47 protein-coding genes, 2 tRNA genes and 1 pseudogene (2 of these 50 cut by a window edge) are annotated in these 57671 nt (G+C 57.5%); 18 read left to right on the top strand and 32 right to left on the bottom strand.

Annotation, left to right across the window (positions count from 1 at the left end; all coding sequences use genetic code 11):
* From ACZRMS_RS19155 to mrcB, 4 genes are all read right to left on the bottom strand, one after another.
* A protein-coding gene (locus tag ACZRMS_RS19155; RefSeq protein WP_463996582.1) for an acetolactate synthase 3 large subunit crosses the window boundary here: on the bottom strand, positions 1-416 show its start. It extends 1309 nt beyond the left edge of the window; only the first 416 of its 1725 coding nucleotides appear in the window; it begins with the start codon at positions 414-416; its stop codon lies off the left edge, out of view.
* 409 nt (positions 417-825) lie between these two features.
* Positions 826-1155, bottom strand: a complete 330-nt coding sequence (locus ACZRMS_RS19150; RefSeq protein WP_463996587.1) for a YqcC family protein — start codon at positions 1153-1155, stop codon at positions 826-828.
* Positions 1156-1160: 5 nt separating this feature from the next.
* Positions 1161-1904, bottom strand: coding sequence for a tetratricopeptide repeat protein (locus ACZRMS_RS19145; RefSeq protein WP_463996581.1), 744 nt, complete (start codon positions 1902-1904; stop codon positions 1161-1163).
* Between the two features lie 16 nt (positions 1905-1920).
* Positions 1921-4245: a penicillin-binding protein 1B gene (mrcB, locus tag ACZRMS_RS19140; RefSeq protein ID WP_463996580.1), complete on the bottom strand. Its 2325-nt coding sequence runs from the start codon at positions 4243-4245 to the stop codon at positions 1921-1923.
* A gap of 116 nt (positions 4246-4361) precedes the next feature.
* Between mrcB and ACZRMS_RS19135 the strand changes: the two genes are divergently transcribed.
* Both ACZRMS_RS19135 and ACZRMS_RS19130 read left to right on the top strand, forming a co-directional pair.
* Positions 4362-5918: a bifunctional aminoglycoside phosphotransferase/ATP-binding protein gene (locus tag ACZRMS_RS19135; protein WP_463996579.1), complete on the top strand. Its 1557-nt coding sequence runs from the start codon at positions 4362-4364 to the stop codon at positions 5916-5918.
* A gap of 323 nt (positions 5919-6241) precedes the next feature.
* The gene (locus ACZRMS_RS19130; RefSeq protein WP_463996578.1) at positions 6242-6514 is read left to right on the top strand and encodes a TfoX/Sxy family protein; all 273 of its coding nucleotides are present in this window, start codon (positions 6242-6244) and stop codon (positions 6512-6514) included.
* Positions 6515-6746: 232 nt separating this feature from the next.
* Here ACZRMS_RS19130 and ACZRMS_RS19125 read toward each other — a convergent pair.
* The 3 genes and pseudogenes from ACZRMS_RS19125 to ACZRMS_RS19115 form a co-directional block, all read right to left on the bottom strand.
* Positions 6747-7466, bottom strand: a pseudogene (locus ACZRMS_RS19125) (heme ABC transporter ATP-binding protein); the annotation flags it as partial.
* Positions 7467-7513: 47 nt separating this feature from the next.
* Entirely contained in the window at positions 7514-8551 is a 1038-nt protein-coding gene (locus tag ACZRMS_RS19120) for a FecCD family ABC transporter permease (protein ID WP_463996577.1), read from the bottom strand.
* On the bottom strand, positions 8548-9423 hold the full coding sequence (locus ACZRMS_RS19115; protein ID WP_463996576.1) for a heme/hemin ABC transporter substrate-binding protein: 876 nt from the start codon (positions 9421-9423) through the stop codon (positions 8548-8550). Before ACZRMS_RS19115 ends, ACZRMS_RS19120 begins: the two co-directional genes overlap by 4 nt.
* A 178-nt stretch (positions 9424-9601) precedes the next feature.
* Between ACZRMS_RS19115 and ACZRMS_RS19110 the strand changes: the two genes are divergently transcribed.
* Positions 9602-9940 (top strand): Rieske (2Fe-2S) protein, encoded by a 339-nt coding sequence (locus tag ACZRMS_RS19110; protein ID WP_463996575.1) that lies wholly within the window; start codon positions 9602-9604, stop codon positions 9938-9940.
* On the opposite strand, the gene sfsA is transcribed toward ACZRMS_RS19110, so the two are convergent.
* On the bottom strand, positions 9923-10630 hold the full coding sequence (sfsA, locus tag ACZRMS_RS19105; protein WP_463996574.1) for a DNA/RNA nuclease SfsA: 708 nt from the start codon (positions 10628-10630) through the stop codon (positions 9923-9925). The two genes, ACZRMS_RS19110 and sfsA, sit on opposite strands and share 18 nt — an antisense overlap.
* Complete coding sequence (locus tag ACZRMS_RS19100; protein ID WP_463996573.1) at positions 10630-11802, bottom strand: pyridoxal phosphate-dependent aminotransferase; 1173 nt, start codon at positions 11800-11802, stop codon at positions 10630-10632. Before ACZRMS_RS19100 ends, sfsA begins: the two co-directional genes overlap by 1 nt.
* Positions 11803-12124: 322 nt before the next feature.
* Between ACZRMS_RS19100 and dksA the strand changes: the two genes are divergently transcribed.
* The 14 genes from dksA to ACZRMS_RS19030 all read left to right on the top strand — a co-directional run bounded on the left by dksA (position 12125) and on the right by ACZRMS_RS19030 (position 31158).
* Positions 12125-12565 carry an RNA polymerase-binding protein DksA gene (gene dksA, locus ACZRMS_RS19095; protein ID WP_016783419.1) on the top strand — a complete coding sequence of 147 codons (441 nt, stop codon included), beginning with the start codon at positions 12125-12127 and terminating at the stop codon, positions 12563-12565.
* Between the two features lie 169 nt (positions 12566-12734).
* On the top strand, positions 12735-13622 hold the full coding sequence (gene gluQRS, locus ACZRMS_RS19090; RefSeq protein ID WP_463996572.1) for a tRNA glutamyl-Q(34) synthetase GluQRS: 888 nt from the start codon (positions 12735-12737) through the stop codon (positions 13620-13622).
* Positions 13623-13700: 78 nt separating this feature from the next.
* Positions 13701-13877 carry a hypothetical protein gene (locus ACZRMS_RS19085; RefSeq protein ID WP_003176118.1) on the top strand — a complete coding sequence of 59 codons (177 nt, stop codon included), beginning with the start codon at positions 13701-13703 and terminating at the stop codon, positions 13875-13877.
* Positions 13861-16815 (top strand): sensor histidine kinase, encoded by a 2955-nt coding sequence (locus tag ACZRMS_RS19080; RefSeq protein WP_463996571.1) that lies wholly within the window; start codon positions 13861-13863, stop codon positions 16813-16815. Before ACZRMS_RS19085 ends, ACZRMS_RS19080 begins: the two co-directional genes overlap by 17 nt.
* A gap of 22 nt (positions 16816-16837) precedes the next feature.
* On the top strand, positions 16838-18271 hold the full coding sequence (locus tag ACZRMS_RS19075) for a sigma-54-dependent transcriptional regulator (protein ID WP_463996570.1): 1434 nt from the start codon (positions 16838-16840) through the stop codon (positions 18269-18271).
* A gap of 747 nt (positions 18272-19018) precedes the next feature.
* Positions 19019-20413, top strand: coding sequence for a polynucleotide adenylyltransferase PcnB (locus ACZRMS_RS19070; RefSeq protein WP_463996569.1), 1395 nt, complete (start codon positions 19019-19021; stop codon positions 20411-20413).
* Positions 20414-20416: 3 nt separating this feature from the next.
* The gene (folK, locus tag ACZRMS_RS19065; RefSeq protein WP_463996568.1) at positions 20417-20905 is read left to right on the top strand and encodes a 2-amino-4-hydroxy-6-hydroxymethyldihydropteridine diphosphokinase; all 489 of its coding nucleotides are present in this window, start codon (positions 20417-20419) and stop codon (positions 20903-20905) included.
* 206 nt (positions 20906-21111) lie between these two features.
* Positions 21112-21912, top strand: a complete 801-nt coding sequence (gene panB / locus ACZRMS_RS19060; protein ID WP_463996567.1) for a 3-methyl-2-oxobutanoate hydroxymethyltransferase — start codon at positions 21112-21114, stop codon at positions 21910-21912.
* Positions 21909-22769, top strand: a complete 861-nt coding sequence (panC, locus tag ACZRMS_RS19055) for a pantoate--beta-alanine ligase (RefSeq protein ID WP_463996566.1) — start codon at positions 21909-21911, stop codon at positions 22767-22769. Before panB ends, panC begins: the two co-directional genes overlap by 4 nt.
* Before the next feature lie 264 nt (positions 22770-23033).
* The gene (gene pgi, locus ACZRMS_RS19050; RefSeq protein WP_463996565.1) at positions 23034-24698 is read left to right on the top strand and encodes a glucose-6-phosphate isomerase; all 1665 of its coding nucleotides are present in this window, start codon (positions 23034-23036) and stop codon (positions 24696-24698) included.
* Between the two features lie 99 nt (positions 24699-24797).
* Positions 24798-25667 carry an oxygenase MpaB family protein gene (locus tag ACZRMS_RS19045; RefSeq protein ID WP_463996564.1) on the top strand — a complete coding sequence of 290 codons (870 nt, stop codon included), beginning with the start codon at positions 24798-24800 and terminating at the stop codon, positions 25665-25667.
* A gap of 112 nt (positions 25668-25779) precedes the next feature.
* Positions 25780-26961, top strand: coding sequence for an acetyl-CoA C-acetyltransferase (locus ACZRMS_RS19040; RefSeq protein WP_463996563.1), 1182 nt, complete (start codon positions 25780-25782; stop codon positions 26959-26961).
* 162 nt (positions 26962-27123) lie between these two features.
* Positions 27124-28137 (top strand): class I SAM-dependent rRNA methyltransferase, encoded by a 1014-nt coding sequence (locus ACZRMS_RS19035; protein WP_463996562.1) that lies wholly within the window; start codon positions 27124-27126, stop codon positions 28135-28137.
* Between the two features lie 108 nt (positions 28138-28245).
* The gene (locus ACZRMS_RS19030) at positions 28246-31158 is read left to right on the top strand and encodes a DUF748 domain-containing protein (protein WP_463996561.1); all 2913 of its coding nucleotides are present in this window, start codon (positions 28246-28248) and stop codon (positions 31156-31158) included.
* 247 nt (positions 31159-31405) lie between these two features.
* On the opposite strand, the gene ACZRMS_RS19025 is transcribed toward ACZRMS_RS19030, so the two are convergent.
* The 16 genes from ACZRMS_RS19025 to rlmE form a co-directional block, all read right to left on the bottom strand.
* Complete coding sequence (locus tag ACZRMS_RS19025; protein ID WP_463996560.1) at positions 31406-31759, bottom strand: BON domain-containing protein; 354 nt, start codon at positions 31757-31759, stop codon at positions 31406-31408.
* A 288-nt stretch (positions 31760-32047) separates the two neighbouring features.
* Entirely contained in the window at positions 32048-34153 is a 2106-nt protein-coding gene (pnp, locus tag ACZRMS_RS19020) for a polyribonucleotide nucleotidyltransferase (protein WP_463996559.1), read from the bottom strand.
* 224 nt (positions 34154-34377) lie between these two features.
* Positions 34378-34647, bottom strand: a complete 270-nt coding sequence (gene rpsO / locus ACZRMS_RS19015) for a 30S ribosomal protein S15 (protein ID WP_048362138.1) — start codon at positions 34645-34647, stop codon at positions 34378-34380.
* A 164-nt stretch (positions 34648-34811) separates the two neighbouring features.
* Positions 34812-35729: a tRNA pseudouridine(55) synthase TruB gene (gene truB / locus ACZRMS_RS19010; RefSeq protein WP_463996558.1), complete on the bottom strand. Its 918-nt coding sequence runs from the start codon at positions 35727-35729 to the stop codon at positions 34812-34814.
* A 3-nt stretch (positions 35730-35732) separates the two neighbouring features.
* Positions 35733-36134 carry a 30S ribosome-binding factor RbfA gene (rbfA, locus tag ACZRMS_RS19005; protein ID WP_048362136.1) on the bottom strand — a complete coding sequence of 134 codons (402 nt, stop codon included), beginning with the start codon at positions 36132-36134 and terminating at the stop codon, positions 35733-35735.
* 158 nt (positions 36135-36292) lie between these two features.
* Positions 36293-38794 carry a translation initiation factor IF-2 gene (gene infB / locus ACZRMS_RS19000; RefSeq protein WP_463996557.1) on the bottom strand — a complete coding sequence of 834 codons (2502 nt, stop codon included), beginning with the start codon at positions 38792-38794 and terminating at the stop codon, positions 36293-36295.
* Positions 38795-38821: 27 nt separating this feature from the next.
* Positions 38822-40303 (bottom strand): transcription termination factor NusA, encoded by a 1482-nt coding sequence (gene nusA, locus ACZRMS_RS18995; protein ID WP_019825920.1) that lies wholly within the window; start codon positions 40301-40303, stop codon positions 38822-38824.
* A gap of 47 nt (positions 40304-40350) precedes the next feature.
* Positions 40351-40809, bottom strand: a complete 459-nt coding sequence (rimP, locus tag ACZRMS_RS18990) for a ribosome maturation factor RimP (protein WP_019825918.1) — start codon at positions 40807-40809, stop codon at positions 40351-40353.
* Between the two features lie 141 nt (positions 40810-40950).
* Positions 40951-41027 (bottom strand) — tRNA-Met (locus ACZRMS_RS18985).
* A gap of 96 nt (positions 41028-41123) precedes the next feature.
* Positions 41124-41209 (bottom strand) — tRNA-Leu (locus ACZRMS_RS18980).
* A gap of 28 nt (positions 41210-41237) precedes the next feature.
* The gene (secG, locus tag ACZRMS_RS18975; RefSeq protein ID WP_003439612.1) at positions 41238-41621 is read right to left on the bottom strand and encodes a preprotein translocase subunit SecG; all 384 of its coding nucleotides are present in this window, start codon (positions 41619-41621) and stop codon (positions 41238-41240) included.
* A gap of 2 nt (positions 41622-41623) precedes the next feature.
* A complete protein-coding gene (tpiA, locus tag ACZRMS_RS18970; protein ID WP_463996556.1) occupies positions 41624-42379 on the bottom strand; it encodes a triose-phosphate isomerase in 756 nt (251 codons plus the stop codon).
* Positions 42380-42445: 66 nt separating this feature from the next.
* Positions 42446-43783 (bottom strand): phosphoglucosamine mutase, encoded by a 1338-nt coding sequence (gene glmM, locus ACZRMS_RS18965; RefSeq protein ID WP_463996555.1) that lies wholly within the window; start codon positions 43781-43783, stop codon positions 42446-42448.
* A 16-nt stretch (positions 43784-43799) separates the two neighbouring features.
* Positions 43800-44651, bottom strand: a complete 852-nt coding sequence (folP, locus tag ACZRMS_RS18960) for a dihydropteroate synthase (protein ID WP_463996554.1) — start codon at positions 44649-44651, stop codon at positions 43800-43802.
* A gap of 8 nt (positions 44652-44659) precedes the next feature.
* Complete coding sequence (gene ftsH / locus ACZRMS_RS18955; RefSeq protein ID WP_048362131.1) at positions 44660-46567, bottom strand: ATP-dependent zinc metalloprotease FtsH; 1908 nt, start codon at positions 46565-46567, stop codon at positions 44660-44662.
* Between the two features lie 191 nt (positions 46568-46758).
* Entirely contained in the window at positions 46759-47409 is a 651-nt protein-coding gene (rlmE, locus tag ACZRMS_RS18950) for a 23S rRNA (uridine(2552)-2'-O)-methyltransferase RlmE (RefSeq protein WP_019825907.1), read from the bottom strand.
* A gap of 107 nt (positions 47410-47516) precedes the next feature.
* Between rlmE and yhbY the strand changes: the two genes are divergently transcribed.
* A complete protein-coding gene (gene yhbY, locus ACZRMS_RS18945; protein ID WP_019825905.1) occupies positions 47517-47825 on the top strand; it encodes a ribosome assembly RNA-binding protein YhbY in 309 nt (102 codons plus the stop codon).
* Between the two features lie 278 nt (positions 47826-48103).
* Here the strand turns inward: yhbY and greA are convergent, their stop codons facing one another.
* From greA to grpE, 7 genes are all read right to left on the bottom strand, one after another.
* Entirely contained in the window at positions 48104-48580 is a 477-nt protein-coding gene (gene greA / locus ACZRMS_RS18940; RefSeq protein WP_463996553.1) for a transcription elongation factor GreA, read from the bottom strand.
* Positions 48577-51798 (bottom strand): carbamoyl-phosphate synthase large subunit, encoded by a 3222-nt coding sequence (gene carB, locus ACZRMS_RS18935; protein ID WP_463996552.1) that lies wholly within the window; start codon positions 51796-51798, stop codon positions 48577-48579. Before carB ends, greA begins: the two co-directional genes overlap by 4 nt.
* Before the next feature lie 114 nt (positions 51799-51912).
* The gene (gene carA / locus ACZRMS_RS18930; protein WP_048362129.1) at positions 51913-53049 is read right to left on the bottom strand and encodes a glutamine-hydrolyzing carbamoyl-phosphate synthase small subunit; all 1137 of its coding nucleotides are present in this window, start codon (positions 53047-53049) and stop codon (positions 51913-51915) included.
* Between the two features lie 259 nt (positions 53050-53308).
* Positions 53309-54115 carry a 4-hydroxy-tetrahydrodipicolinate reductase gene (gene dapB, locus ACZRMS_RS18925; protein ID WP_463996551.1) on the bottom strand — a complete coding sequence of 269 codons (807 nt, stop codon included), beginning with the start codon at positions 54113-54115 and terminating at the stop codon, positions 53309-53311.
* Between the two features lie 10 nt (positions 54116-54125).
* Positions 54126-55250, bottom strand: a complete 1125-nt coding sequence (dnaJ, locus tag ACZRMS_RS18920) for a molecular chaperone DnaJ (protein ID WP_463996550.1) — start codon at positions 55248-55250, stop codon at positions 54126-54128.
* Positions 55251-55570: 320 nt separating this feature from the next.
* The gene (dnaK, locus tag ACZRMS_RS18915) at positions 55571-57487 is read right to left on the bottom strand and encodes a molecular chaperone DnaK (RefSeq protein ID WP_019825894.1); all 1917 of its coding nucleotides are present in this window, start codon (positions 57485-57487) and stop codon (positions 55571-55573) included.
* 101 nt (positions 57488-57588) lie between these two features.
* A protein-coding gene (gene grpE, locus ACZRMS_RS18910) for a nucleotide exchange factor GrpE (protein ID WP_463996549.1) crosses the window boundary here: on the bottom strand, positions 57589-57671 show its 3' portion. 484 nt of this gene lie beyond the right edge of the window; the window shows 83 of its 567 coding nt (coding positions 485-567); the start codon falls outside the window, past its right edge; its stop codon occupies positions 57589-57591.

The following is a 57671-nucleotide window of genomic DNA, read 5'->3' as shown; positions in this document are numbered from 1 at the left end:
GGGATTTCCGAAGCATGCTTGATCATAAAGCTGTGCTTCACGATGGGCCGGGAGATGCCGATCATGTCGGTTTCCTGGAAAGCATCGGTGCCGACCATGGTGCTAGGCACCTGACCGGAAATGATCACCATCGGAATGGAGTCCATGTAGGCAGTGGCTATACCCGTGATGGCGTTGGTAGCACCCGGCCCGGAAGTAACCAGTACTACACCGGCTTTACCGGTAGCACGGGCATAGCCGTCAGCCATATGGGTTGCAGCCTGCTCGTGACGAACCAGGATGTGGGTAACTTCCGGTTCCTTGAACAGTGCGTCATAGACATGCAGCAGAGCACCACCAGGGTACCCGTAGATATATTTGACACCTTCGTCGCGCAAAAAGCGGACCAGCATCTCACCGCCAGATAAAAGCTCCACGTTGTTCACCTCTAAAACGCCAGAATACCGTCCACTAAAATGCGAACGGGTCTTAATAGGTTTACTTTTCAGCAGAGCATGAGCGACGGTGGTCGCCGACTACGTCAGCACTGACTGAGCAAGTATTGGGAGCTCCCCAAATGTTGCGGGGTTTTCCCACCCAGCGCGAGGTAACGCGTTGCGGGTGTAACAGGTCGGCGCGGGTGTGCGCCTCATGATCTGCTGAGAGGGCCTGCTTCTGGCAGTCCCTCTACAGCGGGACTTTGATTCTTCTCATTAGGCCGGCCCAAGTCAAGTCATCAATTCAATTTATTCGCATAAATCGGCAAGAACGCACAAAAAAACGCGCCAAATGAAAGAAGTCGACAAGAAAACGAATGACTGCCAGCAAAATCTGGCAGCCACGCCCTCAAGAGGAAGGGCTGATCAGCAGGTCAAAACCTTCAAAATGCTTGAGCAATGGTTTCCAGCTCCCGCGGCGCTGCCCAAAAACATGCTCCGCCATGTACCGGATACCCGAGACACTGGGCAATGGCTGCCCCTGCTCGACAATGACTTTCATCTTCGGCAAGAAGATCCACTGCACCCACTCTTCAAAGTCCAGCCTGTCCACGCTGAACGGCTCCAGACTGGACAGGTCGTGCTCGGTGGGAGCCCTGTCACTCCATAACCCCTGGGTGCGCATTTCCTGCTCGATAAGCAGCAGGTACTCGGCGACTTCAGAAGTACGTGGGTCCATAACCATCAGAGACTCACTTTGGCTTTTTGACGGGCCAATGCAGCACCAGCCGCATCACCTTGCTTGTCACGCGCCTGGGCAATCAAACCCCACAAGCTTGCCTGCAAATCCGGACGTCCATTGGCGAACGTCAAACCACGGCGGGCAAATTGCTCTGCCTGGGCAGTGTCGCCCTGAGCCATGCGCACTTGCGCCAGACGGTAAAGCACTTGCGGCTCACGGGGTGCCACACGCTGAGCACGCTCAAGGCTCGACGCAGCGCCATTCAAGTCACCGCTCGTCTGTTGCTGCTGAGCGGTGGTGAGCAACGCCAGCACCGGACCATCCAGCTGCTCATCGGCAGCCAGACCGCCACCCGTGTTATTGGACGGAATACCGCTAGGCGTAATCGCCGCCGGGGCGCTGTAGGTACTGCCCGGTGTGTAGCTGCCCGTGCTGATCGGCGCTGCGGCCGGGCCGGGTGTAATCGGTCCTGGCGTGAAAGGTTGGGTGCTGATCGGCGTCGAGACGCTGGCAGCCCCCCCCGGGATCATCACGACCACGCCCGAGTCCTCGGTAATCGTGCGCGCTTGTGCAGCCCGTGGCGCAGCAGCCTGTGGATAACTTCCCGCAGTACGCTGGGCCGAAATACGTTCATTGTTCGACACCGGCACACCGGAGTCGACCACAGGGATCGAACCCTGCGGCACGCTGGAACAACCATTGAGCAAAGCCAGGGCTGAAACAGCCGCAATCCACAACTTATTCACGTCAAACCCTCTTTGCTTAATTCAACCAGCCCTTGACCCAATCCATCACGGCGTCACCTGAAGCAGGCGCCTGCCCGCCACAACTGGCCCCCGCTGGCGGCTCACTGCCGCGAATATACGGCATCTGTACCACGCCAGGGCAGCTGGCATCGGATCCTTGCCCCGTATGCGGATCAATCCAGGCCTGAACAATGTTATCGGGCTGAGGCATATCCAGCGGCAGCGGATCGGCCTTCTTCATAAAGCTGGTCCACACCTGCAAGGCACCGGTCGCCCCGGTAAAGGGTGTTTTGCCGTTATCGTCGCGACCCAGCCAGACCACTGCCAGCAAATCCTGGCTAAACCCTGCGAACCAGCTGTCACGCGAGTCGTTACTGGTACCGGTCTTGCCCGCCAACGCAAGGCTCTTGGGCAGTACGTTATAGACCGAACGCCCCGTACCTTCGCGCATCACATGTTGCATAGCGTTCTGGATCAGGAAAATCGAGCCCGGATCGAAACGTTGCTGGATCTGGAAGGGATAGCGCTTCAGCGGCTGACCTTCTGCTGTCAGCACACTGCGAATCCCGCGCATCGGCGTATTGAAGCCACCGTTGGCCAGGGTCTGATACATCGTCGCCACTTCCATCGGGCTCAATGCGCCAGCCCCCAGCAACATGGACGGGAACGCCGGAAACTGACGCTCTACCCCGAGTCGGGCCAAGGTCTTGAGGACGTTAGGCACACCGACCTCCTGTCCCAGCCTTACCGTGCCGAGGTTGTAGGAGTTCATCATCGACTGGTAGAGGAAAACCGTACCGTGTGAGCGACGGTCATAATTCTGAGGCTTCCAGACCTGACCATCAGCGCCTTTGATCGACAGCGGATCATCCGACAGCCAACTGGTCAGCGTGTACTGGCTCGGCCGTTCAAGTGCAGTGAGATAAACCGCAGGCTTGATTAACGAACCAATAGGTCGTACCGCATCGAGCGCCCGGTTAAAACCGGCATAACCCGGCGCACGGCTGCCGATCAGCGCCTGAACCTCACCGGTTTCCGGGTTGGTCACCACCATCGCGGCTTCCACTTCATCCGAACCCTTGCGCCCGGCCAGACGCTTAAAGGTCTCACCGACTGCTGCTTCAGACTTCATCTGCAGGATCGGGTCGAAGCTGGTGAAAATTCGCAGCCCCTCTTCGGTCAAGTCTTCGTCGCGATAATCCTCACGCAACTGACGCTTGACCAGATCCAGGAACCCCGGGAATGAGCTGTCCGCCAGACTGCCCCGCTTGGTCACGCCCAGAGGCATTTTCTTCGCGGCAGCTACTTGCTCGGGCGTTGCAACACCTTGTTGCTCCAGCAAATCGAGCACCAGATTCCGCCGTACCAAAGCCCGCTCGGGGTTACGACGCGGGTTATAAGAAGATGGCCCTTTGACCATCCCCACCAACAACGCCACCTGATGCAGCTTGAGTTCGGCCAGCGGCTGGCTGAAGAAGAACTGGCTGGCGAGGCCAAAGCCATGCACGGCGCGCTGTCCGTCCTGACCGACAAACACTTCGTTGAGATACGCCTCAAGGATTTCGCGCTTGTCGTAATGCATTTCCAGCAGCAACGCCATCATCGCCTCAGTCAGTTTGCGACTAAGGCTGCGCTCGTTGGTCAGATAGAAATTCTTGACCAGTTGCTGAGTCAGAGTACTGCCGCCCTGGCGCATTTGCCCGGACGACGTGTTAACCCACATGGCACGCGCAATCGACTTCGGCGACACACCGAAGTGATGGTAGAAATCCCGATCTTCAACGGTTACCAGCGTCTCGAGCAAATATGGCGGTACCTGATCGATATTGATCAGGATCCGGTCCTCAAGGTTTTTAGGGTAAAGGCCGCCGATCAGCAGCGGTTCAAGGCGCACCACAGGGAGCTTTGAACCGTTGGTCGATGAAAGCTCTGCCACATAGTCGCCAGAGAAGCGTACACGCACCGGCTGTGCCTGTTCGGCACCTTCATAAAACTGGAAGCCGCGGGTGTTGAGGTCGACCGTGTTGCCGTTAACGGCTGCCGCTCCAGGACCATTGACCACGCTTTCGCGGCGATAGCCCAGCGCGTCGAGTTCCGTAAGGAAGTCGTTCTTGCTCAGCTTCTGGCCGACGAACAGCTCCAGCGGCCGGGCATAAACCTTGGCCGGGATGGTCCAGCGCTTGCCGGAGAACTTCTCCTGAACGATGGCATCGAGATAGACGGCAAAACCTGCCAGCACCACCAGGCCTACCAGACTGAGCTTAATGGCCCAGCCCAGCCAGGGCCGAAGGCCGCCAGAAGGACGTTTGGAACGAGAACGAGGGGATCGGGTACGAGTCATGGCGCGAGATTATACGCACTTTATTCATGTTCATCATGCGCAGCCCGGCGGTTTGCACTCCAGCTGTCAGCCGCCATAATGGCGCATTGAATTTTCCAGACCTTGAAGGATCAACCGTGAGCCAGAACCTGATTGCCGCCCTGCAAAACCCGGACCTCTACCCCCATGAAGTCGATGGATTTCAGGTTATCGAGACGCACATCTCCTGGGTCATCCTCACCGGGCCGTATGCCTACAAACTGAAGAAGCCAGTCAATTTCGGTTTTCTTGACTTCACCGAGCTCAGTGGCCGCGAACACTTCTGCAATGAAGAGCTGCGCCTGAACCAGCGCCTGACCGAAGGCCTGTACCTCGACGTGCTGCCGATTACCGGCACGGCCGAAGCGCCAGTACTGGGCGGTGAAGGCCCGGCGATTGAATTCGCACTGAAGATGCGTCAGTTCCCGCAAAGCCAGTTACTGAGCACGCTGCAAGCCAATGGCGAGCTCAATGCCGCCCACATTGACGAAATGGCCCGGCAAATTGCCCATTTCCACACCCAAGCGCCCCATGTCCCGCTGGAGCACTATCAAGGCACTCCAGAGGCCGTGATGGACCCAGTCCGTCAGAACTTCGAGCAAATTCGCCCGTTCCTTTCGGACAAAGCCGATCTGCTGCAACTGGACGCCCTGCAGGCCTGGGCCGAGGCGAGCTTTACCCGCCTCAAGCCGCTGCTCGAGCAGCGCAAGGCCCAAGGGTTTATCCGCGAATGCCACGGTGACATTCACTTGGGCAATGCCACGATGATTGATGGCAAAGTCGTAATCTTCGACTGCATCGAATTCAACGAACCTTTCCGTTTCACCGATGTGTATGGCGATACCGCCTTCCTCGCGATGGACCTTGAAGACCGAGGTCTGAAGTGTCTGGCTCGACGCTTTATCAGCCAGTACCTGGAGCTGACCGGCGACTACCAGGGCCTTGAGCTGCTGAACTTCTACAAGGCCTACCGTGCACTGGTGCGTGCCAAAGTCAGCCTGTTCAGCATGCCCGCCGAAGCCAGCCCGGTTCAGCGTGCAGCCACACTGCGTCAATACCGCAACTACGCCAACCTGGCGGAAAGCTACAGCACCATTCCTTCGCGCTTCCTGACCATTACCCACGGTGTTTCGGCTGTAGGTAAAAGCTCGGTAGCCATGCGACTGGTTGAGGCTTTGGGTGCGATTCGTTTGCGCTCAGATGTCATCCGCAAGCAGTTGTTCGGCCAGCAGACTACTGAAAATACAGTAGGCGATGGCATTTATAACGCTGACGCCAGCGCTTCAACCTACGACAAACTGCATGAGCTGGCGGGCATCGTATTGCGCGCGGGCTTCCCCGTCGTGATTGACGCCACCTACCTCAAGCGCGAGCAGCGTGATGGCGCTGCCAAAGTGGCAGAAGCTACGGGCGTACCTTGCCTGATCCTCGACTGCACCGCGCCAGACGCCGTGATCGAAGGCTGGCTGGCTCACCGTCAGAGCATTGGCACCGACCCTTCCGACGCCACGCTGGAAGTGGTCAAGGCACAGCAAGCAAGCCGAGAAGCCCTGGCCGCAGATGAAATTCTGCGTAGCAAGCGTGTTGAAACCCACAACAGCAAAAGCCTCGACACTCTGATTGCGGACATCCGCCAGCGTTTGCCAGGCCTGTAAACACACAGACGCCGTGAAGCCGCAATGGCTTCACGGTGCTTCAGAACCGGATTGCATACAGCACACACTGGCCAGCGCACGCGAAAACACAAATACGACGTCTGCCCGGACGCCCTCCTGTCGCAGCGGGCCAACCCTCTTGCCCTGTACAAACGCTCTACCCTCTTACCCCCCCGCCACGGACTGACAAAGCATTTGCTCTTTTCCGGCACTCCTTTGTTCCAAAACCGACTAACGGACTACGATTTTCCTACTGAGCGCTACACTCAAAAGGATCACATTGCCCCGTAAACGCTGAGCTCACGCCGTCGCAAGGAGAGCTGATGAATGATGAACTCCAGCATTTGAAAAATCTTGGCAAGACATCGGCACAATGGCTACACGCAGTGGGAATCCACAGTGCGTCGGACTTGAAGCGCCTGGGGGCCGTTGACGCCTATCGGGCGGTGAAGGCACGGGGCTTCAGGGCTTCCAAGGTTCTTCTGTACGCCATTGAAGGAGCCCTGCTGGATATTCACTGGAACGATCTTCCCGCCGAACGCAAGGAAGCGCTGAACCGGCAAGTGGATCAATTAGAAGCTTTGAACAAAATCTGAAACGGCCAACTCGGGCACACACGATGAATGGTAAAAAACAGCTATTGACACGGTAATGAGAATTGTTATGATTACGCCATCTGGTCGCGAGACCAGTCGATCTTCTGGAAGGCCCTTGGTTCGGACTCTCAGAAAATCTCCTCATCAGGCTAATCACGGTTATTTGACCCGGCTCTTGCCGGGTCTTTTTTTGCCTGCAGAAAAGCGCCAGCCCACATGCAGCCGTACGTCTTCAGCGAGCAATAACCAACGGGCAGCCCAGCTCCGGATGAGGCTGTACTAAAACATCCAGACCAAAGACGGCCTTTAATGCTTCTGGCTGCAACACGGCTTGCGGGCAATCCAGGGCTCGTGGGCGGCCCTCCTCCAGCAGCAACAATCGGTCGCAATAACGCGCAGCCAGATTCAAGTCGTGCAGGATGATCAGTACCGCAGCACCGCGGTCAGCGAACGCACGAATGGCCTTGAGCGTGGTGTGTTGGTGCAAGGGGTCAAGCATCGAGGTCGGTTCATCGAGCAACAAGGTTTGCCCGCTTTGCCCCGGCCATAATTGCGCCAGCACCCGCGCCAGATGCACTCGCTGACGCTCGCCACCTGATAACGCCAGATAGCTGCGTCCTGCCAGATGTTCGACATCCGCCGCCTGCAATGCAGCGAGGATGATTTCTGAATCACGAACACGGCCTGTCTGGTGAGGCAGCCGCCCCATGCCAACCACTTCCTCAACACGAAAGGCGAAGCCCAGAGTCGAAGTTTGAGGCAAAACAGCAAGGCGCTGTGCCCGCTGCGCCCCCTTCCACTGATTCAAGTGCTGTTGATCCAGCCAGACCTGCCCCCCGCTCGGTGTCAACTCCCCGCACAAAGCTGCCAGCAACGTGCTTTTGCCCGCCCCGTTAGGACCCAGCACCCCAAGCACTTCGCCCGGGCGCACATCCAAAGTGACATCCGCCAGTACGATTTTTTGATCGCGACGGATCTGCAGGTTTTCCGTACGCAACATCAGTGACGACCTCGCAGCAGCAGATAAAGGAAGAACGGCGCACCGAGAAACGCGGTAACAATCCCGATCGGCAGTTCTGCCGGCGCCAGGGCCAGTCGCGCAATCAAATCCGCGAACAGCAGCAACGCAGCCCCCGCAAGTACCGACGCAGGCAACAGCACCCGATGATCCGGCCCCGCCAGCAGCCGCACCAGATGCGGCACCACCAGCCCGATAAAACCGATCATGCCTGCTGCTGCCACGGCAGCGCCGACACCAAGGGCGGTGCAAAACACCAGCTCGCGCTTGAGGCTTTCAACGTCGATCCCTAAATGATTGGCTTCCGATTCCCCCAGCAACAGCGCATTGAGCGCATTCGCTCGCCGCGGTAGCCACAGTGCAACGCCCACGGTAACAATCAGCAAGGGCCACAACCGCGCATAGCTCGCGCCATTGAGGCTGCCCAGATTCCAGAACGTCAACGTACGCAATGTCGCGTCATCGGCCAGATAGGTAAACAGGCCTACCGCAGAGCCAGCCAGAGCTGTCAGTGCAATCCCTGCGAGCAACATGACGGCGACATTGGTCTGACCGTTGCGGCGCCCCAGTCGATACACCAACGCCGTGACTCCCAAGCCACCGAGGAATGCACACAACGACAGCAGATACGGCCCGATAAACTCCGGCAACCCGCCAAAGGCAGCCCCGCCAACAATCGCAATGGCAGCGCCCAGGGCCGCACCGCTGGACACCCCCACCAATCCGGGGTCGGCCAGCGGGTTACGAAACAGCCCTTGCATGGCCACACCCGATAGCGCCAACACCCCGCCTACCGCCAAGCCCAGCAAAGTTCGTGGCAAACGGATCTGCCCAAGGATCAGCTCGGCCTGCTCCAGGCCCTCACCCTGGATGGGAACACCGAGCAAACGCAGTGCCGCGCGCAAGGTGTCAAACAACGGCAAACTCACCGGTCCCAGCGACAGCGACAACCAGGTCGCCAAAAGGCACAGCGCCCCCAGACCGATGAACAAGGAACGGGGTTTGACCAGTGTTCTCATTGGTTGGCCGCAGCCGCTGGGTAAAACTCAGCCGTCAGTTGCTTCAAGCTGGCTGGCAATCGTGGCCCCAGCCCACCCACCAACAGGGTTGGGTCCAGCTCGTATACACGGCCGTTTTTAGCGGCACGGATCGAAGCCAGTATCGGATTTTCTTTCATCAGTGCTGCACGGGCCGCTTCACCCGTGAGACTGCGGTCAGCAAACACCAGCACCTCAGGATTCAACCCGGCCAGGGCCTCCACCGAAAACGGCTTGTAGCCGGTGTGGGTGGCCAGGTTATGCCCGCCAGCCCGGGTCAGCAGCCAGTCTGCTGCCGTGTCCTTGCCGGCAATCAGCGGCTTGCCGCCTGCGTGGCCCAGTAGCAACAGCACTCCAGGCGTCCTGTGATCCACTTGTGCAGCCTTGACCTGTAGCTGATGCTGCTCCAGTTGCTGTTGATAGTCCTTGAACAGTTGCGCTGCTTGCGCTTCGTCGCCCAGCAGGCGGCCCAAGTGCTCCAGCGTGGCCTCAAGGCTTGCGAGGTCAGCCCGGGAAGAAAACATTTCAACCGGCACACCGGCACCACGGATCTGCGCCAGAACAGGCGGCGGGCCGATCTCGTCCGTGCCAATCAGAACATCCGGCTTCAGGCTCAAGATGCCCTCTGCCGAGAGCTGGCGCTGATACCCGATGCTGGGGAGCGACTTAAGTGATTCTGGATGTTGACTGGTGGTATCGACCCCAACCAATTTAGACTCCGCGCCCAACTCGCTGACCCACTCCGAAAGAGCCCCTCCGGCACTGACCCAACGTTGTGGCAACTCGCCGGCCAGGCTGACATGACTGATCATAAAACCAGCACAGAGCGTAATCAGGCGTGTACTCAAGCGCATACAGAGGTATTCCTTGAAGAAGAGGGCTCAACGAGACAAAGGTAGTATCACTACGTGGCAAGAGCACATCGCAGAGCAAGCCCTCTATTTGATAATTGTTTGCATTTGCACGTCAACCTCTTAACCCGCTCAGCCCTGGATCATCAACACAACCGTTTGGCTGCTATTAAGGAACGCCATGAAGTTTTTATGTCCCTCAGAGGCACTGGGCGAAGGCACAAGCCGTGGCTTTGAGCTCGATGAACTGCGCCTGTTCGCAGTTCGCCGAGAAGGCCTGGTGTACGTCTACAAAAATCGCTGCCCTCATCGCGGGGTTTCGCTGGAGTGGCAACCGGATCAGTTTCTCGACTCAAGCGCCAGCCTGATCCAGTGCGCAACCCACTCGGCATTGTTTCTGATCGAAAGCGGGGAATGCGTTGCCGGGCCTTGCACCGGGCAGTTTCTGACAGCCCTTGACTGCAGCGAAGACAGCCAAGGGATATGGGTTACGTCAGAAGCGTCAGAGGATGACCTCTAGTCGACGATCAACCACTACCGCGTAGGGCGTCAGGCTCACGCCATAGGCCAGTACCTGCACCCCGGCCGCCACCGCCTCACGCAGCGCTGCCGCGTAGCCCGGGTCAATTTCTTCGGCCGGGCGTACCGCGTCGATACCCGTAAGGTTGACGCAGTACAACTGGACGGCACGTACCCCCTCCCGCGCCAGGGCCGAAAGCTCGCGCAAATGCTTGGCGCCACGCTGCGTCACGGCATCAGGGAAGGCCGCCACACGGGAACCGTCAAACCCCAGGGTGACGCTCTTGACCTCGACATAGGCAAAGCCTTCCGGGTACTCCAGACGGAAATCAATCCGGCTTTTTTCCTGCCCGTAAGCCACTTCGCGCTTGAGCGCGGTAAAGCCGTCAAGTTCTGTAATCACTCCCGCCAGCAGCGCCTCCTCGATCAAGCGATTGGCGCGCCCGGTGTTCACGCACGCCAGCCGCCCTTGTGGGGTTTCGCTGATTTCCCAGGTGCCCGGCAACTTGCGTTTGGGGTCATTGGAGCGACTGAACCAGACCTGACCGCCCTCGACCATGCAATTGAACATAGAACCGGTATTAGGACAGTGAATGGTCATCAACTCGCCGGTCGTGGTCTCGATATCGGCCAGGAAACGTTTGTAACGCTTAATCAGCCGCCCTTCTTCCAGCTCAGGTGAAAAACGCATCAGCCCTTCCAGCTCTTGAGGCCCAGGGCGATCCGCTCAACGGCTTCCTGCAGGCGCGGCAAACTCTGAGTGTAGGCAAACCGTACGTGGTGCCCGGACTGAAAACGCCCGAAATCCAGGCCAGGGGTAAAGGCTACATGTTGTGTTTCAAGAAAATGCTGGCAAAACGCAAATGCATCCCCGCCAAACGCACTGATATCGGCGTACAGGTAGAACGCGCCTTCGGGCTCTACCGCGATGCTGAACCCCAGTTCACGCAAGGCCGGTAACAGGAAGTCACGACGACGCCCAAACTCGGCACGACGACCTTCCAGAATCGCCAGTGTCTGCGGCTCAAAACAGGCCAGTGCTGCGTACTGGGCCATGCTTGGAGCACTGATGTAGAGGTTCTGTGCGAGTTTTTCCAGATCGGCCACGGCCTCAGGCGGTGCGACCAGCCAGCCCAGGCGCCACCCGGTCATCCCGAAATACTTGGAGAAGCTATTGAGCACAAATGCACTGTCATCGACTTCCAGCACGCTTGTCGCATCACAACCGTAGGTCAGGCCATGGTAGATCTCATCCACCACCAAGTGGCCGTTGCGCGCCTTGACCGCTGCGGACAGGGCGGCCAGTTCATCACGGCTCAGCATCGTACCGGTAGGGTTGGCCGGGGATGCGACCAGGGCGCCTACGCTGTCCTGATCCCAATAGCGGTCCACCAGATCAGCCGTCAGTTGGTAGCGCACATCCGGTCCCACCGGCACCAACTGCGCTGCGCCCTCCACCAAACGGAGGAAATGCCGATTACATGGGTAGCCCGGATCTGCAAGCAGCCAGTGTTTACCCGGATCAACCAGTAGGCTTGTTGCCAATAACAAGGCGCCGGAACCGCCCGGTGTAATCAGAATTCGCGAAGGGTCGATGTCCAACCCATAACGCTGCTGATAAAACCCCGAGATGGCCTCACGCAGTTCAGGCAAACCACGGGCTGCGGTATACCGGGTTTTTCCGGCTGCCAGGGCGGCCTGACCGGCGGCAATGATCGGCTCGGCCGTGGTGAAGTCCGGCTCGCCGATTTCCAGGTGAATCACATCGTGCCCCGCCGCCTGCAACTCGTTTGCACGCGCCAGCAACGCCATCACGTGGAAAGGTTCGATTGCGCGGCTGCGCGCACTGTAAGACTGAGCCATGAGCCTGCCTTCCTGGGTAAGCAAATAAACGATTCTACCCAAGCAGGACTACAAGAGAGAGTTAAATACTGTCTTAACCAATCTCTCGATAGAACCAAACAACCCAGGCCCCGGTCACAGTTCGACTAAAATTATTAATCAGGCACTAATCACAAGCACTGCAGGCTCTGTACGCAACCACTGACAACGGGCTAGACATGCGGGAGTAGCGCGGTCCGATTTGATCTGGTAAGTTCGCCCGCTTGCAGCCGCAGGGCCGGCAGGTGTCGGTGATGTTGCAATCCTGCGCAATGGATTAGAAGAATGAGAGGCGGTCCATTTCATGCCCACACAAGCAAAGCAACAGAATACTCAACTTAGCGGCTTTGAACCCTACGTTGAAAAGAAGGGTGAAGAGTACATGGGCGAGCCCATGCGCAAACATTTCACCAAGATTCTGCAAAAGTGGAAACAGGACTTGATGCAGGAAGTCGACCGCACCGTTGATCATATGAAAGACGAAGCGGCAAACTTTCCTGACCCATCCGACCGCGCAAGCCAGGAAGAAGAATTCAGCCTGGAACTGCGCGCACGCGATCGCGAGCGCAAGCTGATCAAGAAAATCGACAAGACACTGCAACTGATCGAAGACGAAGAGTATGGCTGGTGCGAATCCTGCGGCGTCGAAATCGGTATCCGTCGACTCGAAGCCCGCCCTACTGCGGACATGTGCGTAGATTGCAAAACCTTGGCTGAAATCAAGGAAAAACAAGTCGGCAAGTAATCGCCGGGTTGACCAGATGGGGCGTGCAAACGCCCCATTTTTGTTTCTGAAATTCCAGTGCCCTGCGTGGGAGCGGGCTTGCTCGCGATAGCATCACCGCGCCAATCGCTCGAAACCGGGTTGCCGCATCGCGAGCAAGCCCGCTCCCACAAAAAACCGGCCCACGTCCATGACTGCTCCCTCCTACATCGGGCGCTTCGCCCCTACGCCCAGCGGCCATCTGCATTTTGGTTCGCTGGTGGCCGCCCTCGCCTCGTACCTCGACGCCCGCTCTGTAGGCGGTCGCTGGCTGCTGCGCATGGAAGACCTGGACCCGCCGCGCGAAATGCCCGGCGCCCAGGCCGCCATCCTCGATGCCCTTGAACGCTACGGTTTTGAATGGGACGGCGAACTGGTTCGTCAAAGCGAGCGCCTCGAGGCATACGCGCAAGTACTGAATCGACTGTTCAGCATGGGCCTGGCCTACGCATGCACCTGTTCGCGCAAACAACTTGAAGGCTACAACGGCATTTACCCCGGGCTGTGCCGCAATGCGGGCCATTCGATGGAGAACGCCGCGATACGCGTGCGCGTCCCGGAACTTGAATACCGCTTTGAAGACCGGGTCCAGGGCCCGTTCGCCCAGCATCTTGGCCGAGAGGTGGGCGACTTTGTAATTCGCCGCCGTGACGGGCTATACGCCTATCAATTGGCCGTAGTGCTTGATGACGCCGCCCAGGGCGTGACGGATATCGTACGCGGCGCCGATCTGCTGGACTCCACACCGCGCCAGCTCTACCTGCAAGAACTGCTGGGTTTGTCGCAGCCGCGCTACTTGCATGTGCCGCTGATCGTACAGCCGGATGGCCACAAACTCGGCAAATCGTACCGTTCGCCGCCCCTGACACCCGACCAGACCACACCGCTACTGCTTCGCGCCTTACGCACCCTGGGCCAGGCTCCGGACCTATGCTTGAACGATGCCACCCCGCGTGAAGTGCTCGACTGGGGGATTGCCCACTGGAACGCAGGCAATATCCCGCGCACCCTCACCCTGGCCGAGGCGCAATTACGCTGACAGCCCTTGCAGGTTGCCAGCCATCCGTTAACATCGCCGCACGTTTTTGGGCATGCGGCCTGTAAAAGTGAGGACGGGATGTATATCTATCGATTGGTCCTGTTGCTGGTTGTCGGGATCTACCTGTTTTCTCCCGCCATCATGGATTGGTGGATCGATGCGACAGGCGCCTGGTACAGGCCCTATCTGCTCTGGCTGATTCTGATCGTTGTGACCTTTATTCTTCAGAGCCAAAAAGATGCCGATGAGCTTTAGCCTGACCCAGATGATCCTGATCAGCGCCGCCTACCTGGGGGTGCTGTTTGGCGTAGCCTGGATCAGTGAACGCGGAATGATCCCGCGCGCAATCATTCGTCACCCGCTGACCTACACCCTGTCCCTGGGCGTTTATGCCAGTGCCTGGGCGTTTTACGGCACGGTGGGTTTGGCCTACGAATATGGCTACGGTTTCCTGTCCAGTTACCTCGGTGTTTCCGGCGCGTTCCTGCTGGCGCCAGTGCTGCTGTATCCCATCCTGAAAATCACCCGCACCTACCAGCTCTCGTCGCTCGCCGACTTGTTCGCCTTCCGCTTTCGCAGCACCTGGGCCGGTGCGCTGACCACAATCTTCATGCTCATTGGTGTGTTACCGCTGCTGGCCCTGCAAATCCAGGCCGTGGCCGACTCCATCAGCATTCTGACCCGCGAACCGGTGCAACACCGCGTCGCCCTGAGCTTCTGCGCCCTGATTACACTGTTTACGATCTTCTTCGGCTCGCGGCACATCGCAACCCGGGAAAAACACGAAGGGCTGGTATTCGCCATTGCCTTTGAGTCGGTAATCAAACTGATCGCCATTGGCGGCGTAGGCCTCTACGCACTCTACGGCGTGTTCGATGGCCCGCAACAACTGGAAGTCTGGCTACTGCAAAACCAGACGGCCCTCGCCGCCCTGCATACACCATTGCAGGAAGGCCCATGGCGCACCCTGCTGCTGGTGTTTTTCGCCTCCGCCATCGTGATGCCTCACATGTATCACATGACCTTCACCGAGAACCTCAACCCTCGGGGACTGGTCAGCGCCAGCTGGGGCCTGCCCCTGTTCCTGCTGCTGATGAGCCTCGCCGTGCCGCTGATTCTGTGGGCAGGCCTCAAACTGGGTGCCACCACCAACCCCGAATACTTCACCCTCGGCATCGGTATCGCCGCCAACAGCAAACCCCTGGCGTTACTGGCCTATGTGGGCGGGCTGTCGGCCTCCAGCGGGCTGATTATCGTCACCACCCTGGCGCTCTCGGGCATGGCTTTGAACCACCTGGTGCTGCCGCTTTATCAGCCACCCGCCGAGGGCAACATCTACCGCTGGCTGAAGTGGACCCGTCGTGCTCTGATCGTTGCCATCATCATGGCCGGGTATGGTTTTTACCTGCTGCTGGGCGCCGAACAGGACCTGGCCAACCTCGGCATCGTGGCGTTTGTCGCCACCTTGCAGTTCCTGCCGGGCGTACTCTCGGTGCTGTACTGGCCGACCGCCAACCGACGCGGCTTCATCGCCGGGCTGCTGGCGGGGATACTGGTGTGGATGGCCAGCATGCTGTTCCCGCTGATCGGCGACTTCCAGGGGTTCTACATCCCGTGGCTGAACATGATCTACGTGCTGGACGACACCAGCTGGCACATGGCAGCCATCGCGTCCCTGGCTGCCAACGTGCTGATGTTCACCCTGATCTCGCTGTTCACCAACGCCAGCCCCGAAGAAACCAGTGCCGCCGAAGCTTGTGCAGTAGACAACGTACGTCGCCCGCAACGGCGCGAACTGCATGCCGCCTCGCCCCAGGAGTTTGCAACCCAGCTGGCCAAGCCTCTGGGGGCCAAGGCCGCACAAAAAGAAGTCGAGCAAGCGCTGCGCGACCTCTTCTTGCCCTTTGATGAGCGCCGCCCTTATGCCTTGCGCCGTCTGCGCGACCGCATCGAGGCCAACCTGTCAGGCCTGATGGGCCCCAGCGTTGCTCAGGACATGGTCGAAACCTTTCTGCCCTACAAGTCCGGCGGTGAAAACTACGTTACCGAAGACATTCACTTCATCGAAAGCCGGCTTGAGGACTACCACTCACGCCTTACAGGTCTGGCAGCCGAACTCGACGCATTGCGCCGCTATCACCGCCAAACCCTGCAAGAGCTGCCCATGGGCGTGTGTTCGCTGGCCAAGGATCAAGAGATCCTGATGTGGAACAAAGCCATGGAAGAGTTGACCGGCATCCCGGCCCAACGCGTGGTGGGCTCACGGTTGAGCACCTTGGGCGATCCGTGGCGCGAGCTGCTGCAAGGGTTTATCGACCTGCCGGACGAGCACTTGCACAAGCAGCACCTGGCCCTCGACGGCCAGACCCGCTGGCTCAACCTGCACAAAGCCGCCATTGATGAACCCCTGGCCCCCGGCAACAGCGGCCTGGTGTTACTGGTCGAAGACCTGACAGAAACCCAGATGCTCGAAGACAAGCTGGTGCACTCCGAGCGTCTGGCCAGCATCGGCCGCCTGGCCGCCGGTGTGGCTCACGAAATCGGCAACCCGGTAACCGGCATCGCCTGCCTGGCGCAAAACCTGCGCGAAGAGCGTGAAGACGACGCCGAGTTGACTGAGATCAGCAGCCAGATCCTTGAACAGACCAAACGCATCTCGCGCATCGTGCAGTCCTTGATGAGCTTCGCCCATGCCGGCAGCCACCAACACAATGACGAGCCCGTCTGTCTGGCGGAAGTGGCCCAGGATGCTATCGGTTTGCTGGCCCTGAACCGGCGCAATTTCGAAGTGCAGTTTTACAACCTTTGCGACCCGGATCACTGGGTCGAAGGCGACCCCCAGCGGCTCGCCCAGGTGTTGATCAACTTGCTGTCGAACGCCCGTGACGCCTCGCCTGCCGGAAGCGCAGTACGGGTCAAAAGTGAGGCCAGCGAGCACACTGTCGACCTTATTGTGGAAGACGAAGGGACAGGCATTCCAAAGAACATCATGGACCGATTGTTCGAACCTTTTTTCACCACCAAGGACCCTGGCGAAGGCACCGGTCTGGGCCTTGCACTGGTCTATTCCATCGTTGAAGAGCATTATGGACAAATCACCATCGACAGCCCGGCTGACATTCAAAGCCAACGCGGAACCCGTATCCGGGTGACACTACCGCGTCATGTCGAAGCGACGTCCGCTGTGAACTGAGACCGTCGAGAGAACTGAATCAATGCCGCATATTTTGATCGTCGAAGATGAAACCATCATCCGCTCCGCGTTACGCCGGTTATTGGAGCGCAATCAGTACCAGGTCAGCGAAGCTGGCTCGGTGCAAGAAGCGCAGGAGCGTTTCAGCATTCCCTCGTTCGACTTGATCGTCAGCGACCTGCGCCTGCCCGGCGCACCGGGCACTGAACTGATCAAGCTTGGCCAGGGCAAGCCGGTGCTGATCATGACCAGCTATGCAAGCCTGCGCTCGGCCGTTGACTCGATGAAAATGGGCGCAGTCGACTACATCGCCAAACCATTCGACCACGACGAAATGCTGCAAGCCGTGGCCCGCATCCTGCGTGATCGGCAAAATGCCCAAAGCGTACCCGCCGAGCGCCCTGCCAAGCCGGGCATTGCCGACAAAAGTGCTGTGGATAACAGCAACGGCGAGATAGGCATCATCGGCTCCTGCCCACCGATGCTGGACATGTACAGCAAGATCCGCAAAGTGGCGCCAACCGACTCCAATGTCCTGATCCAGGGCGAATCCGGTACCGGTAAAGAACTGGTCGCACGCGCCCTGCACAACCTGTCCAAACGCGCCAAGGCGCCGATGATTTCAGTGAACTGCGCGGCCATCCCCGAGTCACTGATCGAGTCAGAGCTGTTCGGCCACGAGAAAGGCGCATTTACCGGCGCCAGCGCTGGCCGGGCCGGCCTGGTTGAAGCGGCCGACGGCGGCACGCTGTTCCTGGATGAAATCGGCGAACTGCCCCTTGAGGCCCAGGCCCGCCTGCTGCGCGTGTTGCAAGAAGGCGAGATTCGCCGCGTAGGTTCCGTGCAGTCGCAAAAGGTCGATGTGCGCCTTATTGCCGCGACTCACCGGGACCTCAAGAGCCTGGCCAAGGTAGGCCAGTTCCGCGAAGACTTGTACTACCGCCTCCACGTCATCGCACTCAAGTTGCCGGCTTTGCGCGAACGTGGCCCCGACGTCAACGAGATCGCCCACGCCTTTCTCGCACGCCAAAGCGCACGCGCAGGCCGTACCGACCTGAAATTCGCCCCCGATGCCGAACGAGCCATCAGCCACTACTCATGGCCGGGTAACGTTCGCGAGCTGGAAAACGCCGTCGAGCGCGCGGTAATCCTGTGCGAAAGCCCGGAAATCTCGGCCGAACTGCTGGGTATCGATATTGAACTGAGCGACCTGCAAGACGACGATTTCATCGGCCTTGCCCCGCAGCAGAGCATCGGTAACGGTAACACCAGCCTTGATCCGACCGAAGACCTGTCACTGGAAGACTACTTCCAGCACTTTGTGCTTGAGCACCAGGACCACATGACCGAGACCGAACTGGCCCGCAAACTGGGGGTTAGCCGCAAGTGTTTGTGGGAGCGGCGCCAGCGCCTGGGAATCCCGCGGCGCAAAACCGGCGTGCCAAGCGAAGGCTAGGGCAAACCCTCAGGTAACACTGCAAAATGTAAAAAAACTGTTACCTCAGTTAAATCACGTAACAAAAGCCGGGTCTTACGGTAACGATGACCCGGCTTTTTTTTGCCCTGAAAAAAGCAAAAACCCTATAAAACCCTTATTTTGCTGGGCCTCGCAAAAGTTGGCACGACACCTGCTATATGTATTCGTATAAGAACAATAAGAATCACAGCAACACACAATAAAAATAAGACGTATCGGCTCACGCATAACAAAAACAACACGGCGGAGGCGCAGCTAACTGATTCTTTTGGAGAGGTGTTGTCATTGGGGCTTGCCCCACGACTAGGCAGAGAACAACAAAACTGCACTTTAAAGCAGAGCCTGAACTAGTTGGATCACTGATCAGATCAACACAGCGACCAAAGCAATCCGTTTGCTCTTATCTCCCGATTGGGAGGGTTACACAGGCAAAACCTCTGTAACCAGGGCGATTAACAAAAACAAAAAGCCCGCAATCAATAATAAAAATAGAGCACGTAACTAATTCTGGGGGAGCTTCGGCTCCCCTTGTGGTTTCTGCGATTTAACAAATCCCCCTGACCGTCTAAGCCGCCCTTCTTGGCGCTTTTTCTGCTTGCCGCTTGCAGCTTCGCTAGCAAGAGCGGCTAAGCGTCCTACACCATCCCCTGACTAAATGCTAGAATCCCCGCCCATCATGCGGTCATTCTTCGTTTTGGCCGAACATTCCTTCAAACAGTGCATCCCATGCTGAAGAAGCTGTTCCAGTCATTCCGTTCTCCCAAGCGTCGTACGCAACAACTGCGCAGCACCCCTGAAGTGCTCAACAGCAGCCAACATTCGCTGCAACGTGCCCAGTTCAGCCGCTACGCGGTCAATATCGTCGAACGCCTGCAGAACGCCGGTTATCAGGCCTATCTGGTCGGCGGTTGCGTACGCGACATGCTGCTCAACATCACGCCAAAAGACTTTGACGTCGCCACCAGCGCGACGCCCGAGCAAGTGCGTGCCGAGTTTCGCAATGCGCGAATCATCGGTCGGCGCTTCAAGTTGGTTCACATCCACTTTGGTCGCGAAATCATTGAGGTCGCCACCTTCCGTGCAAACCACCCGCAAAACGACGAAGAGGAAGACAGCAACCAGTCCTCGCGTAATGAAAGCGGGCGCATTTTGCGCGACAACGTTTACGGCACTCTGGAAGAAGACGCCCAGCGTCGTGACTTCACGATCAACGCCCTGTATTACGACCCGGTCAGCGAACGCATCCTCGATTACGCCAATGGCGTACACGATATTCGCAACCGCCTGCTGCGCCTGATCGGCGACCCGCAACAGCGCTACCAGGAAGACCCGGTGCGCATGCTGCGGGCTGTGCGTTTCGCCGCCAAGCTCAACTTTGGCATCGAAAAACACACCGCCGCGCCGATTCGTGAACTGGCGCCGCTGCTGCGCGAGATCCCGTCTGCACGACTGTTCGAAGAAGTCCTCAAGCTGTTCCTCTCGGGTAACGCTTCAGACACCTTTGAAATGCTGGTCGACCTCGAGTTGTTCGATCCTCTGTTCCCGGCCAGCGCCGAAGCACTGGAGCACAACCCGACATACACCCACACCCTGATCAGCGAAGCGTTGCGCAACACCGATCTGCGGATCAAACAGGGCAAACCGGTAACCCCGGCCTTCCTGTTTGCCGCCTTGCTCTGGCCTGCCCTGCCAGCTCGCGTAATGTATTTGCAGGACCGCGGCATGCCAGCGATCCCTGCCATGCAGGAAGCAGCACACGAACTGATCAGCGAGCAATGCCAGCGGATTGCTATTCCCAAGCGCTTCACGATGCCGATTCGCGAAATCTGGGACATGCAGGAGCGCTTGCCGCGCCGCAGTGGCAAACGTGCCGACATGCTGCTCGACAACCCGCGCTTCCGTGCTGGCTACGACTTCTTGCTGTTGCGCGAAAGTGCAGGTGAAGAGACCAACGGCCTGGGCCAATGGTGGACTGACTATCAGGATGCCAATGACAGCGGTCGCCGCGACATGATTCGCGACCTGAGCAGTGCCAAGGAAGACGGCACAGGGCCGGCACCGCGCAAGCGTCGCCGTACCAGCGGAGCCAAGCGCAAACGCAGCGCCGCAGCGGACGAGTAAGCGATGGAACGCATCTACATTGGAATGGGCAGCAATCTGGCTGACCCGGCAGATCAATTGCGCAGTGCTGTCCAGGCACTGGCGCAATTGCCTGACTCCCGACTTGCAGGGGTTTCAGCGTTCTATCAAAGCGATTCGTTGCTGGCGGGTCAGCCGCGCTACACCAATGCCGTGGCCGCCATCGACAGCACGCTGGCGCCTTTGGACTTGCTCGATGCGCTACAAGCCATTGAACTTGACCAGGGCCGCGAACGCCACGAACGTTGGGGCCCGCGCACCCTGGACCTGGACATCCTGCTGTTCGGCGATCACCTGATCGATGAACCACGCCTCAAAGTCCCGCATTACCACATGCAGGCACGACCTTTCGTACTCTACCCGCTGGCCGAACTGGCCCCTGCTGACTTGAAACTCGCCGACGGCCGTACTCTGGCCCAGCTATTGGCGGATTGCCCGTTTGTCGGTCTGGAACGCCTCGGCAGCCAACGCTGAAACGAATCAATAAGCGCTCAGTAACACCCAGAATTGACTTCCCGTGTCCTCGTCACGACTATAGGCATCCCGCTGCCGTCCACTGGGCGGCGCAATGTGAAAAGCAGGCTTTATAAGCACCCTTTATAACGGTGTGCCTGTTCATAACGATGAATCACACGCGTTACTCGCAGTGGTTATCACACTGCCTGACGAGGATCCTTTTCATGCCAGCTATTACCCTGACCACCCTGCAAAGCCTTAAGCAGAAAGGTGAAAAAATCACCATGCTGACGTGCTATGACGCCACCTTCGCCCATGCCTGCAATCAGGCCGGTGTTGAAGTGCTACTGGTAGGCGACTCCCTGGGCATGGTTCTACAGGGGCATGACAGCACATTGCCTGTGACGACCGCCGACATGGCCTATCACGTGGCCTGCGTCAAACGCGGCAACCAGGACGCTCTGATTCTCGCCGACATGCCCTTTATGGCTAACGCGACACTCGAACAAACCCTGAACAACAGCGCTCAGCTGATGAAGGCCGGTGCGCATATGGTCAAAGTCGAAGGTGCGGTCTGGCTGGCCGAGTCGATCCGTGTCATGACCGAGCGCGGCATTCCGGTCTGCGCGCACATGGGCCTGACCCCGCAAACAGTGAATGTGCTGGGCGGCTACAAAGTGCAAGGGCGCAACGAAAATCAGGCCCGCCAAATGCGCGCTGATGCCATTGCCCTCGAGCAGGCGGGCGCGGCCATGCTGCTGCTCGAATGCGTACCGAGCGAGCTGGCTGCAGAAATCACCCACGCGGTCAAAATCCCGGTGATCGGCATTGGCGCCGGCAGCGACACAGACGGCCAGGTCCTGGTGCTGCACGACATGCTCGGCCTGTCATTGACCGGTCGCTCGCCCAAGTTCGTGAAGAACTTCATGACTGGCCAGCCTGATATCCACGGCGCCCTCAGCGCGTATGTAACTGAAGTCAAAGCCGTCAGTTTTCCTGGTACCGAACACGGATTCTCTGCATGAACACAGTTAAAACCGTTCGCGAATTGCGCGCCGCTGTAGCCCGCGCACGCCGTGAAGGCAAACAGATAGCCCTGGTTCCGACGATGGGCAATCTGCACAGTGGCCACGCCGCCCTGGTGACCACTGCCGCGCAGCAAGCCGACTTTGTGGTTGCGAGCATTTTTGTGAACCCGCTGCAATTTGGCGCGAACGAAGATCTTGATACCTACCCGCGCACACTGGCAGCCGATCAGGAAAAACTCCTGCAAGCGGGCTGCCATTTACTGTTCGCTCCCACCGTTGAAGAAATGTACCCCAACGGCATGGACGGTCTGACCCGTGTCACCGCCGCCCAACTCAGCAACGAACTGTGCGGGAGCCGTCGTCCGGGGCATTTCGACGGTGTGACCACCGTGGTCACAAAGCTGTTCAACATGGTTCAGCCGGACCTCGCGATCTTTGGGCAGAAGGACTACCAGCAGCTGGCAGTCATTCGCGCCATGGTCAACGACCTCAACATGCCGGTCCAGATCATCAGCGAACCCACCGTGCGTGCCGACGATGGCCTGGCGCTGTCATCGCGCAATGGTTACTTGAGTGCAGAGCAACGCGCCCTGGCGCCAGCGCTGTACCGCCACCTGAGCGAGATGGCGCGCGCTATCGTCGCCGGTGAGCGCGATTACCCGGCACTGGTCAACCAGCACCTGGCGCACATCGAAGCCACAGGCTTTCGCCCCGACTACCTGGAAATTCGCCACGCGGGCACCTTGCTCCCGGCACAACCCGCAGATCGCGACCTGGTGATTTTGGTCGCGGCCTACCTGGGCGCTACGCGTTTGATCGACAACGTGCACTTAAACCTCGACAGCCCGCTCTGACAGAACGGGCTGTGCGGAACCGCGGAATGACCCGCACTCCATAACGAAACACTGAATCGTTTCAGCACGTGTGACGCAGCGGTGACAAAAGTTACTGTTTGTTGTCAGACAAAGCCAAGACAGAAGCAGGCGAGAGGGTTACTGTAATCGCCCTGCTTCTAGCTGATGTGCAGAATCAGACCGACCGAACACCTCGCCAGCAATAAAGGGTGTAGGCGTATTCAGTGTCCAAGGCAGTTCAAGCAAAAAAGGATATCCGCAGCGATGGCGTACTACCGCACCCCTCATGACGTTACCGCTCTGCCCGCTTGGCAAGCGTTGAAACTACACCGTGCCGGCATGCAAAACTTCAGCATGCGCGACGCGTTTAACAGCAACCCCAAGCGTTTTGAAGAATTCACCCTGAGCAGCTGCGGGCTGTTTCTGGATTACTCGAAAAACCTGATCAACAACGAAACCCGTGACCTGCTGGTCAACCTCGCCAACGAGGTCGACCTCAAAGGTGCGATCAAGTCGCTGTTTGGCGGTGAAATCGTCAACGCCTCTGAAGGTCGCCCGGCCTTGCACACCGCGCTGCGCCGCCCTGTTGCCGACAAACTGTCGGTCAACGGCGTGAATATCATGCCCGAGGTGCACAAAGTCCTGAACCAGATGACTGAACTGGTCGGCCGGATTCACGACGGCCTGTGGCGCGGTTACACCGAAAAACCGATCACCGACATCGTTAACATCGGTATTGGCGGCTCGTTCCTGGGCCCCGAGCTGGTATCTGAAGCTCTGCTGTCCTACGCCCAAAAAGGTGTGCGCTGCCATTATCTGGCGAACATCGACGGCAGTGAATTCCATGAACTGACCGCAAAACTGCGCGCAGAAACCACGCTGTTCATCGTTTCGTCAAAATCCTTCAACACCCTCGAAACCCTGAAAAACGCTCAGGCGGCACGGGCCTGGTACCTGGCTCAGGGCGGCTCTGAAGCAGAACTGCATCGCCACTTTATCGCCGTGTCGAGCAACAACGCGGCGGCTGTAGCCTTCGGTATCCGTGAAGAAAACATCTTCCCGATGTGGGACTGGGTTGGCGGGCGTTACTCGCTGTGGTCGGCCATTGGCTTGCCCATTGCGCTGGCGATCGGCATGTCCAACTTCAAGGAGCTGCTGTCCGGCGCCTACAGCATGGACCAGCACTTCCAGACCGCACCGTTCGAGCAGAACATGCCTGTGCTGATGGCAGCACTGGGCGTCTGGTACGGCAACTTCTGGGGTTCGCAGAGCCACGCGATCCTGCCGTATGACCACTACCTGCGTAACATCACCAAGCACTTGCAACAGCTGGACATGGAGTCCAACGGCAAGAGCGTGCGCCAGGACGGCACCCCGGTGTCCACCGACACGGGCCCGGTGATCTGGGGTGGCGTGGGCTGCAACGGTCAGCATGCGTATCACCAGTTGCTGCATCAAGGCACCCAGCTGATCCCGGCTGACTTTATCGTGCCGATTGTCAGCTTCAACCCGGTTGCCGATCACCATCAGTGGCTGTATGCCAACTGCCTGTCGCAAAGCCAGGCGCTGATGCTGGGTAAAACCCGCGAAGAAGCCGAAGCGGAACTGCGCGACAAAGGCATGTCCGAAGAAGAAGTGCAAAAACTTGCGCCGCACAAGGTGATTCCGGGCAACCGCCCGAGCAATACCCTGGTGGTTGAACGCATCAGCCCGCGCCGTCTGGGCGCACTGGTTGCGCTGTACGAGCACAAGGTCTTTGTACAAAGCGTTATCTGGGGCATCAACGCCTTTGACCAGTGGGGTGTAGAGCTGGGCAAAGAGCTGGGCAAGGGCGTATACAATCGCCTGACCGGCAGCATCGAAGACGCCGCCGATGATGCATCGACCCAAGGTCTGATCAACTACTTCCGCGGTCGTCATCGCGGTTGATTGCTAGGGCCTGTTGACGTTTCGGGTCGCGTGTCATAACGAAACGTCAACAGCCCTGGCCGGCCAGTCTCCCCGACTGGCCGGCACAACCGAGGTTCCATGGAATTTATCCGCATCCCCATCGAACGCCAGATCATGAGCCTGACCGGGCTTTCACTCGGCCAGCTCGACCTCGAAAATCCCAAGGGCGACCCCGGCCTCTTCGGCCCGGACTCTATCAGTTGGCAGGTACATGGTGATTTCACCAGCATGCTGATTGGCGGCATCAGCGCCTTGATGCTGCAAGCCTTGCACCCACTGGCACTGGCCGGGGTGTGGGACCACTCCAATTTCCGTCAGGACATGCTGGGCCGGCTACGCCGTACCGGACAGTTCATTTCCGGCACCACGTTTGGCGCCACAGGCGATGCCAACTGGCTGATCGAAAAGGTGCGCACCATTCACCTGCAAGTCACAGGCACCGGCCTTGATGGCCGCCCGTATGCCGCCAGCGACCCCGAGTTGCTGACCTGGGTGCATGTGGCCGAAGTCAGCAACTTCCTCGCCACCCATCTGCGTTATCGCAACCCACATTTATCCGGCGCAGATCAGGATCGTTACTACGACGAAATCGCAATGATCGCTGAACGTCTGGGCGCCACGAACGTGCCCCGTTCCCGTCAACAAATCGCTGATTACCTTGACCGTGTCCGCCCTCAATTGCTGTGTGATGAACGCAGCCACGAAGTGATTCGTCTGTTGCTCAACGCCCCCTCCCCCAGTCTGCTGGCCAAACCCTTTGGGGCTCTGATGATGCAGGCCGGTATCGACTTGCTGCCGGACTGGGCCAGCGACCAGCTTGGCCTGTACCAGCGCCCATTGGCCCGCAAACTGGTGCGGGCCGGGGTTAAAAGCACCGCGCCAATCCTGCGCTGGGCCGTGCGCAATGGCTCGGTGCAACGGGCGCGGCGGCGTATGGGACTGGCATGACTGGCGCCGAGCTTTTGTAGTCGCTGCCGAGGGCTGCGGCAGGGTGACTTCTATGCCACCATGCCCGCCTGATTCCGAGCACTGCACTCCAAAAATAAAGAGGACTCACGCTATGCAAGACGTCGTAATTGTTGCCGCAACACGCACGGCTGTTGGTAGCTTCCAGGGTTCGCTGGCCCAGGTCCCGGCCGTTGAGCTGGGCGCGGCAGTGATTCGCCAGTTGCTGGCACAAACAGGACTGGAGGGCGCTCAAGTCGACGAAGTCATCATGGGCCAGGTACTGACCGCCGGCGCCGGGCAAAACCCGGCCCGTCAGGCGGCCATCAAGGCCGGGCTGCCCTTCGCGGTGCCAGCCCTGACCCTGAACAAGGTCTGCGGTTCAGGCCTCAAGGCCTTGCACCTGGCCGCGCAGGCCATTCGCTGCGGCGATGCCGAGGTGATCATTGCCGGCGGCCAGGAAAACATGAGCCTGTCCAACTATGTCATCCCCGGCGCCCGCACCGGGCTGCGCATGGGCCACAGCCAGATCGTCGACACCATGATCAGCGACGGCCTTTGGGATGCGTTCAACGATTACCACATGGGCGTCACCGCCGAAAATCTTGTGGCCAAATACGGTATCAGCCGCGAAGAACAGGATGCCTTCGCCGCCGCCTCACAGCAAAAAGCCACAGCCGCCATTGCCGCCGGACGCTTTGTGGATGAAATCACCCCGATCCTGATCCCGCAGCGCAAAGGCGATCCGATTGCCTTCGCGACAGACGAACAACCCCGGCCCGGCACCACCGCCGAGTCACTGGCCAAGCTGAAGCCTGCCTTCAAGAAAGACGGCTCTGTCACGGCCGGTAACGCGTCCTCGCTCAACGATGGCGCCGCCGCAGTGATGCTGATGAGTGCCGCCAAAGCCCAAGCCCTGGGCTTGCCGGTGCTGGCCAAAATCGCCGCCTACGCCAATGCCGGTGTCGATCCGGCCATCATGGGCATCGGCCCGGTCAGCGCTACTCAACGCTGCTTGAGCAAAGCCGGCTGGAGCCTTGAGCAACTGGACCTGATCGAGGCCAACGAAGCGTTCGCAGCGCAAGCCTTGTCAGTGGGCAAGGAGTTGAACTGGGATACGGACAAGGTCAACGTCAACGGTGGCGCGATTGCCATTGGCCACCCGATTGGTGCGTCAGGTTGCCGTATCCTCGTGACCCTGCTCCACGAAATGATCAAGCGTGACGCGAAAAAAGGCCTCGCCACCCTGTGCATCGGTGGTGGTCAGGGTGTAGCGCTGGCGATCGAGCGCGAGTAACCACACCCTTTATGGGAGCGGGCTTGCCCGCGATGCAGACTACGCGGTCTGCCGGTTAAACCGCTCGGATGCAATCGCGAGCACGCTGGCTCCCACACTGAAGTTTCGTACACCCTATTCTGCTAAACTGCCGCGCCTTATCCATCCCCCAAGGCGCATCGCATGTCTTCCTTGAATCAGGCGCTGCGCGCCGCCCTCGATAACCGTCAGGACTTGCTGGCCGGGCTGCATGCCCAGGGCACTGATTGCTATCGCCTGTTCCACGGCAGCCAGGAAGGTGCTGGCGGCCTGACCATCGACCGTTACGGCCCGCAACTGCTGGTGCAAAGCTTTCACCAGCGCCTTGAGCGCGATGACTTGCTGCAACTGCATGACGCCATCAATCGTCACCTGGGCCTTGACCTGTTGCTGGTCTACAACGATCGCTCCCAGGGCAACTCGCGCATTGATCGCGAAGACACGGTTTATCGCGCCGAAGAAGCCGCGCTTGAAGACACCATAGGTCACGAATGGGGCCTGAAGTACCGCGTGCGCGGGCGCCATGCCGGCCAAGACCCGCTGCTGTTTCTCGACCTGCGCAACGCTCGCGGCTGGGTCAAGGAACACAGCGCCGGTAAAAGCGTGCTCAACCTGTTCGCCTACACCTGTGGCGTCGGCCTGAGTGCCGCCGCCGGTGGTGCCAGCGAAGTCTGCAACCTCGATTTCGCCGAAGGCAACCTGGCGGTTGGCCGCGAAAACGGCCTGCTGAACCCCGAGCTCCCCAAGATGAAGTTCGTGCAGTCGGACTATTTTGCCGCCATCCGCCAACTGGCCGGGCTGCCGATCATTCAACGCCGCCACAAGCTGCCGGCCTACCCGCGCCTTGATCAGCGTGAATATGACCTGGTACTGCTCGATCCGCCGGCCTGGGCCAAGAGCGCGTTCGGCACGGTCGACCTGCTGCGCGATTATCAGAGCCTGCTCAAGCCTGCAGTCCTGGCAACCGCACCGGATGGTGTACTGATCTGCTGCAATAACCTGGCAAAAGTGGGTATGGACGACTGGCGCGAACAGGTGCTGCGTTGCGCCGAGAAAGCTGGCCGTCCGGTTCGCGACTGGCAAGTGCTGGCCCCGGCCAGTGACTTTCCGTCCATGGATCAGCAACCACCGTTGAAAACGCTGATTTTGCAGTTCTAAACCCCCGGCGGGGAAATAAAGCTCCCCTGAAAGAAGGCGTCCGTCTCGGAACCAGAATCGCGTGCCATACTCAAACGCACTTCCGACTGCTATAGACGACGCCCAAACATGCTCAAAGGATTGATCCGCGCCATTGGCGCCGTGCTGATTGCCATTGCACTTTATAGCGTGCTGGGCTTCCTGATATTGCCCGGCATAGGCTTGCGCATCATCAACCAGCAACTGGCCAACTACGCCACGGTGCCGGCAAAGCTCGACCGGCTGGAATTCAATCCGTTCAGCCTGGAGCTGACATTGTGGGGTTTGAAAGTCGGCGAACCGGGCAAGGAGCAGGTCGGGTTAGAGCGTCTTTATCTCAATCTGCAAACCGACAGCCTGTGGACCAAAGCCCTGCACCTGGCAGATGTGCAGCTGGACAAGCCTAAAACCGAGTTGCTGTTCAACAAGGACGGCACGCTCAACCTGACACAACTGTTCAAACTCCCTGCCAGCGACCCGACCCCGAGCGATCCAGAGAGCAAACCTTTCCCGGTTCGCATCGACAACATCAAGCTCGCTGACGGCTACCTGCATTTCACCGATATGCGCCCCGGCGAACCCATCGAGTTCCTGTACGACTCGATGGACCTTGAACTGAAAAATCTCAGTACCCTGCCCGATGACAACGCCGACATGACGCTGGTAGCGGTAGGTCCCGCAGGCGGGCGCGTTGACTGGAGCGGTACGCTGAGCATCGTGCCCATCACCTCCACCGGCAAACTTAAAGTCACCGATGGCCAGATGAAAACCTGGTGGCCCTATGTGCGGGACGCAGTGCCGCTGGTGCTTGAAGATGGCGTCCTTAACTTCAGCACCGATTACACACTCAACCTGTCCAAAGAAACCGAGATGATGCTCAGCAACGCCTCGGCAAGCATCTCGCCGCTCAAGATCAACGCCCCGGACGGACGCCCACTGGTGCGTCTGGAACGCCTGGACGTCAGCGATACCAGCGTAGACCTGGCAAAGCAGAAGGTGGTTGTAGGCAAGATTCAGAGCAAGAACCTCGAAACCTGGGCCGCCCGCGAGAAAGACGGTCAGCTTGACTGGCAAAAACTGTTTGCCAGCCAACCCGAGAAAGCAGCGCACAAAGCGGACGAGGTGGTGACGGTTGAAGCACCTAAACCTGCGCCCGTTGCACCGGGTAAACCCTGGGAAGTGCTGCTCAAGGATGTTGAGCTGCGCGACTACCGTGTACACCTCGCCGACAACGAGCCCAAAACCCCGGTGGCACTGGATATCGGGCCGCTCAACCTGAACCTCAAAGACTTCGACAGCCTGAACCGCTCCCCCTTCACCCTCAACCTCGACACGGGTGTGGGCAAACAGGGCCAGCTCACGGCCAGCGGCGACGTCAACCTGAGCCCGGTGAGTGCCAGGCTCAACGTCACGACCAAAGACATCGACCTGCGCGTGGCCCAGGCTTACATCGACCCCTTCATACGCCTTGAGCTGCGCAGCGGCATGCTCGGCAGCGACCTGGCGGTCAACCTCAAAAGCACCGAACCGCTGGCCTTTACCGTAGAAGGCCGGGCCCAGGTCGATCAGTTGCACACACTGGATACGCTAAAAAACCGTGACTTCCTCAAGTGGCAGAAACTGGTGCTGGACGACGTGAAGTACCAGCACGGTGACAGCCTGTCGGTGGCCCGGGTCAATTTCGAAAAACCCTATGTACGTTTCATGATCAACGACGATCGCACCACCAACGTCGATGACCTGCTGATCCCGCAACCCGCAGGCAGCACGGCCAAAAGCACGGCCAGCAAGAGCAGGCCGCTTGGCATCCACATAGGCGCAATTGCGATCAACGACGGCTCGGCCAACTTCGCCGACTTTAGCCTGACACCGAACTTCCAGACTGCCGTTCAACAGCTCAATGGCCAGATCGGCACTATCGATAGCCGCAATGCCAAGCCGGCCCCGGTCAACATAGCGGGCAAGGTCGACCGCTATGCGCCAGTGACCATCAAGGGCAGCGTCAACCCGTTTGACCCGATGGCCAGCCTGGATATCGCCACCAGCTTCAAGCGTGTCGAACTGACGACCCTGACCCCCTACTCCGGCAAGTTTGCCGGCTACCGCATACGCAAGGGTCGCCTGAACCTTGATCTGCATTACATGATCAGCAACGGCCAGCTCAAGGCCGAGAACAAACTGGTAGTCGAGCAGTTGCAGCTGGGGGAGAAAGTCGACAGTCCCGATGCAGTGGATCTGCCGATCAAACTGGCTATTGCCTTGCTCAAGGACACCGACGGCAAGATCTCCATCGAACTGCCGATCAGCGGCGACCTCAACAATCCGCAGTTCAGTGTGATGCCGATTATCTGGCAGACCGTACGCAACCTGGTGCTGCGCGCCGCACAAGCCCCCTTCAAGTTCATTGGCGGACTGATCAGCGGCGGTGGCGCTGAGGACCTGGGCACAGTGTCGTTCACGCCAGGATCAAGCGAGCTGAGCCCGGAGGCGCAAAAAGCGCTGACCACTCTGGCCCAGGCCCTCAAGGAACGCCCGGCCCTGCGCCTGGAAATCGAGGGTACCGCCGCACAGAGCAGCGATGGCCCGCACATTGCGCAGGATCGCCTTGAGCGCGAGTATCAGTACAACTTCTACAAAATCCTCCAGCGCCGTGGAGACAAGGTGCCAGCCCAGGCATCCCTGCTCAAAGTGCCGGAGGATGAGAAAGCGGCCTTGCTGGAAGGTATTTACCGCACCCGCCTCAAACAGCAGCCGCCTGCCGAGTGGGCTGATCTGAGCCGTGATGAGCGAGCCGCCAAAATGAGTGCTGCATTGATCGACTTCTGGAGCAAAAGCGAAGTGCTGTTGCGCCAACTGGGTCAGGACCGCGCAAGCAGTATCAAGGACTTCCTGGTGGATAAAGGCCAGCTGGCTGACGACCGCGTGTACTTTATCGACGCTACGCTGGGCGAGGCCGAAAGCGATGGCCGGGTGATCTCACCGCTGCACCTGGATAGCGAGTAAGTATCTGACTATGCCTGGAGCCTGCAGGCAGTTCGGTTGGCCTGGCTCTGCGCCGTGATGCAATCGCTGGCAAGCCAGCTCCTGCACAAACGGTACTACGCAAATAGAACAGCCCCCGACGCAAGCGCCGGGGGCTGTAATGGTCACATCCGTGTGACCGTCGCATGAACCTCTTTAAAAGCCAGCAGGCGTACTACTTGAATCACCTGCTACGACTTTGTCCCCCGGTTCTACGAGCAAGGGTGGTTTATTCCGCTTTCAGGCCATCAGCCGAGACAGCTTTGACGCCTTTGATCTTTTTGGCGATGGCAACCGCGATGTCTTTTTGGGCTTCAGTCACTGGAACCATGGAAGATAGGGAAACAACGCCTTTGTTCGTTTCAACCTTGATGTCTGTGCCTGGAATGCCTTTTTCAGTGACCAGATCAGCTTTCACTTTGGTCGTGATCCAAGTGTCAGAAGTAGCTTCCTTGGCTTTGGTTACTTCGCCAGCAGCCACGACCATTGGTGCCTGGTTAGTCGCTTGAGCAGCAAATGCAGCGTTGGCCATGGTCAGGGTCAGAGCGGTGGCAGTTGCAGCAGCGATAGCGAACTTCTTCATACGAGTAACTCCTGTCTTCTTCAAAATCTGCGCCGTCTTCTGGCAGCAGGGTTACCTATAGTGTTGCAGGGGTTGTGCCAACTTCCAGATTTAAATAAATCCTTATAAATCAACAGCTTATAAACAAGATGAAAACAGATCGTCGTGCATAATGCATGACCGGCTGCGAACCTGCATGCAAGTTGCGGTTTTTCACTGATGGCCCGCCGCCCGCCGTGCCGACTTTTCTCCAGACATAAAAAAAGGACCCTTGAGGGTCCTTTTTTCAACGCAGGTATCGGGGGGCTATTAAGCTTCCGAAGCCTTGGCTGCTGCTACGTCCTTGATGGACAGCTTGATACGGCCGCGGTTGTCCACGTCCAGTACCAATACTTCCACTTCCTGACCTTCTTTCAGAATGTCAGTCACTTTCTCAACGCGAGCATCGCTCAGCATGGAGATGTGAACCAGGCCGTCTTTGCCCGGCAGGATGTTTACGAATGCGCCGAAGTCGACGATACGCTCAACCTTGCCCACGTAGATCTTGCCGATTTCGGCTTCAGCAGTGATGCCCAGAACACGCTGACGCGCCGCTTCTGCTGCTTCTTTGGTTTCGCCGAAGATCTTGATCGAACCGTCGTCTTCGATATCGATCGAAGCTTTGGTTTCTTCACAGATTGCACGGATGGTCGCGCCGCCTTTACCGATAACATCACGGATTTTGTCGGTGTCGATCTTCATCGCAATCATGGTCGGAGCGTTGGCCGACAGTTCGTTGCGCGATACGGCAATGATCTGGTTCATCTGACCCAAGATATTCAGGCGAGCGTCCAGGGCTTGGCCCAGTGCGATCTCCATGATTTCTTCGGTGATGCCTTTGATCTTGATGTCCATCTGCAGCGCGGTAACACCTTTGGCGGTACCGGCTACTTTGAAATCCATGTCGCCCAGGTGATCTTCGTCACCCAGGATGTCGGTCAGAACTGCGAATTTCTCGCCTTCTTTAACCAGACCCATGGCGATACCGGCAACAGGTGCCTTCATCGGAACACCAGCGTCCATCAGTGCCAGGGAAGCACCGCAGACCGAAGCCATGGAGCTGGAACCGTTGGACTCGGTGATTTCCGATACAACACGGATGGTGTACGGGAACACGTCGGCGGCAGGCAGCATGGCCTGAACCGAACGGCGGGCCAGACGACCGTGACCGATTTCGCGACGACCAGCGCCACCCATGCGACCACACTCACCTACCGAGAACGGAGGGAAGTTGTAGTGCAGCATGAACGGGTCTTTTTTCTCGCCTTCCAGGGTGTCCAGCAGCTGCGCGTCACGGGCAGTACCCAGAGTTGCAACAACCAGTGCCTGAGTTTCACCACGGGTGAACAGAGCCGAACCGTGGGTCTTTGGCAGAACGCCTACTTCGATGTTCAGCGGGCGAACAGTCTTGGTGTCACGACCATCGATACGCGGCTTGCCGTTAACGATGTTTTCGCGAACGGTGCGGTATTCGATTTCACCGAAAGCAGCTTTGACTTCGCTAGCCGAAGGCTGGCCTTCTTCACCGGACAGCTTGGCAACAACCTGGTCTTTCAGCTCGCCCAGACGTGCATAACGCTCGTGCTTGACGGTCAGGGTGTAGGCCTGGGAGATCGCTTCACCGAACTCGGCACGGATAGCGCCCAGCAGTTCGGTAGCTTCTGGAGCCGGAGCCCAGTCCCATGTTGGTTTTGCAGCTTCGGCAGCCAGCTCTTTAACAGCCTGGATCACAACCTGGAATTCGTCGTGAGCGAACAGTACCGCGCCCAGCATCTGGTCTTCGGTCAGCTCTTTGGCTTCCGATTCAACCATCAATACGGCTTCCGACGTACCGGCAACAACCATGTCCAGGCTCGAAGCGGCCAGTTGCTCGTAAGTCGGGTTCAGCAGGTAGCCGGTGCTTTCGTGGTAAGCAACGCGGGCAGCGCCGATCGGACCATCAAAAGGAATACCGGAGATAGCCAGTGCAGCCGAAGTACCGATCATCGCAGCGACGTCCGGATCGGTTTTTTTGCTGGTGGACAGAACGGTGCAGACAACCTGCACTTCGTTCATGAAGCCTTCTGGGAACAGCGGACGGATCGGACGGTCGATCAGACGCGAAGTCAGGGTTTCTTTCTCGGAAGGGCGACCTTCACGCTTGAAGAAACCGCCCGGGATTTTACCCGCGGCGTAGGTTTTTTCCTGGTAGTGAACCGACAGAGGGAAGAAGCCCTTGCCTGGATCAGCTTGCTTGGAGCCGACAACAGTCACCAACACGCTGACGTCGTCGTCAACGGTGACCAATACTGCGCCGGAGGCCTGACGGGCGATGCGGCCAGTCTCGAGAGTAACGGTCGACTGACCGAACTGAAATTTTTTGATAACCGGGTTCACGGTGTCCTACCTTCTTTGTGGCTCTTGGGGAACGGGTTTCTTGCGAAAGTCATGTGCAACATCGGGTATTGACCCGACTCAAGATGCTTACGAAAACAGTCTGTACGGCAAGTTTTCGTAAGAATCCGGCTAGTCCAGATAAAACTTGAGGCTGGAAGCCTGCTGTCCGCCTGCGGGAAACCCGCAAACGCACGACAGACGACCAGCCTCTAGCAACATCGCTATTAGCGACGCAGACCCAGGCGAGCGATCAGCGTTTTGTAACGCTCAACGTTCTTGCCTTTGAGGTAGTCCAGCAGCTTGCGACGCTGGTTTACCATACGGATCAGACCACGACGGGAGTGGTGGTCCTTTTTGTTTTCTTTGAAGTGACCTTGCAGCGTGTTGATGTTAAAGGTCAGCAGTGCAACCTGCACTTCTGGAGAACCTGTATCACCTGGAGCTTGCTGGTAGTCAGCTACGATTTCTGCTTTGTGTTCGACTGTCAGTGCCATGTGGCATTTCCTTTCATTAGGGGTCTGCTTGTGAACAAGACAGATCCAATAGGCCGAGGACAAATCCTCGTATTCATAAGTGAGATGTGACCGTGCCTAATAACAGCCACCCTCATTTCCAGTCTGCTACGAGAGTATTACATCCCGTAGCAACCTGATTTCGGTCATTCCGACCGAATCAGTCGACGCGGCGCAATGCGCCCGTCTTCGCTCACTTCACCGATACCGATAAAGCGACCGTTGTGATCCTGTACCCGCACCATACCGAACTTCGGTGCATCCGGAGCGCGAACCGGTTGGCCGTTAAGCCAATAGAACGCACTGTGCTCCGAGAAGTGCAGCAATGGCCAGTCCAGCAAGCCGCTGTCCGATGGCATCAGGAAACGGTCTACCGCTTCGTTGCCGCCTTCGGCATGCACTGCTTCCAACTCTTCCAGCGTGACCGTTTGGGTCAGGTCGAAAGGTCCGGCGTGCGTACGACGTAACTCTGCAACGTATGCCCCGCACCCGAGTTGCTCACCGATATCTTCCACGAGGGTACGGATATAAGTGCCTTTGGTGCAGTCGACGGCCAAGCGCGCAGTGTCGCCTTCGCTGGCCAGTAATTCGAGGCGGGTAATAGTAACAGAACGTGGTTCACGCTCCACCACTTCGCCTGCACGGGCCAGCTTGTAAAGCGGCTGTCCGTCGCGCTTGAGCGCAGAGTACATCGGCGGTATCTGACTGATTTGCCCACGAAAACGAGGTAAAACAGCTTCGATATCGGCGCGACCAACGGTCACCGGACGCGTCAGCAAAACATCGCCTTCCGCATCTGCAGTGGTGGTGGTCTTGCCCAATTGCATCAGGGTTTCATAACCCTTGTCGGAATCGAGCAAGTATTGCGAAAACTTGGTGGCTTCGCCGAAGCACAGCGGCAATACACCGCTGGCCAATGGATCGAGGCTACCGGTGTGCCCTGCCTTCTCGGCATTGAGCAGCCAGCGGACTTTCTGCAGGGCCGCGTTGGAGGTGAACCCAAGCGGCTTGTCGAGCAGGATGATACCGCTGACGTTACGACGGATACGCTTGACCTGAGCCACCGGTTACTCCTTGGTGTCTTCAGGAGCAGTGGTTTCAGGGTGCTGATTGTCTTCAGCCACTGCACGCTCGATCAAAGCGGACAGATGAGCGCCACGCACAACACTTTCGTCGTAATGAAAGTGCAGCTGTGGAACGCTGCGCAGTTTCATTTCACGCGCCAGTTGCATACGCAGGAAACCCGCCGCCGAGTTCAGTACCTTGATGGTCTGAGCGATATCTTCTGCGTTGTCCTGGCCCATCACGGTGATGAAAATCTTGGCGTGACCGACGTCACGGCTGACATCAACAGCAGTAATGGTGACCAGACCCACACGCGGGTCTTTGACTTCACGACGGATCAGCTGTGCCAGCTCGCGCTGCATCTGATCGCCAATACGTTGGGTACGGCTATATTCTTTTGCCATGTCTTGTTACCTGTTACTCACCCATGGGAAACCCATGCGGTCTGAAAGCGGCAAACGCCCGGCCAGACAGAAGCCGGACCGGGCGTTGCGTTTAGAGTCCAGGCCGAGCACTGCGCATTTGCATGCGCGGGCTCGTCCTCGCTCTTGAGGCTCGCGAGTTAGAGGCTGCGAGCAACCTGGACCTTCTCGAACACTTCGATCTTGTCACCGACTTTAACGTCGTTGTAGCTCTTGACGCCGATACCGCATTCCATGCCGGCACGCACTTCGGACATGTCATCTTTAAAGCGACGCAGGGATTCCAGCTCGCCTTCGTAGATAACGATGTCTTCACGCAGTACGCGGATTGGACGGTTACGGTGAACAACACCTTCAAGCACCATGCAACCTGCAACCGCGCCGAACTTAGGCGAACGGAACACGTCACGGACTTCAGCGATACCCAGGATGTTCTCCCGAACGTCGCTGCCAAGCATGCCGGTAAGGGCTTTCTTGACGTCTTCGATGATGTCGTAGATGACGTTGTAGTAACGCATGTCCAGGCCTTCCTGCTCGACAATCTTGCGAGCGCCAGCATCGGCACGCACGTTGAAGCCAAACAGTACAGCGTTGGAGGCCAGTGCCAGGTTAGCGTCGCTCTCGGTGATACCACCGACACCGCCGCCCACTACGCGCACTTGCACTTCGTCGTTACCCAGGCCGCCAAGGGCGCCCTGCAGAGCTTCCAACGAACCACGGACGTCAGATTTGAGGACGATATTAAGCGTCTTCTTCTCTTCCTGGCCCATGTTCTCGAAGATGTTTTCCAGCTTGCCTGCGTGAGCACGCGCCAGTTTCACTTCGCGGAACTTGCCTTGACGGAACAGGGCAACTTCACGCGCCTTCTTCTCGTCGGTCATTACGCTCATCTCGTCGCCAGCATCTGGCGTACCGTCCAGGCCGAGAATCTCGACAGGGATGGATGGACCGGCTTCCTTGATGGACTTGCCGTTCTCATCGAGCATGGCGCGGATGCGGCCGTAGTTGGAGCCGACCAGTACCATATCGCCTTGGCGCAGGGTACCGTCTTGAACCAGAACGGTAGCAACCGGGCCACGGCCTTTGTCCAGACGGGACTCAACCACTACGCCACGGCCAGGAGCCGATGGAGTTGCCTTGAGTTCCAGAACTTCGGCTTGCAGCAATACGGCTTCGAGCAATTCGTCAACGCCGGTACCCATTTTCGCCGAGACCGAAACAAACGGAGTGTCACCACCCCATTCTTCCGACGTCACGCCGTGAACGGACAACTCGCTGCGGATGCGATCGAGATCGGCACCTGGCTTGTCGATTTTGTTCACTGCTACAACCAGAGGCACGCCAGCTGCTTTCGCATGCTGAACAGCTTCGATGGTCTGCGGCATTACGCCGTCGTCAGCAGCCACAACCAGAATCACGATGTCAGTCGCCTTGGCACCACGTGCACGCATTGCGGTAAACGCAGCGTGACCCGGGGTATCGAGGAAAGTGACCATGCCGCGTTCGGTTTCAACGTGGTACGCGCCGATGTGCTGAGTAATACCACCGGCTTCGCCAGCAGCTACCTTGGCACGACGGATGTAATCGAGCAGGGACGTTTTACCATGGTCAACGTGGCCCATTACGGTCACAACCGGAGCACGGGAGAACGACTCGCCTTCGAACTTCAGGGACTCGGCCAGGGAATCTTCCAGGGCGTTGTCGCTGACCAGAGTCACTTTGTGGCCCAGTTCTTCAGCAACCAGTTGAGCAGTTTCCTGATCAAGTACCTGGTTGATGGTCGCTGGAGTACCCAGCTTGAACATGAACTTGATGACTTCAGCAGCCTTGACCGACATCTGTGCAGCCAAATCGCCGACAGTGATGGTCTCGCCAATCTGTACGTCACGAACTACAGGGCCGGTTGGGCTCTGGAAACCGTGAGCGTTACGCTTCTTCAGCTTGCCCTTGCCACGACCGCCGCGACGGAAGCTGTCGCTTTCTTCGTCGGAAGTGCGTGGAGCAACACGTGGAGTCGGTGCTTTTTCTTTAACCGAGGCACGATGCGGAGCGTTTTTGCGATCGCCGTCACCACTACCGCGACGATTGTTATCGTCGGCGCGTGGCTTGTCCGGGCGACGCTGTTCGTCACGCTTGCGTGCATCAGCGGCTGGAGCAGGTGCTGCTGCCGGTGCGGTTTGCACAGGTGCAGGTGCCGCAACAGCCGGAGCTGGCGCAGTCGTAGATGCAGGCTGACGGCGCGCTTCTTCTTCGGTGCGACGCTTGGACTCTTCTTCAGCCTTTTGACGTGCGGCATTGTCTACTGCACGACGTTCATCCATCTCACGTTTGCGCTCGGCTTCAATTTCTTCCGGGCTACGCTGTACGAAGACTTTCTTCTTGCGTACTTCAACGCTAATGCTTTTGCTGCCAGCAACACGCAGGGTACTGGTGGTTTTACGCTGCAAAGTGATCTTGCGCGGTTCTTCCACTTTAGCCTTGTGGCTGCTTTTCAGGTGAGTCAGCAGAGCTTGCTTCTCACTGTCGGTCACATTCTGCTCGGCGGCGTTGTGCGGCAGACCTGCCTCACGCATCTGCTGCAACAGGCGCTCAACCGGTGTTTTGACCTCATCGGCCAGTTGTTTCACCGTGACTTGCGTCATGCATTTCTCTCCTCAGGCCGCGCCTAATTACTCGAACCAATGGGCTCGGGCGGCCATGATCAACTTGCCGGCACGATCATCGTCAATGCCGTCGATGTCGAGCAGGTCGTCAATAGACTGCTCGGCCAGGTCTTCGCGGGTAATTACGCCGCGCACCGCCAGTTCCATCGCCAAATCCTTGTCCATACCCTCAAGCGAGAGCAGGTCTTCGGCCGGATGGGCGTCTGCCAGCTTTTCCTCAGTAGCGATGGCTTTAGTCAACAGTCGATCCTTGGCCCGAGCGCGAAGCTCGTTGACGGTATCTTCGTCAAAGCCATCGATGTTGAGCATTTCCTCCACCGGTACGTAGGCAATCTCTTCCAGGCTAGTAAAGCCTTCATCTACCAGTACCTGCGCCAGGTCTTCATCAACTTCCAGCTCTTCGATGAAGTTGCGCAGGATATCGCCGGTTTCTGCTTGCTGCTTAGCCTGGATGTCCGATTCGGTCATCACGTTCAGGGTCCAGCCGGTCAACTGGCTGGCCAAACGCACGTTCTGACCGCCGCGACCAATCGCCTGGGCCAGATTGTCTGCGCCAACTGCGATGTCCATTGCATGGGCATCTTCGTCGACGATAATTGCCGCCACTTCTGCGGGCGACATTGCGTTGATCACGAACTGCGCCGGGTTGTCATCCCAAAGGACGATATCCACTCGCTCTCCGCCCAATTCGCCGGACACTGCCTGGACACGCGAACCGCGCATACCAATGCAGGCACCTTGCGGATCAATGCGTTTGTCTTTCGAGCGAACGGCTATTTTAGCGCGTGATCCAGGATCTCGGGAGGCCGCCATCACTTCGATCAGGCCTTCGGAGATTTCTGGCACTTCAATGCGGAACAACTCGATCAGCATCTCTGGCGCGGTACGCGACAGGATCAGCTGAGGGCCGCGATTTTCGGTGCGAATTTCTTTCAGCAGAGCGCGAAGGCGTACGCCAACACGGAAAGTTTCACGCGAAATGATGTCTTCTCGGGCCAGCAACGCTTCAGCGTTATTGCCCAGATCAACGATCACATTGTCACGTGTCACCTTTTTAACGGTGCCAGAAATAATTTCGCCCAGACGCTCGCGATAGGCATCGACTACTTGAGCACGCTCGGCTTCGCGGACTTTCTGCACGATGACCTGTTTGGCCGTTTGTGCAGCGATCCGACCGAATTCGATAGAATCGATTTTCTCTTCGATAATATCGCCGGCTACCGCGCCTGGCTGTTTCGCCTGGGCCTGGTCAACCGCCAACTCGTATGCTGGATCATCCAGATCTTCGTCTTCGACCACAGTCCAGCGACGGAAAGTCTCATAGTTACCGGTGTGGCGATTGATTTCCACACGCAGTTCGACTTCGTCTTCAAAACGCTTTTTAGTCGCGGTGGCCAGAGCCAGCTCCAGCGCTTCAAAAATAACGTTTGCCGGTACGCCCTTTTCATTGGACACCGACTCAACAACCAGCAGTACTTCTTTGCTCATCGTACGCCTCGCCTTTCGCAAGCCATTGGATCCGCGGGATCCGCGTCTCAGTCAAAACTGGGAATAATGTTGGCCTTGTCGATCATATCGATCGGCAACAGGAATTCATGGTCTTCAACCTGCACCACAATGTCCTGTTCCTCTACGCCGCGCAGAAGGCCCTGAAAGTTGCGTCGCCCTTCGAAAGGCGAGCGCAGCTTGATCCTCACTTGCTCACCGGCAAATTTCGCAAACTGTTCAATGGTGAACAGTGGGCGTTCCATGCCAGGAGAAGAAACTTCAAGCGTGTACTCAACAGCGATAGGATCTTCGACATCCAGAACGCCGCTGATCTGACGACTGACTATTGCGCAGTCATCCACCAGTACGCCGCCTTCCTTGTCGATATAGACACGCAACATTGAATGGCGGCCTTGAGCCGAAAATTCAATACCCCAGCATTCATAGCCAAGGGCCACGATCACCGGGGCCAACAAGTCCTGCAACTGTTCTAGCTTGCTCGACACCTGAACCCCCTAGTGCATGTTTGTGCATGCTGTGCAAAATGAAAAAATGGGCGAAACGCCCATCTCTGAAACGTCGTTGAATACCGACGCTATAAAGTGTCCAGTTAACAAAAAGCCCCTAAGAAGGGGCTCCGCTAAAACTGGTTGCGGGAGCCGGATTTGAACCGACGACCTTCGGGTTATGAGCCCGACGAGCTACCAGACTGCTCCATCCCGCGACAAAGCTGGAGCGGAAGTATACGGTTGATCCTTTTCAGGGTCAATCCAACCTTCCACATACAAGAAAGCCCGCTACTGCGGGCATTCTTGATAATTGGTACCGAGAAGGGGACTCGAACCCCTACACCCTATGGGCACAACCACCTCAAGGTTGCGTGTCTACCAATTCCACCACCTCGGCAATACTACGTTACATCATGAAACCCGTTTTACTTTTGCTCTTGAGCTGGAGGTACGTCAGTCGCAGGGGTTGCCGACTTTTGCTCTTGAAGCACCGGAACATCATCTGAAGCCGGCTTTTGCACTGGAACTTCCAACACTGCTGGATTTGGCAAACCTACTTGAGTCAGCTGTTCAGCTTTCTCTTTAGCAAAGTAACCTAACCCCAAGCTGGTTATGAAAAAACCTGCGGCAAGTATAGCAGTAAACTTACTAAGAAAGGTAGAGGAACCTTGGCTTCCGAACACAGTATTTGATGCACCTGCGCCAAAAGATGCTCCAGCATCCGCTCCCTTGCCCTGTTGCAGCAAAACCAGGGCAATTACACCCAATGCTGTCAGCAGATGAAACACAGTTACGACGTTATCCAGCATTTTCAGTTTCCTGCGGCACGAATGATCGCACCGAACTCATCTGCATTCAGGGAAGCCCCGCCAATGAGTCCCCCATCGATATCCGGCATGCTGAACAGTTCGACCGCATTGGCCGCCTTCACGCTGCCGCCGTATAGAAGCCGCACACCTTGTGCTACTTCAGAATTCTTTTGCGCCAGCTGTGCGCGAATGGCCGCATGCACATCTTGCGCTTGCTGCGGTGATGCGGTCAGCCCGGTGCCAATGGCCCAGACCGGCTCGTATGCAATCACAGCATTTACAAAAGCATCAATGCCAAACTCGTCAATCACGGCATTCAGCTGACGCTCTACCACTTCAAGCGTTTGTCCCGCTTCGCGCTGCTCCAGGGTCTCCCCTATGCACAGCACCGGCATCAAGCCAGAGGCTTGAGCCGCTGCAAACTTGCGATTGAGCGTTTCATCCTGCTCACCCAGAATCAGGCGACGCTCGGAGTGACCCACAAGCACCAGCTTGCAACCTGCGTCTGCCAACTGGCTCGATGAAATCTCGCCAGTCAGAGCGCCCTGCCCCGACTCCACTGCAGCATCCTGAGCTCCGACCGAAATCGGCGCGCCTTGCAAGCCATTGATCACACGATCAATAAACAGCTGAGGCGGGAATACGGCAACATCAACATCGTTTGGCAAGACCAGACCACGCAGACCGTCGATCAGCTCAGCGACGCTGGCGCGGGTACCGTGCATCTTCCAGTTACCAGCTACCATAGTGCGACGCATGCTTTACCTCGTCGGTCAAAGTGGGCGCAGATGTTACCCAACCACATCCGCGCTGGCAAGCCGAATTCAGGCACAAACTTCACTTACGAGTTTTGCCAGCTCTTCGGCGTAGCCGCGAACCATGTTTTCGTCATCGCCTTCGACCATTACACGCACCAAAGGCTCTGTTCCCGACTTGCGCAACAATACGCGACCACGACCATTCATGGCCTTCGTCACACGTGCGCAAGCTTCTTTAACAGCCGGATGCTCGACGGGATTGACCCCACCCGCAAAACGCACGTTCAGCAGAATTTGCGGGCACTTGCGCAGCGCTTGGCGAGACTGGGCCAGGCTTTCATCGCGACGGCGCAAAGACAGCAGCACTTGAAGCGCAGCAATGATCGCATCGCCGGTCGTGGTGTGCTGGAAGCAGACGATGTGCCCGGAGTTCTCACCCCCAACCTGCCAATCGCGCTCTTGCAGGCCGGCGATAACGTAACGGTCACCCACATTGGCACGCACAAACGGAATGCCCAGGTCAGCCAGCGCCAGCTCAAGCCCGAGATTGCTCATCAACGTACCGACAACACCACCCTGCAACTTGCCGCGCTCGTGCAGATCACGCGCAATGATGAACAGCAGATCATCACCATCAACAATTGCGCCAGTATGATCGACCATCAAGACCCTATCGCCATCACCGTCAAAGGCAATCCCAAGATCAGCACCTTCGGCCAGCACAGCAGCCTGCAACTGACCCATATGGGTCGAGCCGCAATTTTCGTTGATATTCAGCCCGTCAGGCTGAGCCGACAACACAGTGACCTGCGCGCCCAGCTCTTTGAAAACACTTGGTGCAACCTTGTAGGTAGCACCATGGGCGCAGTCGAGAACAATCTTGAGACCGCTGAAGTTGGTGCTGCTAGGCACACTGCTTTTGCAGAACTCAATGTAGCGGCCCGGAGCGTCGTTGATGCGCGATACCTTGCCTAGCTTGTCGGATTCGGCAACCGTCATGGGAGCGTCCAACAACTCCTCGATCATCAACTCGACGTCATCAGGCAGTTTGGTGCCATCGCCCGAGAAGAACTTGATGCCGTTATCGTCATAAGGATTGTGCGAAGCGCTGATCACAATGCCGGCTTCGGCATGGAAGGTACGCGTCAGATAGGCGATCGCCGGTGTAGGCATCGGCCCCAGCAGCAGCACATCAGCACCGGCAGCCGACAAACCTGCTTCCAGAGCAGATTCAAACATGTAGCCCGAAATACGGGTGTCCTTGCCGACCAGGATCCGGCAAGCGCCCTTGCTGCGAAACGCCATACCGGCAGCCCAGCCCAGCTTGAGCATAAAATCAGGGGTGATCGGATAAACGCCGACCCGACCACGAATCCCGTCGGTGCCAAAATACTTCTTTGTCATAACTGCTCCATCATTTTTAGTCGGCGGACTCTACCGCTGCGATCATCCGTACCACATCAACCGTTTCGGCAACATCATGGACGCGCAATATTCGCGCCCCCTTGGTCATCGCCAAAGCTGCAAGCGCAAGACTGCCATACAGTCGTTCCGCAACCGGCCGGCTCAAAGTCTGCCCGACCATGCTTTTACGTGACACGCCCACCAGCAGAGGTCGACCCAGCGCATGCAGGGCCTCCATATGCTTGAACAGGCTCAAGTTGTGCTGCAATGTTTTTGCAAAGCCAAAGCCCGGGTCCAGCACGATGCGCTCAGGCCCGAGACCGGCAGCCGCACACCGAGCCATGCCATCAACGAGAAATGCCGACACCTCACCTACCAGGTCGTCGTAGCGCGGATTGTCCTGCATATCACCCGGCTCACCGAGCATATGCATCAAACATACCGGCAAACCTGTGGTCGCAGCCGCCTGCAAAGCCCCTTCACGGCGCAGCGAGCGCACATCATTGATCAGCCCTGCTCCCAGACGCGCAACCTCGGTCATGACCATTGGCGCGGATGTATCGACCGAAATAATCACGTCCAGTTCCCGAGCCATTCGCTCGACAACAGGCGCAACCCGGTCGAGCTCTTCCTGCGGTAAAACCACAGGAGCTCCGGGGCGCGTTGATTCACCGCCAACATCAATCAGGGTTGCACCGGCCAGGACCATCGCCTCTGCATGGCGCAGAGCCGCATCCAACGCAGCGAAACGGCCGCCATCGGAAAAGGAATCGGGGGTGACATTGAGTATGCCCATAACATGCGTATGGGCCAAATCAAGAACCCGGTTGCCGCAAGGCAACCGGGTTGAGGACTGAACAGAAGTCATTTCAAGCCTTATTGATCAGCAGCAGGGCCGCCGATTGGTGTTTCCGGGCGCTCGGTTTTATCCAGCGTCGGAGCAGTCGGGGTACCCGAACTACCGTCTTCCCAGTCACGCGGCTCGCGCGGCGGGCGACCCGCCATGATGTCGTCGATCTGATCGGCATCGATTGTTTCGTACTTCATCAGCGCATCAGCCATGGCATCAAGCTTGTCACGATGCTCGGTCAGGATCTGCTTGGCCGTGTTGTAGCACTGATCAATGATGCTGCGCACTTCGGAATCGATCAGCTTGGCTGTATCACCCGAAACGCTCGCAGACTGACCACCACCGCGACCCAGATAAGACTCTTCATCTTCGGCATACATCAATGGGCCCAGCTTTTCGGACAAGCCCCACTTGGTCACCATGTTCCGGGCAATCTGGCTCGCACGCATGATGTCGTTGGACGCGCCGGTTGTAACACCGTCAAAGCCCAGAGTCATCTCTTCGGCGATACGGCCGCCATAGAGCGAACAGATCTGGCTGATCAGCGCACGCTTGGACAGGCTGTAACGATCCTCTTCCGGCAGGAACATGGTAACGCCCAAGGCGCGACCGCGAGGGATGATCGAGACTTTGTAAACCGGGTCATGCTCCGGCACAACGCGACCAACAATGGCGTGACCTGCTTCGTGATAAGCCGTGTTGCGCTTTTCCTTGTCCGACATGACCATCGATTTGCGCTCGGCGCCCATCATGATCTTGTCTTTGGCCAGCTCGAACTCTTTCATTTCAACAACACGCTTGCCGGTGCGCGCTGCGAACAGGGAAGCTTCGTTTACCAGGTTGGCCAGGTCAGCACCGGAGAAGCCCGGAGTACCACGCGCAATCACGCCCGGCTGGACATCATCGCCCATCGGCACTTTACGCATATGAACCTTGAGGATCTGCTCGCGACCACGAATGTCCGGCAAGCCAACCACTACCTGACGGTCAAAACGGCCTGGACGCAACAGCGCAGGGTCTAGTACGTCAGGACGGTTGGTGGCGGCAATCACAATGATGCCGTCATTCATCTCAAAGCCGTCCATCTCAACCAGCAACTGGTTAAGGGTTTGCTCGCGCTCATCATGGCCACCGCCCATACCGTTACCACGGTGACGGCCGACAGCATCGATTTCATCGATGAAGATGATGCAAGGTGCGTGCTTCTTGGCCTGCTCAAACATGTCGCGGACACGGCTCGCACCGACGCCCACAAACATTTCAACGAAGTCAGAACCGGAAATGGTGAAAAACGGTACTTTGGCCTCGCCCGCAATCGCCTTGGCGATCAGGGTTTTACCTGTACCAGGCGGGCCAACCATCAGCACACCACGAGGAATACGGCCACCCAGACGCTGGAACTTGCCCGGATCACGAAGGAACTCAACCAGTTCGCCCACTTCTTCCTTGGCTTCGTCGCAGCCTGCCACGTCAGCCAGAGTCGTCTTGACCTGATCTTCCGACAACAGTCGCGCCTTGCTCTTGCCAAAGCTCATCGGACCGCCTTTACCGCCGGCACCGCCCTGCATTTGGCGCATGAAGAACATGAAGACTGCGATGATCACCAGAATCGGGAAGCTCGCAACCAACAGCTGAGTCCAGATGCTTTGTTGCTCAGGCAGTTTGCCTTCAACGGTCACATGGTTATCTACCAGGTCACCGATCAAACCGTTGTCCTGAATGGCCGGACGGATGGTTTTGAAGGTATCGCCATCGCTGCGCTTGCCGGTAATCACGTAGCCATCCACGGCAACGCGTTCGACCTTGCCATCCTTAACTTGCTGGATGAAGTCGGAATAGTTGAGGGTTTGTGGCTCGTTTGGACTGGAGAAGTTGTTCATCACTGTCACCAGGACAGCGGCGATGATCAACCACAGGATCAGATTCTTTGCCATATCGTTCAATTAGCTACCCTCTGAAGCAAGCCCCGCTACTGAAGCGTGCTTCGCATGATATTCACCGGCATAACTTACTACATTGCCTACAACCCTTGCAGGCTCCGTCTGTAACCCTTTGTGAAACTTTGACTACACAATATTCGTTATGCCAGATCTGTAAAGCGATTCAAAAAAAACTATCGCCCTTGTCAGAGACGCTCATCACTGGCAGAACCATCGATACCGCGGAAGCCGCGCCCCAGCAAATACTGCTCGCGGGACCTGTCTCGTGACGACGACGGCTTGCGCATCTGTACCTTGTCAAACAGCTTGCGAATGTCTTTGTGGTACTGATCGAAGCCTTCCCCCTGGAAAACCTTGATCAGAAAATCACCACCAGGACGTAGGACGCGCCCAGCAAGATCCAATGCCAATTCGCACAGGAACATCGCCCGAGGCATGTCTACAGCTGCCAATCCACTCATATTGGGGGCCATATCAGAAATCACAAGGTCTACTTGCGTATTTCCGACCGCCTCGAGGATCTGTGCAAGCACCGCATCCTCGGTGAAGTCGCCCTTGATGAAGGTCACATCAGGAATACTGTCCATGTCCAGGATGTCGGATGCGATCAATCGTCCCTGACCACCGATCAGACGGCTGGTCACCTGCGACCAGCCACCCGGTGCAGCCCCGAGGTCAATAACTGTCATGCCGGGACGAATCAGGCGATCACGCTCTTGAATCTCCAGCAATTTGTAGCTGGCACGCGAGCGATACCCGTCTTTTTGCGCCATTTTGACGTATGGATCGTTGAAATGCTCTTTCAGCCAGTTAAGGCTAGTCTTGGAACGGGCCACGGGCCACCTCAAAAATTTTAAACGGGTCGTGATTAACCGGGCGGTCTGTGACTCGCTCGGGTAAACTGGCCGCCGCTTTTTACAAGATCAGACACAGGGGTCAGATTATGCCGCTCACTCAAGAGCAGAAGAAACAGTACAAGTCCATTGGCCACCATCTGAAACCAGTTTTGACTGTGGCTGACAATGGTTTGACTGAAGGTGTTTTAGCCGAACTCGAACGCGCATTGGGCGATCACGAGTTGATTAAAATCAAGGTCAACATCCTGGATCGCGAATCCCGCTTGGAGGCCGTCGCACAAATGTGCAAGGCCGGCAAAGCGGAATTGGTACAGGTTATCGGTAAAATGGCGCTTCTGTACCGCAAGAACGTCAATGTAAACAAGCAACTGTCGAACATCCATCGTTTCAAGTGATGTCGACAAGGGTCAAGGGCGCGCCTGGCGCGCCCTGAAACTCTTCACGGGGCAAACCCGAGAGCTATGCAAGAACTGCCCGCGCAACGCATCAGGCAGCCAGAGACGCCCAACGCACGACTTCCCCACCCGTTACCTGCCTTTTCAAACAGCAACGCTGCCAGCCGTGTTCAGACCAGCACCGGCAAAAATTCTGTGTGCAACAACCACAAGCTACCAACCCGGAACACCCGGGTCGGCCGCCAAAAAAGTGCGCCCGCACAAGGCGGGCACACTTCTTAGATGTGACTTACTTTAACAATTTCGTACTCAATGACGCCGCCCGGTGTTTTCACCGCCACCACATCACCCTCTTCCTTGGCAATCAAGGCGCGAGCAAGTGGCGAACCTACGGAGATTTTTCCGAGTTTGAAGTCAGCTTCATCTTCGCCAACGATCTGATATGTCACGCTTTCGTCAGTCTCAACGTTAGCGATCTCAACCGTCGTACCGAAAATCACCTTGCCGGTGTGCGGGATAGCCGCCACATCGATCACTACCGCGTTCTGCAGGCGGCCTTCGATATCGCGAATACGAGCCTCGGACATACCCTGCAGCTCCCGAGCCGCATGGTATTCCGCATTTTCCTTCAGGTCGCCCAGCTCACGTGCCGTACCAATTTCCTTGCTCAGCTTTGGCCGAACAACCTTGGTCAGGTGTGCAAGCTCATCCTCCAGGGCTTTATGGCCCTGGACTGTCATTGGGTACTTGATCATGCCTTCAATCCTGCGTGTAGATCCTGCAAGCGACGCACGGTTTTTTCAGGACCGAACTTGAGCGCTTCACAGATCGCTTCGCCAGCAGCAATGGTGGTGGTGCAGTAGATCTTGTGCTGCAGCGCGTTGCGGCGAATGGAATAGGAGTCAGCAATCGACTGACGACCTTCGGTGGTGTTGATAATCAAGGTAACTTCGTCATTCTTGATCATGTCGACAACGTGTGGACGACCTTCGGTCACCTTGTTCACACGGCGCACTTTCAGGCCCGCCGCTTCGATGAACTTGGCAGTGCCGGCAGTCGAAACGATCTCGAAGCCCAGGCTGATCAGGTCACGGGCAACGCCAGCCACCAAAGGCTTGTCGTCGTCACGCACGCTGATGAACGCAGTACCGCCGGTAGGCAGCACTTCGCTTGCACCCATCTGGGCCTTGGCAAAAGCTTCGCCGAAGGTATCGCCCACGCCCATCACTTCACCGGTGGACTTCATCTCGGGGCCGAGAATCGGGTCAACACCCGGGAATTTGGCGAACGGGAAGACCGCCTCTTTCACACTGTAGAAGTTAGGAATGATTTCTTTGGTGAAGCCAATTTCCTTCAGGGTTTTACCAGCCATCACGCGTGCCGCGATCATGGCCAGGGAAACACCGATGCACTTGGACACGAAAGGAACGGTACGCGAAGCACGCGGGTTCACTTCGATCACGTAGATATCTTCGCCTTGCAGGGCCAATTGCACGTTCATCAGGCCAACAACACCCAACTCCAGAGCCATCTTCTTGACCTGCTCGCGCATCTCGTCCTGGATGTGCAGCGGCAGCGAGTACGGCGGCAGCGAGCACGCGGAGTCGCCGGAGTGCACGCCCGCCTGCTCGATGTGCTGCATGATCGCGCCGATCACGACATCAGTACCGTCGCAGACCGCATCAACGTCCATCTCGATTGCGCAATTCAGGAAGTGATCCAGCAGCACCGGGCTGTCGTTGGATACTTTCACAGCATCGCGCAGATAACGCTTGAGCTCTTCTTCTTCGTAAACGATTTCCATCGCACGACCGCCCAACACATAGGAAGGACGAACTACCAGCGGGTAACCGATCTTGCCAGCGGCGCGAATGGCTTCTTCTTCGCTGCGCACGGTGGCGTTTGGCGGCTGACGCAGGTTCAGACGCTCAACCATCTGCTGGAAGCGCTCGCGGTCTTCTGCACGGTCGATGGCGTCAGGGCTGGTACCGATAATCGGCACGCCTGCTTCTTCCAGGGCACGAGCCAGTTTCAGCGGAGTTTGGCCGCCGTACTGGACGATCACGCCTTTTGGCTTCTCGACACGCACGATTTCCAGCACGTCTTCCAGTGTTACGGATTCGAAGTACAGACGATCCGAGGTGTCGTAGTCAGTGGAAACCGTTTCCGGGTTGCAGTTGACCATGATGGTCTCGTAACCATCGGCACGCAGCGCCAGAGCGGCGTGGACACAGCAATAGTCGAACTCGATACCTTGACCGATACGGTTCGGACCACCACCCAGAATCATGATCTTGTCACGATCCGAAGGGTTGGCCTCGCACTCTTCCTCATAGGTGGAGTACATGTAAGCGGTGTCTGTAGCGAACTCGGCCGCGCAAGTGTCAACGCGCTTGTAGACCGGGAACACTTCAAGCTTGTGACGGTGGCGACGCAGGTTCTTCTCGGTCACACCCAGAAGCACGGCCAGGCGCGCATCAGAGAAGCCTTTGCGCTTGAGGCGATACATGGCATCGCGATCAATCGAAGACAACGCCATGGTCTTGATGCGCTCTTCGTCCTTGATCAGATCTTCGATCTGCACCAGGAACCAAGGATCAATCATGTTCATGCCGAAGATATCTTCAACGGTCATGCCGGCGCGGAACGCGTCAGCCACGTACCAGATACGCTCGGCACCCGGCACGGTCAGCTCGCGTTTGAGCACGGCCATGCTTTCCGGGTTGCTCAGGTCGAGCTTTGGATCAAGACCGCTTACACCCACTTCCAGACCGCGAAGGGCTTTTTGCAGGGATTCCTGGAACGTCCGGCCAATGGCCATGACTTCACCCACAGATTTCATCTGCGTAGTCAGGCGTGCGTCAGCTTTCGGGAACTTCTCAAAAGCAAAGCGCGGGAGCTTGGTCACAACGTAGTCGATGGACGGCTCGAAGGACGCCGGCGTAGCGCCGCCGGTGATTTCGTTTTGCAGTTCGTCCAGGGTGTAACCGATCGCCAATTTGGCAGCGATACGCGCAATCGGGAAGCCGGTAGCTTTCGATGCCAGCGCCGAAGAACGCGATACACGCGGGTTCATCTCGATCACGACCATGCGGCCGGTGTCCGGGCAGATACCGAACTGAACGTTGGAACCGCCGGTTTCAACGCCGATCTCACGCAGTACCGCCAACGAGGCGTTACGCATGATCTGGTATTCCTTGTCCGTCAGGGTCTGTGCCGGAGCAACGGTGATCGAGTCACCGGTGTGCACACCCATCGGGTCGAAGTTTTCGATCGAGCAAACGATGATGCAGTTGTCCTTTTTGTCGCGGACAACCTCCATCTCGTACTCTTTCCAGCCGATCAGGGACTCGTCGATCAGCAGCTCTTTGGTCGGTGACAGGTCCAGACCACGGGCGCAGATTTCTTCGAACTCTTCACGGTTGTAAGCAATACCGCCACCGGTGCCGCCCATGGTGAAGGACGGACGGATGATGCACGGGAAGCCCAGCTTTTCGAGAACCGCGTTGGCCTCTTCCATGCTGTGGGCAATACCGGAACGCGGGCAATCAAGGCCGATGGACTTCATCGCCTTGTCGAAACGCGAACGGTCTTCAGCCTTGTCGATGGTGTCGGCATTGGCGCCGATCATCTCTACGCCGAACTTCTCCAGAACGCCTTCGCGCTCCAGGTCCAGCGCACAGTTCAGTGCGGTCTGGCCGCCCATGGTTGGCAACAGGGCGTCCGGGCGCTCTTTTTCGATGATCTTGGCGACAGTCTGCCACTTGATCGGCTCGATGTAGGTCGCGTCGGCCATGTCCGGGTCGGTCATGATGGTGGCCGGGTTGGAGTTCACCAGGATGACGCGGTAACCCTCTTCACGCAGGGCTTTACAAGCCTGGGCGCCGGAGTAGTCGAATTCACACGCCTGGCCGATAACGATCGGGCCAGCGCCGAGAATCAGGATGCTTTTTATGTCTGTACGTTTTGGCATGGGTTTGTCACTCAAATCCGCAGGTCAGTCGGCAAGCTGTCAATCAGGCTCCTGAAGCACCCCGGGGGCCACCGAAATTCGGGGCCTCCACAGGGTGCTACAGCAGGAAGCTGATCAGCGGCGCTTGGCCATCTCATTGATGAAGCGATCGAACAGCGGTGCAACGTCGTTCGGGCCCGGGCTTGCTTCAGGGTGGCCCTGGAAGCTGAAAGCGCTCTTGTCGGTCAGTTCGATGCCTTGCAGAGTGCCGTCGAACAGCGACTTGTGGATGGCACGCACGTTGGCTGGCAATGTCGCTTCGTCTACCGCAAAACCGTGGTTCTGGCTGGTGATCATCACAACGCCGGTGTCCAGATCCTGAACAGGGTGGTTAGCACCGTGATGGCCATGACCCATTTTCACGGTCTTTGCGCCAGAGGCCAGAGCCAGCAGCTGGTGACCCAGACAGATACCGAACACCGGAATCTCGGTCTTCAGAACTTCCTGGATAGCGGTAATCGCGTAGTCGCAAGGCTCAGGATCACCCGGGCCATTGGACAGGAACACGCCATCCGGGTTGAGTGCCAGTACATCGCTGGCCGGGGTTTGTGCCGGTACAACGGTAACGCGGCAGCCACGCTCAACCAGCATGCGCAGGATATTCCACTTCACGCCGTAGTCGTAAGCGACTACGTGGTAAGGCAGCTCGCTGGCTTCGATGGTCGGGTGACTATCAGTGGCAAGGTTCCAGACGCTGGAGCGCCACTCGTAAGCTTTTTCGGTGCTGACGACTTTCGCCAGATCCATGCCCTTCAGGCCAGGGAAACCACGCGCAGCTGCAATGGCGGCCTCATCGGAAATGTTGTCACCGGCCATGATGCAGCCGTTCTGTGCGCCTTTTTCACGCAGGATGCGAGTCAGGCGACGGGTATCGATACCGGCGATAGCCACAACGTTGTTGGCTTTCAGATAGTCAGACAGCGACATCTTGTTGCGCCAGTTGCTGGCAACCAGTGGCAGATCACGGATTACCAAACCTGCGGACCAGACACGATCAGACTCGGCGTCTTCCGGGGTAGTACCGGTATTGCCAACATGCGGGTAAGTCAGGGTCACGATTTGCTGAGCGTAGGAAGGATCCGTCAGGATCTCCTGGTAGCCAGTCATTGCGGTGTTAAACACCACCTCACCAACGGTTTGACCGTCGGCCCCAATGGCTTCGCCGCGAAAAATGCTGCCATCAGCGAGGGCGAGTATGGCTTGCTTAGTCAAGAAGACCTCCCGTAAATAAAGCCTGAAAGGGCGATCGCAGGTTGTAAAAAAGCGGAGTGACGTATGGACACGTCACCCCGCTTCTTCATCGAATTATCTGCGCGCTTTTAGTGGACACACTAAAGCTGTAGCTTACAGAAAAAGGCTTTTTTGGTCTACCGCTAAAGAGTCTAAAAGACAGGGGAATGCGACAGAAAATCGCTTAGCGGTTAAAAATCGGGCTATTGGCGCGCCAACAGCCCGATTTTACAGAGGTTACTCAACGCAGGTCGAGCACATCCTGCATGTCATACAAGCCTGGCTGTCGCCCGTCCAGCCAAAGCGCAGCACGAACAGCGCCCTTGGCAAAGGTCATGCGGCTGGATGCCTTGTGGGTAATTTCGAGCCGCTCGCCTTCAGTGGCGAACAGCACCGTATGATCGCCCACCACATCACCGCCGCGCACCGTGGCGAAACCGATGGTTTCACGCTCGCGAGCACCGGTATGGCCTTCACGACCATAGACCGCGACTTTTTGCAGATCACGGCCCAGCGCATCGGCAATGACTTCGCCCATGCGCATCGCGGTACCGGACGGTGCGTCGACCTTGTGCCGGTGATGAGCCTCGATGATTTCGATATCCGCATCATCGCCCATCACCCGCGCAGCCATGTCCAGCAGCTTGAACGACAGGTTGACCCCGACACTGAAGTTGGAAGCAAAGACAATCGCAATGTCCTGGCCCGCCTCGACCAACAGCTGTTTATGCGCAACGGTCAGGCCTGTAGTGCCAATCACCATGGCCTTGCCCAGCTTGCGACACACAGCCAGGTTGCTCAGCATCACTTCAGGCAGGGTGAAGTCGATCAGCACGTCAAAATCAGCAGAAGCCGCTTGCAAGCTGTCCGACAACAGCACACCGATGCGCCCGATAGAGGCCAGCTCACCGGCATCAGCCCCCACCAGCGTACTGCCAGGACGAACGATAGCCGTCGTCAGCCCGCACACTGGTGAGCGCTGTTGCACCGCATCGATCAATGTCTTGCCCATGCGCCCGGCAGCGCCCATCACAGCTATACGTCGCATGCACTGCTCCTTACAGGTCGCCAAAGAAGCGTTTCACGCCTTCGAACCAACCGGTTGCGTTAGGCGAGTGACTGCTGTCGCCTTCCAGTGTTGCGCGAAACTCTTCCATCAGCTCACGCTGGCGGCGATTGAGTTTGACCGGCGTCTCAATCACCACACGGCACATCAAGTCACCAGCGCCGCCGCCACGTACCGGGGCCACACCCTTCCCACGCAGACGGAACTGCTTGCCGGTTTGCGTGCCTTCCGGGATCTTCAGCTTGACCCGACCATCCAGCGTCGGCACTTCAATCTCGGCACCCAACGAAGCATCGGCAAAGTTGATGGGTACTTCACAGAACAGATGCTTGCCGTCGCGCTGGAAAATCGCGTGCTCGCGCACTTCGATCACCACGTACAGATCGCCCGTTGGCCCACCCTGCACGCCCGCCTCGCCTTCGCCCGAAAGACGGATACGATCGCCGGTATCAACACCCGCTGGCACTTTAACGGAAAGGGTTTTGTACTCTTCGACGCGACCTTCGCCACGGCAGCTGTCGCACGGATCAGAAATGACCTTGCCCTGCCCATGGCAACGCGGACAGGTTTGTTGCACAGCGAAGAAACCCTGCTGCATACGCACCTGACCAATACCACCGCAAGTTGTGCAGGTTACGGGCGAGGAGCCTTTCTTGGCACCCGAACCGTCACACGGCTTGCAATTGACCAACGTCGGAACGCGGATATTGACCGTAGTACCGCGCACAGCCTCTTCCAGGTCCAGTTCCAGCGTATAGCGCAAATCGCTACCACGCTGAGCGCCGCCCCGGGAGCCGCCACGACCACCGCCAAAGAAATCGCTGAACACGTCGCCGAAAATATCGGAGAAGTTCTGACCGCCAAAACCTGCACCGCCGCCACCCATTTGCGGATCAACACCGGCATGGCCGTATTGATCATAAGCAGCTCGCTTGCTGGAATCCGACAGAACTTCGTAAGCCTCGTTGGCCTCTTTGAACATTTCTTCCGAGGCCTTGTCATCCGGATTGCGGTCCGGGTGATGCTTCATCGCCAGGCGACGATAAGCCTTTTTCAGCTCTATCTCAGTCGAGGTGCGTTCAACACCCAATATTTCGTAATAGTCGCGCTTTGCCATAATTCTTTGCACTCTCAAGGACGTTCGACAAAACCCTCCCGAGCCTCGCCAAACCCGCCAAGCCCGAAAAGGATCAGACCCGACTCACGTCTTCTCAACGATATTGGTTTGTGTTTAACAGCCAATGCATTGGCCTGCAGGAGCGATTACTTCTGGCTGGAAAACAAGAAAGTTCCAGACCAAACCGCCAGCATTCGACCTTGTCGCATGCTGTAAAAATTCTTCTACTCCAGACACGCCAACGCGGGAGCAAGCTCCCGCGCGGCGACATCCTACCAGTCACCGCTAAAGTGCGGTCAACCGGCCGACAAACAAGCTAATTACTTGTTGTCTTTTACTTCTTCGAACTCAGCGTCGACAACGTCGTCCGCTTTTTCAGCCGAATCAGCTGGCTTGGCCGCTGCGTCTGCCGGGTTCGCCTGCTCAGCGTACATCTTCTGAGCAACTGGGGCGGACACCTTGGACAGCTCTTCAACCTTGGCTTCGATAGCAGCCTTGTCGTCGCCTTTGACTGCGGCTTCAAGTGCAACTACAGCAGCTTCGATTGCAGCTTTCTCTTCCTCGGTTACTTTGTCGCCAGCATCGACGATCATTTTGCGAGTCGAGTGAACCAGTGCGTCGCCCTGGTTGCGTGCAGCTGCCAGCTCTTCGAACTTGCGGTCTTCTTCGGCGTTGATCTCAGCATCACGCACCATCTGAGCAATTTCTTCCTCGGACAGACCCGAGTTAGCCTTGATCACGATGGACTGAGACTTGCCAGTCGCCTTGTCTTTTGCACTTACGTGCAGGATGCCGTTGGCATCGATGTCGAAGGTCACTTCGATCTGAGGCACGCCACGTGGAGCTGGTGGAATGTCAGCCAGGTCGAACTTGCCCAACGACTTGTTCTGAGCGGCTTGCTTGCGCTCGCCTTGCAGCACGTGAATGGTCACTGCGCCCTGGTTATCGTCAGCAGTCGAGAACACTTGCGATTTCTTGGTAGGAATCGTGGTGTTTTTCTCGATCAGAGCAGTCATTACGCCGCCCATGGTTTCGATACCCAAAGTCAGCGGGCTCACGTCCAGCAACAGAACGTCTTTTACATCACCGGCCAATACTGCGCCCTGGATAGCAGCACCCATTGCAACAGCTTCGTCCGGGTTCACGTCTTTACGTGCTTCCTTGCCGAAGAACTCGGTTACCAGCTTCTGTACCAGCGGCATGCGAGTCTGACCACCGACCAGGATCACGTCGTTGATCGCGCCAACGTCGATACCGGCATCTTTCAGAGCGATACGGCATGGCTCGATGGTGCGCTGAACCAGGTCTTCAACCAGCGATTCCAGCTTGGCGCGGGAAATCTTCACGTTCAAGTGCTTAGGACCGGTTGCATCTGCAGTGATGTACGGCAGATTCACGTCAGTCGACTGGCTCGAAGACAGTTCGATCTTGGCTTTTTCAGCAGCTTCTTTCAGACGCTGCATTGCCAGCGGGTCACCTTTAAGGTTCATGCCGCTTTCTTTCTTGAACTCGTCAACCAGGTAGTCGATCAGACGGATGTCAAAGTCTTCACCACCCAGGAACGTGTCACCGTTGGTCGCCAACACTTCAAACTGGTGCTCGCCATCCACTTCGGCAATTTCAATTACCGACACGTCGAAAGTACCGCCACCCAGGTCATAAACGATGACAGTGTGGTCGCCTTTCGCTTTGTCCATACCGTAAGCCAGAGCAGCTGCGGTTGGTTCGTTGATGATGCGTTTTACGTCCAGGCCCGCAATACGTCCGGCGTCTTTGGTCGCCTGACGCTGGCTGTCGTTGAAGTAGGCCGGAACGGTGATAACCGCTTCAGTCACTGGCTCGCCGAGGTAGTCTTCGGCGGTTTTCTTCATTTTCTTCAGAATTTCAGCCGAGATTTGTGGCGGAGCCATTTTCTGGCCGTTCACTTCAACCCAAGCGTCGCCGTTGTCAGCCTTGGCGATCTTGTACGGAACCATCTGAATGTCTTTCTGCACAACTTCTTCGTCAAAACGACGACCGATCAAACGCTTCACCGCGTACAGGGTGTTATGCGGATTGGTCACTGCCTGACGCTTGGCCGACTGGCCAACCAGGATTTCGCCATCGTTGGCGTACGCAACGATCGACGGCGTAGTACGCGCGCCTTCTGCGTTTTCGATAACTTTAGCTTTACCGTTTTCAAGAACCGAAACACACGAGTTGGTGGTCCCGAGGTCAATACCGATAATTCTGCCCATGTTTACTCTCCCTAAATTTGAATTTTTTTGCCGCAGCAGTGATGACCAACTGCGGCATTACTTAAACGCTTGACTTCTAAATGGGGGCCTTGCGGCCGATTTCAAGCCTGTTCGTCAATCGATGGCGAAACCGGCGCTGGCGCCTTGCTGACTACGACCATAGCCGGGCGCAGCAAGCGACCAT

The sequence above is a fragment of the Pseudomonas sp. B424 genome, assembly GCF_055408345.1.
The sequence above is the reverse complement of the archived record's forward strand: the minus strand, read 5'-3'. Positions and strand labels throughout refer to the sequence as shown.

Bases quoted from the DNA above. Each gene is read 5' to 3' on its own strand.
- ACZRMS_RS19150 (WP_463996587.1), bottom strand. From the start codon at position 1,155: ATGGACCCACGTACTTCTGAAGTCGCCGAGTACCTGCTGCTTATCGAG.
- mrcB (WP_463996580.1), bottom strand. From the start codon at position 4,245: ATGACTCGTACCCGATCCCCTCGTTCTCGTTCCAAACGTCCTTCTGGC.
- ACZRMS_RS19130 (WP_463996578.1), top strand. From the start codon at position 6,242: ATGAATGATGAACTCCAGCATTTGAAAAATCTTGGCAAGACATCGGCA.
- ACZRMS_RS19120 (WP_463996577.1), bottom strand. From the start codon at position 8,551: ATGAGAACACTGGTCAAACCCCGTTCCTTGTTCATCGGTCTGGGGGCG.
- ACZRMS_RS19115 (WP_463996576.1), bottom strand. From the start codon at position 9,423: ATGCGCTTGAGTACACGCCTGATTACGCTCTGTGCTGGTTTTATGATC.
- ACZRMS_RS19110 (WP_463996575.1), top strand. From the start codon at position 9,602: ATGAAGTTTTTATGTCCCTCAGAGGCACTGGGCGAAGGCACAAGCCGT.
- sfsA (WP_463996574.1), bottom strand. From the start codon at position 10,630: ATGCGTTTTTCACCTGAGCTGGAAGAAGGGCGGCTGATTAAGCGTTAC.
- ACZRMS_RS19100 (WP_463996573.1), bottom strand. From the start codon at position 11,802: ATGGCTCAGTCTTACAGTGCGCGCAGCCGCGCAATCGAACCTTTCCAC.
- dksA (WP_016783419.1), top strand. From the start codon at position 12,125: ATGCCCACACAAGCAAAGCAACAGAATACTCAACTTAGCGGCTTTGAA.
- gluQRS (WP_463996572.1), top strand. From the start codon at position 12,735: ATGACTGCTCCCTCCTACATCGGGCGCTTCGCCCCTACGCCCAGCGGC.
- ACZRMS_RS19085 (WP_003176118.1), top strand. From the start codon at position 13,701: ATGTATATCTATCGATTGGTCCTGTTGCTGGTTGTCGGGATCTACCTG.
- ACZRMS_RS19080 (WP_463996571.1), top strand. From the start codon at position 13,861: ATGCCGATGAGCTTTAGCCTGACCCAGATGATCCTGATCAGCGCCGCC.
- ACZRMS_RS19075 (WP_463996570.1), top strand. From the start codon at position 16,838: ATGCCGCATATTTTGATCGTCGAAGATGAAACCATCATCCGCTCCGCG.
- ACZRMS_RS19070 (WP_463996569.1), top strand. From the start codon at position 19,019: ATGCTGAAGAAGCTGTTCCAGTCATTCCGTTCTCCCAAGCGTCGTACG.
- folK (WP_463996568.1), top strand. From the start codon at position 20,417: ATGGAACGCATCTACATTGGAATGGGCAGCAATCTGGCTGACCCGGCA.
- panB (WP_463996567.1), top strand. From the start codon at position 21,112: ATGCCAGCTATTACCCTGACCACCCTGCAAAGCCTTAAGCAGAAAGGT.
- panC (WP_463996566.1), top strand. From the start codon at position 21,909: ATGAACACAGTTAAAACCGTTCGCGAATTGCGCGCCGCTGTAGCCCGC.
- pgi (WP_463996565.1), top strand. From the start codon at position 23,034: ATGGCGTACTACCGCACCCCTCATGACGTTACCGCTCTGCCCGCTTGG.
- ACZRMS_RS19045 (WP_463996564.1), top strand. From the start codon at position 24,798: ATGGAATTTATCCGCATCCCCATCGAACGCCAGATCATGAGCCTGACC.
- ACZRMS_RS19040 (WP_463996563.1), top strand. From the start codon at position 25,780: ATGCAAGACGTCGTAATTGTTGCCGCAACACGCACGGCTGTTGGTAGC.
- ACZRMS_RS19035 (WP_463996562.1), top strand. From the start codon at position 27,124: ATGTCTTCCTTGAATCAGGCGCTGCGCGCCGCCCTCGATAACCGTCAG.
- ACZRMS_RS19030 (WP_463996561.1), top strand. From the start codon at position 28,246: ATGCTCAAAGGATTGATCCGCGCCATTGGCGCCGTGCTGATTGCCATT.
- ACZRMS_RS19025 (WP_463996560.1), bottom strand. From the start codon at position 31,759: ATGAAGAAGTTCGCTATCGCTGCTGCAACTGCCACCGCTCTGACCCTG.
- rpsO (WP_048362138.1), bottom strand. From the start codon at position 34,647: ATGGCACTGACAGTCGAACACAAAGCAGAAATCGTAGCTGACTACCAG.
- rbfA (WP_048362136.1), bottom strand. From the start codon at position 36,134: ATGGCAAAAGAATATAGCCGTACCCAACGTATTGGCGATCAGATGCAG.
- infB (WP_463996557.1), bottom strand. From the start codon at position 38,794: ATGACGCAAGTCACGGTGAAACAACTGGCCGATGAGGTCAAAACACCG.
- nusA (WP_019825920.1), bottom strand. From the start codon at position 40,303: ATGAGCAAAGAAGTACTGCTGGTTGTTGAGTCGGTGTCCAATGAAAAG.
- secG (WP_003439612.1), bottom strand. From the start codon at position 41,621: ATGCTGGATAACGTCGTAACTGTGTTTCATCTGCTGACAGCATTGGGT.
- tpiA (WP_463996556.1), bottom strand. From the start codon at position 42,379: ATGCGTCGCACTATGGTAGCTGGTAACTGGAAGATGCACGGTACCCGC.
- glmM (WP_463996555.1), bottom strand. From the start codon at position 43,783: ATGACAAAGAAGTATTTTGGCACCGACGGGATTCGTGGTCGGGTCGGC.
- folP (WP_463996554.1), bottom strand. From the start codon at position 44,651: ATGACTTCTGTTCAGTCCTCAACCCGGTTGCCTTGCGGCAACCGGGTT.
- ftsH (WP_048362131.1), bottom strand. From the start codon at position 46,567: ATGGCAAAGAATCTGATCCTGTGGTTGATCATCGCCGCTGTCCTGGTG.
- yhbY (WP_019825905.1), top strand. From the start codon at position 47,517: ATGCCGCTCACTCAAGAGCAGAAGAAACAGTACAAGTCCATTGGCCAC.
- greA (WP_463996553.1), bottom strand. From the start codon at position 48,580: ATGATCAAGTACCCAATGACAGTCCAGGGCCATAAAGCCCTGGAGGAT.
- carB (WP_463996552.1), bottom strand. From the start codon at position 51,798: ATGCCAAAACGTACAGACATAAAAAGCATCCTGATTCTCGGCGCTGGC.
- dapB (WP_463996551.1), bottom strand. From the start codon at position 54,115: ATGCGACGTATAGCTGTGATGGGCGCTGCCGGGCGCATGGGCAAGACA.
- dnaJ (WP_463996550.1), bottom strand. From the start codon at position 55,250: ATGGCAAAGCGCGACTATTACGAAATATTGGGTGTTGAACGCACCTCG.
- dnaK (WP_019825894.1), bottom strand. From the start codon at position 57,487: ATGGGCAGAATTATCGGTATTGACCTCGGGACCACCAACTCGTGTGTT.